Annotated in this window: 69 protein-coding genes and 1 other RNA gene (2 of these 70 cut by a window edge); 62 read left to right on the top strand and 8 right to left on the bottom strand. The window is 30.3% G+C overall.

The features are described 5' to 3' along the window. The 50 genes from NON08_RS04625 to NON08_RS04380 form a co-directional block, all read left to right on the top strand. A protein-coding gene (locus tag NON08_RS04625; protein ID WP_256690281.1) for a sodium:glutamate symporter crosses the window boundary here: on the top strand, positions 1-1,107 show its 3' portion. It extends 231 nt beyond the left edge of the window; only the last 1,107 of its 1,338 coding nucleotides appear in the window; the start codon falls outside the window, past its left edge; the stop codon is at positions 1,105-1,107. Positions 1,108-1,171: 64 nt separating this feature from the next. Then, positions 1,172-3,073 carry an ABC-F family ATP-binding cassette domain-containing protein gene (locus tag NON08_RS04620; protein ID WP_256690280.1) on the top strand — a complete coding sequence of 634 codons (1,902 nt, stop codon included), beginning with the start codon at positions 1,172-1,174 and terminating at the stop codon, positions 3,071-3,073. Positions 3,074-3,195: 122 nt separating this feature from the next. After that, on the top strand, positions 3,196-3,564 hold the full coding sequence (gene rpsL / locus NON08_RS04615; RefSeq protein ID WP_023051095.1) for a 30S ribosomal protein S12: 369 nt from the start codon (positions 3,196-3,198) through the stop codon (positions 3,562-3,564). Between the two features lie 25 nt (positions 3,565-3,589). After that, positions 3,590-4,060 (top strand): 30S ribosomal protein S7, encoded by a 471-nt coding sequence (rpsG, locus tag NON08_RS04610; RefSeq protein ID WP_023051096.1) that lies wholly within the window; start codon positions 3,590-3,592, stop codon positions 4,058-4,060. Between the two features lie 36 nt (positions 4,061-4,096). Continuing rightward, positions 4,097-6,178: an elongation factor G gene (gene fusA, locus NON08_RS04605; protein ID WP_256690279.1), complete on the top strand. Its 2,082-nt coding sequence runs from the start codon at positions 4,097-4,099 to the stop codon at positions 6,176-6,178. A 112-nt stretch (positions 6,179-6,290) separates the two neighbouring features. After that, entirely contained in the window at positions 6,291-7,475 is a 1,185-nt protein-coding gene (gene tuf, locus NON08_RS04600; RefSeq protein ID WP_256690181.1) for an elongation factor Tu, read from the top strand. Positions 7,476-7,680: 205 nt separating this feature from the next. After that, positions 7,681-7,992: a 30S ribosomal protein S10 gene (rpsJ, locus tag NON08_RS04595; RefSeq protein WP_023050803.1), complete on the top strand. Its 312-nt coding sequence runs from the start codon at positions 7,681-7,683 to the stop codon at positions 7,990-7,992. A gap of 183 nt (positions 7,993-8,175) precedes the next feature. After that, positions 8,176-8,802: a 50S ribosomal protein L3 gene (gene rplC / locus NON08_RS04590; RefSeq protein WP_040407289.1), complete on the top strand. Its 627-nt coding sequence runs from the start codon at positions 8,176-8,178 to the stop codon at positions 8,800-8,802. 30 nt (positions 8,803-8,832) lie between these two features. After that, entirely contained in the window at positions 8,833-9,465 is a 633-nt protein-coding gene (rplD, locus tag NON08_RS04585; RefSeq protein WP_023050805.1) for a 50S ribosomal protein L4, read from the top strand. Next, positions 9,465-9,752: a 50S ribosomal protein L23 gene (gene rplW, locus NON08_RS04580; RefSeq protein WP_023050806.1), complete on the top strand. Its 288-nt coding sequence runs from the start codon at positions 9,465-9,467 to the stop codon at positions 9,750-9,752. Before rplD ends, rplW begins: the two co-directional genes overlap by 1 nt. A 90-nt stretch (positions 9,753-9,842) precedes the next feature. Then, positions 9,843-10,673 carry a 50S ribosomal protein L2 gene (gene rplB / locus NON08_RS04575; RefSeq protein WP_023050807.1) on the top strand — a complete coding sequence of 277 codons (831 nt, stop codon included), beginning with the start codon at positions 9,843-9,845 and terminating at the stop codon, positions 10,671-10,673. 24 nt (positions 10,674-10,697) lie between these two features. Next, the gene (rpsS, locus tag NON08_RS04570; protein ID WP_023050808.1) at positions 10,698-10,979 is read left to right on the top strand and encodes a 30S ribosomal protein S19; all 282 of its coding nucleotides are present in this window, start codon (positions 10,698-10,700) and stop codon (positions 10,977-10,979) included. A gap of 47 nt (positions 10,980-11,026) precedes the next feature. Further along, entirely contained in the window at positions 11,027-11,359 is a 333-nt protein-coding gene (gene rplV, locus NON08_RS04565; RefSeq protein ID WP_023050809.1) for a 50S ribosomal protein L22, read from the top strand. A 15-nt stretch (positions 11,360-11,374) separates the two neighbouring features. After that, complete coding sequence (rpsC, locus tag NON08_RS04560) at positions 11,375-12,031, top strand: 30S ribosomal protein S3 (RefSeq protein ID WP_256690278.1); 657 nt, start codon at positions 11,375-11,377, stop codon at positions 12,029-12,031. 2 nt (positions 12,032-12,033) lie between these two features. After that, a complete protein-coding gene (rplP, locus tag NON08_RS04555) occupies positions 12,034-12,456 on the top strand; it encodes a 50S ribosomal protein L16 (RefSeq protein ID WP_023050811.1) in 423 nt (140 codons plus the stop codon). Next, the gene (gene rpmC / locus NON08_RS04550; protein ID WP_023050812.1) at positions 12,456-12,638 is read left to right on the top strand and encodes a 50S ribosomal protein L29; all 183 of its coding nucleotides are present in this window, start codon (positions 12,456-12,458) and stop codon (positions 12,636-12,638) included. Before rplP ends, rpmC begins: the two co-directional genes overlap by 1 nt. A gap of 49 nt (positions 12,639-12,687) precedes the next feature. Beyond that, entirely contained in the window at positions 12,688-12,939 is a 252-nt protein-coding gene (gene rpsQ, locus NON08_RS04545) for a 30S ribosomal protein S17 (protein WP_023050813.1), read from the top strand. Positions 12,940-12,973: 34 nt separating this feature from the next. After that, a complete protein-coding gene (gene rplN, locus NON08_RS04540) occupies positions 12,974-13,342 on the top strand; it encodes a 50S ribosomal protein L14 (RefSeq protein WP_256690277.1) in 369 nt (122 codons plus the stop codon). Between the two features lie 22 nt (positions 13,343-13,364). Further along, on the top strand, positions 13,365-13,706 hold the full coding sequence (gene rplX, locus NON08_RS04535; RefSeq protein WP_023050815.1) for a 50S ribosomal protein L24: 342 nt from the start codon (positions 13,365-13,367) through the stop codon (positions 13,704-13,706). An 18-nt stretch (positions 13,707-13,724) separates the two neighbouring features. Next, the gene (gene rplE / locus NON08_RS04530) at positions 13,725-14,276 is read left to right on the top strand and encodes a 50S ribosomal protein L5 (RefSeq protein ID WP_256690276.1); all 552 of its coding nucleotides are present in this window, start codon (positions 13,725-13,727) and stop codon (positions 14,274-14,276) included. Between the two features lie 22 nt (positions 14,277-14,298). Then, positions 14,299-14,586 (top strand): 30S ribosomal protein S14, encoded by a 288-nt coding sequence (gene rpsN / locus NON08_RS04525; protein WP_023050817.1) that lies wholly within the window; start codon positions 14,299-14,301, stop codon positions 14,584-14,586. A 23-nt stretch (positions 14,587-14,609) separates the two neighbouring features. Next, positions 14,610-15,005, top strand: a complete 396-nt coding sequence (gene rpsH / locus NON08_RS04520) for a 30S ribosomal protein S8 (protein WP_256690275.1) — start codon at positions 14,610-14,612, stop codon at positions 15,003-15,005. An 18-nt stretch (positions 15,006-15,023) separates the two neighbouring features. Then, entirely contained in the window at positions 15,024-15,560 is a 537-nt protein-coding gene (gene rplF / locus NON08_RS04515) for a 50S ribosomal protein L6 (RefSeq protein WP_256690274.1), read from the top strand. 47 nt (positions 15,561-15,607) lie between these two features. Continuing rightward, positions 15,608-15,976, top strand: coding sequence for a 50S ribosomal protein L18 (rplR, locus tag NON08_RS04510; protein WP_023050820.1), 369 nt, complete (start codon positions 15,608-15,610; stop codon positions 15,974-15,976). 24 nt (positions 15,977-16,000) lie between these two features. Beyond that, positions 16,001-16,501: a 30S ribosomal protein S5 gene (gene rpsE, locus NON08_RS04505; RefSeq protein WP_256690272.1), complete on the top strand. Its 501-nt coding sequence runs from the start codon at positions 16,001-16,003 to the stop codon at positions 16,499-16,501. 13 nt (positions 16,502-16,514) lie between these two features. Continuing rightward, on the top strand, positions 16,515-16,697 hold the full coding sequence (rpmD, locus tag NON08_RS04500; protein WP_023050822.1) for a 50S ribosomal protein L30: 183 nt from the start codon (positions 16,515-16,517) through the stop codon (positions 16,695-16,697). 3 nt (positions 16,698-16,700) lie between these two features. Next, on the top strand, positions 16,701-17,180 hold the full coding sequence (gene rplO / locus NON08_RS04495; protein ID WP_023050823.1) for a 50S ribosomal protein L15: 480 nt from the start codon (positions 16,701-16,703) through the stop codon (positions 17,178-17,180). Positions 17,181-17,216: 36 nt separating this feature from the next. Next, positions 17,217-18,497 (top strand): preprotein translocase subunit SecY, encoded by a 1,281-nt coding sequence (gene secY / locus NON08_RS04490; protein WP_256690271.1) that lies wholly within the window; start codon positions 17,217-17,219, stop codon positions 18,495-18,497. 58 nt (positions 18,498-18,555) lie between these two features. Further along, on the top strand, positions 18,556-19,197 hold the full coding sequence (locus NON08_RS04485) for an adenylate kinase (RefSeq protein WP_256690270.1): 642 nt from the start codon (positions 18,556-18,558) through the stop codon (positions 19,195-19,197). A 25-nt stretch (positions 19,198-19,222) separates the two neighbouring features. After that, on the top strand, positions 19,223-19,990 hold the full coding sequence (map, locus tag NON08_RS04480; protein WP_256690269.1) for a type I methionyl aminopeptidase: 768 nt from the start codon (positions 19,223-19,225) through the stop codon (positions 19,988-19,990). Between the two features lie 91 nt (positions 19,991-20,081). Further along, on the top strand, positions 20,082-20,300 hold the full coding sequence (gene infA / locus NON08_RS04475; RefSeq protein WP_040407300.1) for a translation initiation factor IF-1: 219 nt from the start codon (positions 20,082-20,084) through the stop codon (positions 20,298-20,300). A 28-nt stretch (positions 20,301-20,328) separates the two neighbouring features. Then, a complete protein-coding gene (gene rpmJ / locus NON08_RS04470; RefSeq protein WP_040407302.1) occupies positions 20,329-20,442 on the top strand; it encodes a 50S ribosomal protein L36 in 114 nt (37 codons plus the stop codon). 154 nt (positions 20,443-20,596) lie between these two features. Beyond that, a complete protein-coding gene (rpsM, locus tag NON08_RS04465) occupies positions 20,597-20,953 on the top strand; it encodes a 30S ribosomal protein S13 (RefSeq protein WP_023050828.1) in 357 nt (118 codons plus the stop codon). 56 nt (positions 20,954-21,009) lie between these two features. Beyond that, complete coding sequence (gene rpsK, locus NON08_RS04460; protein WP_256690268.1) at positions 21,010-21,399, top strand: 30S ribosomal protein S11; 390 nt, start codon at positions 21,010-21,012, stop codon at positions 21,397-21,399. 61 nt (positions 21,400-21,460) lie between these two features. After that, positions 21,461-22,048: a 30S ribosomal protein S4 gene (rpsD, locus tag NON08_RS04455; RefSeq protein ID WP_256690267.1), complete on the top strand. Its 588-nt coding sequence runs from the start codon at positions 21,461-21,463 to the stop codon at positions 22,046-22,048. A gap of 26 nt (positions 22,049-22,074) precedes the next feature. Continuing rightward, positions 22,075-23,052, top strand: coding sequence for a DNA-directed RNA polymerase subunit alpha (locus NON08_RS04450; RefSeq protein WP_256690266.1), 978 nt, complete (start codon positions 22,075-22,077; stop codon positions 23,050-23,052). A 24-nt stretch (positions 23,053-23,076) separates the two neighbouring features. Beyond that, on the top strand, positions 23,077-23,427 hold the full coding sequence (gene rplQ, locus NON08_RS04445; RefSeq protein WP_023050832.1) for a 50S ribosomal protein L17: 351 nt from the start codon (positions 23,077-23,079) through the stop codon (positions 23,425-23,427). Positions 23,428-23,660: 233 nt separating this feature from the next. Next, the gene (locus tag NON08_RS04440) at positions 23,661-23,861 is read left to right on the top strand and encodes a cold-shock protein (protein ID WP_256690265.1); all 201 of its coding nucleotides are present in this window, start codon (positions 23,661-23,663) and stop codon (positions 23,859-23,861) included. Between the two features lie 106 nt (positions 23,862-23,967). Then, complete coding sequence (gene coaE, locus NON08_RS04435) at positions 23,968-24,564, top strand: dephospho-CoA kinase (RefSeq protein ID WP_256690264.1); 597 nt, start codon at positions 23,968-23,970, stop codon at positions 24,562-24,564. Continuing rightward, the gene (locus tag NON08_RS04430) at positions 24,561-26,711 is read left to right on the top strand and encodes a peptidase U32 family protein (RefSeq protein ID WP_256690263.1); all 2,151 of its coding nucleotides are present in this window, start codon (positions 24,561-24,563) and stop codon (positions 26,709-26,711) included. The genes coaE and NON08_RS04430 overlap by 4 nt, the downstream gene beginning before the upstream one ends. Beyond that, positions 26,711-27,208 carry a phosphatidylglycerophosphatase A gene (locus NON08_RS04425; RefSeq protein WP_256690262.1) on the top strand — a complete coding sequence of 166 codons (498 nt, stop codon included), beginning with the start codon at positions 26,711-26,713 and terminating at the stop codon, positions 27,206-27,208. The genes NON08_RS04430 and NON08_RS04425 overlap by 1 nt, the downstream gene beginning before the upstream one ends. Positions 27,209-27,221: 13 nt before the next feature. Continuing rightward, entirely contained in the window at positions 27,222-28,427 is a 1,206-nt protein-coding gene (locus NON08_RS04420) for a CinA family nicotinamide mononucleotide deamidase-related protein (protein WP_256690261.1), read from the top strand. Between the two features lie 3 nt (positions 28,428-28,430). Beyond that, positions 28,431-28,979, top strand: a complete 549-nt coding sequence (locus NON08_RS15030) for a helix-turn-helix domain-containing protein (RefSeq protein ID WP_256690260.1) — start codon at positions 28,431-28,433, stop codon at positions 28,977-28,979. Between the two features lie 15 nt (positions 28,980-28,994). Next, on the top strand, positions 28,995-31,511 hold the full coding sequence (locus NON08_RS04410; protein ID WP_256690259.1) for a DegV family EDD domain-containing protein: 2,517 nt from the start codon (positions 28,995-28,997) through the stop codon (positions 31,509-31,511). A gap of 149 nt (positions 31,512-31,660) precedes the next feature. After that, positions 31,661-32,650, top strand: coding sequence for a UDP-glucose 4-epimerase GalE (galE, locus tag NON08_RS04405; RefSeq protein ID WP_256690258.1), 990 nt, complete (start codon positions 31,661-31,663; stop codon positions 32,648-32,650). A 48-nt stretch (positions 32,651-32,698) separates the two neighbouring features. Further along, entirely contained in the window at positions 32,699-33,406 is a 708-nt protein-coding gene (locus NON08_RS04400) for a biotin--[acetyl-CoA-carboxylase] ligase (protein ID WP_256690257.1), read from the top strand. An 8-nt stretch (positions 33,407-33,414) separates the two neighbouring features. Next, positions 33,415-34,458, top strand: coding sequence for a tRNA 2-thiouridine(34) synthase MnmA (mnmA, locus tag NON08_RS04395; protein WP_256690256.1), 1,044 nt, complete (start codon positions 33,415-33,417; stop codon positions 34,456-34,458). A gap of 12 nt (positions 34,459-34,470) precedes the next feature. After that, positions 34,471-35,535 (top strand): aminopeptidase P family protein, encoded by a 1,065-nt coding sequence (locus NON08_RS04390; protein ID WP_256690255.1) that lies wholly within the window; start codon positions 34,471-34,473, stop codon positions 35,533-35,535. Between the two features lie 198 nt (positions 35,536-35,733). Continuing rightward, entirely contained in the window at positions 35,734-37,266 is a 1,533-nt protein-coding gene (locus tag NON08_RS04385; protein WP_256690254.1) for an AbgT family transporter, read from the top strand. Between the two features lie 52 nt (positions 37,267-37,318). Beyond that, on the top strand, positions 37,319-38,023 hold the full coding sequence (locus NON08_RS04380; RefSeq protein WP_256690253.1) for an alpha/beta fold hydrolase: 705 nt from the start codon (positions 37,319-37,321) through the stop codon (positions 38,021-38,023). A gap of 22 nt (positions 38,024-38,045) precedes the next feature. Here NON08_RS04380 and NON08_RS04375 read toward each other — a convergent pair whose 3' ends face one another. The 4 genes from NON08_RS04375 to NON08_RS04360 form a co-directional block, all read right to left on the bottom strand. After that, positions 38,046-39,338, bottom strand: a complete 1,293-nt coding sequence (locus NON08_RS04375) for an NCS2 family permease (RefSeq protein ID WP_256690252.1) — start codon at positions 39,336-39,338, stop codon at positions 38,046-38,048. 168 nt (positions 39,339-39,506) lie between these two features. Continuing rightward, complete coding sequence (locus NON08_RS15025) at positions 39,507-40,586, bottom strand: SEC-C metal-binding domain-containing protein (protein ID WP_256690251.1); 1,080 nt, start codon at positions 40,584-40,586, stop codon at positions 39,507-39,509. An 83-nt stretch (positions 40,587-40,669) separates the two neighbouring features. Beyond that, positions 40,670-41,386: a DNA/RNA nuclease SfsA gene (gene sfsA / locus NON08_RS04365; RefSeq protein ID WP_256690250.1), complete on the bottom strand. Its 717-nt coding sequence runs from the start codon at positions 41,384-41,386 to the stop codon at positions 40,670-40,672. Positions 41,387-41,447: 61 nt separating this feature from the next. After that, a complete protein-coding gene (locus NON08_RS04360; protein WP_256690249.1) occupies positions 41,448-41,627 on the bottom strand; it encodes an indolepyruvate ferredoxin oxidoreductase subunit alpha in 180 nt (59 codons plus the stop codon). 190 nt (positions 41,628-41,817) lie between these two features. On the opposite strand from NON08_RS04360, the gene yfcE reads away from it, so the two are divergent. Further along, the gene (yfcE, locus tag NON08_RS04355; RefSeq protein WP_256690248.1) at positions 41,818-42,363 is read left to right on the top strand and encodes a phosphodiesterase; all 546 of its coding nucleotides are present in this window, start codon (positions 41,818-41,820) and stop codon (positions 42,361-42,363) included. Positions 42,364-42,387: 24 nt separating this feature from the next. Here the strand turns inward: yfcE and lon are convergent, their stop codons facing one another. Further along, positions 42,388-44,766: an endopeptidase La gene (gene lon, locus NON08_RS04350; protein WP_256690247.1), complete on the bottom strand. Its 2,379-nt coding sequence runs from the start codon at positions 44,764-44,766 to the stop codon at positions 42,388-42,390. A gap of 160 nt (positions 44,767-44,926) precedes the next feature. On the opposite strand from lon, the gene NON08_RS04345 reads away from it, so the two are divergent. From NON08_RS04345 to pgl, 4 genes are read left to right on the top strand one after another with little or no spacing between them, the layout of a single operon-like run. Further along, a complete protein-coding gene (locus NON08_RS04345; RefSeq protein WP_256690246.1) occupies positions 44,927-46,441 on the top strand; it encodes a Ppx/GppA phosphatase family protein in 1,515 nt (504 codons plus the stop codon). Positions 46,442-46,453: 12 nt separating this feature from the next. Continuing rightward, complete coding sequence (locus NON08_RS04340; RefSeq protein WP_256690245.1) at positions 46,454-47,980, top strand: HD domain-containing protein; 1,527 nt, start codon at positions 46,454-46,456, stop codon at positions 47,978-47,980. Next, positions 47,977-50,016: a polyphosphate kinase 1 gene (gene ppk1 / locus NON08_RS04335; protein WP_256690244.1), complete on the top strand. Its 2,040-nt coding sequence runs from the start codon at positions 47,977-47,979 to the stop codon at positions 50,014-50,016. The genes NON08_RS04340 and ppk1 overlap by 4 nt, the downstream gene beginning before the upstream one ends. An 18-nt stretch (positions 50,017-50,034) precedes the next feature. After that, on the top strand, positions 50,035-50,679 hold the full coding sequence (gene pgl, locus NON08_RS04330) for a 6-phosphogluconolactonase (protein WP_256690243.1): 645 nt from the start codon (positions 50,035-50,037) through the stop codon (positions 50,677-50,679). Positions 50,680-50,702: 23 nt separating this feature from the next. Here pgl and NON08_RS04325 read toward each other — a convergent pair whose 3' ends face one another. After that, positions 50,703-51,152 carry a hypothetical protein gene (locus tag NON08_RS04325; RefSeq protein ID WP_256690242.1) on the bottom strand — a complete coding sequence of 150 codons (450 nt, stop codon included), beginning with the start codon at positions 51,150-51,152 and terminating at the stop codon, positions 50,703-50,705. 141 nt (positions 51,153-51,293) lie between these two features. On the opposite strand from NON08_RS04325, the gene NON08_RS04320 reads away from it, so the two are divergent. The 7 genes from NON08_RS04320 to NON08_RS04290 all read left to right on the top strand — a co-directional run bounded on the left by NON08_RS04320 (position 51,294) and on the right by NON08_RS04290 (position 56,199). Continuing rightward, positions 51,294-51,557, top strand: a complete 264-nt coding sequence (locus tag NON08_RS04320; protein ID WP_256690241.1) for a glutaredoxin domain-containing protein — start codon at positions 51,294-51,296, stop codon at positions 51,555-51,557. Positions 51,558-51,705: 148 nt separating this feature from the next. Beyond that, the gene (locus NON08_RS04315) at positions 51,706-52,083 is read left to right on the top strand and encodes a hypothetical protein (RefSeq protein WP_256690240.1); all 378 of its coding nucleotides are present in this window, start codon (positions 51,706-51,708) and stop codon (positions 52,081-52,083) included. Between the two features lie 43 nt (positions 52,084-52,126). Continuing rightward, positions 52,127-52,303, top strand: coding sequence for a hypothetical protein (locus NON08_RS04310; RefSeq protein ID WP_256690239.1), 177 nt, complete (start codon positions 52,127-52,129; stop codon positions 52,301-52,303). Between the two features lie 8 nt (positions 52,304-52,311). Beyond that, complete coding sequence (locus tag NON08_RS04305; protein WP_256690238.1) at positions 52,312-53,706, top strand: potassium/proton antiporter; 1,395 nt, start codon at positions 52,312-52,314, stop codon at positions 53,704-53,706. A gap of 73 nt (positions 53,707-53,779) precedes the next feature. Then, positions 53,780-54,946, top strand: coding sequence for a class I SAM-dependent rRNA methyltransferase (locus tag NON08_RS04300; RefSeq protein ID WP_256690237.1), 1,167 nt, complete (start codon positions 53,780-53,782; stop codon positions 54,944-54,946). A gap of 23 nt (positions 54,947-54,969) precedes the next feature. After that, a complete protein-coding gene (locus NON08_RS04295) occupies positions 54,970-55,794 on the top strand; it encodes an aldo/keto reductase (RefSeq protein ID WP_256690236.1) in 825 nt (274 codons plus the stop codon). A 126-nt stretch (positions 55,795-55,920) separates the two neighbouring features. Beyond that, positions 55,921-56,199 carry a hypothetical protein gene (locus tag NON08_RS04290; RefSeq protein WP_256690235.1) on the top strand — a complete coding sequence of 93 codons (279 nt, stop codon included), beginning with the start codon at positions 55,921-55,923 and terminating at the stop codon, positions 56,197-56,199. A gap of 70 nt (positions 56,200-56,269) precedes the next feature. On the opposite strand, the gene ssrA is transcribed toward NON08_RS04290, so the two are convergent. Beyond that, positions 56,270-56,618: a transfer-messenger RNA gene (gene ssrA / locus NON08_RS04285) on the bottom strand. Between the two features lie 44 nt (positions 56,619-56,662). After that, positions 56,663-57,671: the 3' portion of an MATE family efflux transporter gene (locus tag NON08_RS04280; RefSeq protein ID WP_256690234.1), read on the bottom strand. It continues 329 nt past the right edge of the window; 1,009 of the gene's 1,338 nt are visible here — the last part of the coding sequence; its start codon lies off the right edge, out of view — the gene reads right to left on this strand; it ends in the stop codon at positions 56,663-56,665.

The following is a 57,671-nucleotide window of genomic DNA, read 5'->3' as shown; positions in this document are numbered from 1 at the left end:
TTAGTATCTATTCCTTTAGGTATGGAGTTGGGAAGAAAAAATAAAGTCTTTCAAAATACAGTAAATACAGGTGGAATATTATTTTTGGTAACATTTATACAATTATTTATAGGATATTTTATTAACTTTATTTTTGATAAAGTGTTTAGTATTAAATTATATAAAAGTTTTGGATCTGAATTAAACTCTGCGTTTGCAGGTGGTCATGGAACAGCTGGAGTAGTGGCTAGAACATTAAAAGAACTAGGAAGTGATTATTGGGAATTAGCTCAAGGAGTAACAGTAACACTTGCTACAATTGGATTGGTTACAGGAATTATTTTTGGTATATTTCAAATAAAAAGAAAATTTGGAAATGTTTTAACAAATTCAGTATTGTCTGAATATAAAAGTGGATATATAAAAAACAGAGAGAAGCAAGCTATATTAGGAAAAGAAACTATGCTAACAACAACGGTAGACACTTTGGCTTATCATCTAGCTATTATTTTTTCTGTTTCTGGTTTAGCTATAATAACATTAAACATATTTAAAAAACTTCAAATTCCATTATTATCAAAATTAACCATTTGGTCATTTGGTATGATAGTTATGTTTTTTATTTGGAAGATAATGATAAAATTGAAATTAGAATGGAGTGTAGACTCTAAAGTAAAGGGAAAAATAACAGGAACATTAACAGAGTTTGCGATAGTTTCAGCAGTGGCAACAATTCCTTTAAAAGGCGTTATAAGCTATATATTTCCAATTGTAGTTACTAGTTTAGTTGGATTTTTAATTACTTGGACAGTGATATATCAACTTTCTAAAAAATATTTTAAAGATTATCATTTAGAAAGAACTTTAGCGATGTTTGGAACATCAACAGGAGTATTTATAACAGGTTTATTGCTGTTAAGAATATGTGATCCTAAACTAGAAACGCCAGTTTTACAAGATTATTCATTAGGATTTTCAATAACAGCATTATTAGGACCAATTTTAATAGCTGTATGCATTCAGTTAAGCTTTACATATAACTATTTTTATCCAATGGGACTTTTAATAGTTTTAATTAGTTTAACAATTTTGAGTCTAGAATATTATAATAAAGGAGTGGAAAGATAAATCCACTCTTTTTTTAAAGTTATGGTATAATTAAAGGGATAAATATATAAAAAGGAGAATGATGATGGCTTTACTAAGTGTAAATAGTTTATATAAAGGCTTTTCAGGAGAGTCTTTACTAAAAGATATTACATTTTCAATAGATGAAAAGGATAGAATTGGAATAATAGGCGTTAATGGAGCAGGAAAATCAACATTAATAAAAATGATGATGGAATTAGAAGAAGGAGACCCTAATCCAGAAACAAATGAAAGGGGAACAATTTCTAAAAAAGGTGGATTAAAAATAGGATATCTTTCTCAAAGTATAAATCTAAACAAAGAAAATACAATTTTCGATGAGCTAATAGGTGTTTTTTCCAATTTAAAATCAGATTACGAAAGAATAAAAGAATTAAATAATTTAATTGCAAATGACTTAGAAAACTTTGATAAACATATGGAAGAATTAGCTGTTTTAAGTAGTAGATATGAGCAAGAGGAAGGGTATGTAATTGAGTATAAAGTAAAACAGATATTAATAGGTCTAAGTATTCCAGAAGAGATGTGGAAAGTACAAATAAAAGATCTTTCAGGAGGTCAGCAATCAAGAGTAGCTTTAGGAAAAATTTTATTAGAAGAACCAGAGTTATTAATATTAGATGAGCCAACTAACCATTTGGATTTAGTAGCAATTGAATGGTTAGAAAAATTTTTAAAAGATTATCCAAAGGCCTTTGTAGTTATATCACATGATAGATATTTTTTAGATAATATAGTTAATAGAGTTTTTGAAATAGAAGGGAAAACATTAAAAGCTTATAAAGGTAATTTTTCTGAATATGTTATTCAAAAAGAAGCTTATTTATCAGGAGCAGTAAAATCTTTTGAAAAAGAGCAGGATAAAATTAGAAAAATGGAGGAGTTTGTAAGGCGTTATAAAGCTGGGCAAAAATCAAAGCAGGCTAGAGGAAGACAAAAACTTTTAGATAGAATGGAGAAAAGTGATAATCCAATCATAGGAGTAAGAAAGATTAAACTTAAGTTTGAAGTTGAAACTCCAAGTGTAGATAAAGTTTTAGAATTAAAAAATTTAAGTATGAGTTATGGAGAAAAAAGACTTTTTGATAATTTGAACTTAACAGTTTTTAGAGGAAATAGAATTGGAATAATTGGGAAAAATGGAGTTGGAAAATCAACTATTTTAAGAATTGTTAATGGATTAGAGAAGGCTAAATGTGGAGATGTGCAACTAGGTGAAAGGGTAAAAATAGGTTATTATGATCAAAATCACCAAGGATTAAAAATGGAAAATACAGTACTAGAAGAGTTATTGTACACTTTTCCAATGAGTGATGAAGAGGCGAGAACTATAGCTGGTGGATTTCTATTTTCAGCAGATGATGTAGATAAAAAAATAAAGTCTTTATCTGGAGGAGAAAAAGCTAGAGTAGCTTTTATGAAATTAATTTTATCAAAGCCTAATTTTTTAATACTAGATGAACCCACAAACCACTTAGATATTTATTCCAGAGAAATATTAGAAGAAGCGTTAGAAGAATACGATGGAACAATTATTGTTGTATCTCATGACAGATATTTTTTAGAAAGTGTTGTTAATAATATATATGAAGTTACTAAAGATGGGGCAACTTTATTCAAAGGAGATTATGAATCATATATTTCACAAAAGGATAATGTAAAACAAAAAGATGAAACAGCAGGTTTAAATTATGAAGAGCAAAAAAGAAATAGAAATAGAATAACAACTTTAGAAAAAAAATATAAAAAATTAGAAGAAGAGATTGAAACGCTAGAAAGTGAAAAAAGTGATTTAGAAAAAAAATATGAAATTGCTGGAAGAAAGAATAATTTAGATGAATTAATGGATATTCAAAAAGAGATAGATTTGAGAGATGAGAGAATTCTAAATGCTATGGAAAGCTGGGACGAAACAGCTCTAGAGCTAGAGGAATTAAAAAAATAGTTGTAAAAAAATAAAATTGTGGTAAAATTATCTTTGACTTTTTGCAATAAAGCGATTATAATACTAAAGTTAAATATTATTTAAAAATAATAAATAAAAAAATTCAGAGGAAGGAGGGTAAAATGCCTACTTTAAGTCAATTAGTAAAAAAAGGAAGACAAACTCTAGAAGAGAGTAAAAAATCACCAGCATTACAAGGAAACCCACAAAGAAGAGGAGTGTGTGTAAGAGTTTATACTACTACACCTAAGAAACCAAACTCAGCTTTAAGAAAGGTTGCCAGAGTAAAATTAACTAACGGAATCGAAGTAACTTCATACATCCCAGGAGAGGGACACAACTTACAGGAGCACTCAATCGTTCTAGTAAGAGGAGGAAGAACAAAAGATTTACCAGGAGTTAGATATAAAGTTATCAGAGGAGCTTTAGATACAGCTGGAGTTGCTAAGAGAAAACAATCAAGATCTAAATACGGAGCTAAGAAAGCGTAATAATTATTAAGGAGGTGGACAGTAAATGTCAAGAAGAAGAGCAGCAGTAAAAAGAGATGTATTACCTGATTCAAGATATTCTGATAAAGTTGTAACTAAAGTTATCAACTCTTTCATGTTAGATGGAAAAAAGTCAATCATTGAAGGAATATTCTATTCTGCAATGGATTTAATAAAAGAAAAAACTGGTCAAGAGGGGTACGATGTATTTAAGCAAGCATTAGATAACATTAAGCCACAGATCGAAGTAAGATCAAGAAGAATCGGAGGAGCTACTTATCAAGTTCCAGTAGAAGTAAGACCTGAGAGACAACAAACTCTTGCTATTAGATGGTTAACTACTTATACAAGACAAAGAAAAGAGTATGGAATGATCGAAAAGTTAGCAGCAGAATTAATAGCAGCAGCAAACAATGAGGGAGCTACTATTAAGAAGAAAGAAGATACTTACAAAATGGCAGAAGCTAACAGAGCTTTCGCACACTACAAGTTCTAATTTCAGTCGTAATTTAAAATTTAGGAGGATAACAAAATGGCTAGAAGCGTTTCTTTAGAAATGACTAGAAACATTGGTATCATGGCTCACATCGACGCAGGAAAGACTACTACAACAGAGAGAATCTTATTCTATACTGGAGTAGCTCATAAAATTGGAGAGGTTCACGAAGGTGCCGCTACAATGGACTGGATGGAGCAAGAGCAAGAGAGAGGTATCACAATTACTTCTGCTGCTACAACATGTTTCTGGAAAAATCACAGAGTAAATATAATAGACACACCAGGACACGTGGACTTTACAGTTGAGGTTGAAAGATCTCTAAGAGTACTTGATGGTGCAGTTGCTGTATTCTCAGCAGTTGACGGAGTACAACCACAGTCTGAAACAGTTTGGAGACAAGCTGACAAGTACGGTGTACCTAGAATAGCTTTCTTTAATAAAATGGACAGAATCGGAGCTAACTTCGAAATGTGCGTTAACGATATTAGAGAAAAATTAGGATCTAATCCAGTACCTATTCAATTACCAATTGGTGCTGAGGATGACTTCGAAGGAGTTATCGACTTATTAGCAATGAAAGAGATCGTATGGCCAAAAGATTCTGACAATGGACAGAATTTTGAAGTTAAAGATATCAGAGCTGAATTAGCAGATGCTGCTGAAGAAGCTAGAAACTTCATGATCGAATCAGTAGTAGAAACTTCTGATGAGTTAATGGAGAAATTCTTTGGAGGAGAAGAAATCTCTGAAGATGAAATTAACGTTGCTTTAAGAGCTGCAACATTAGCAAACACAATAGTACCAGTTACTTGTGGAACTGCATTCAAAAACAAAGGAGTTCAAGCTTTACTAGATGCTATCATCGCGTACATGCCAGCTCCAACAGATAAAGGAATAATCAAAGGAACAGATGTTAAGAACGAAGAGTTAGAAATAACTAGAGAGATTTCAGATAACTCTCCATTTGCTGCTTTAGCATTTAAAGTTATGACTGACCCATTTGTTGGAAGATTAACATTCTTCAGAGTTTACTCAGGAGTTCTAACAAAAGGATCTTACGTTTTAAACTCGACAAAAGGTAAAAAAGAGAGAATGGGAAGAATTCTTCAAATGCACGCAAACAAAAGAGAGGAAATCGAAGTTGTTTACTGTGGAGATATCGCAGCAGCAGTTGGATTAAAAGATACAACTACTGGAGATACTCTATGTGCTGAAGATGCACCAATCGTTCTAGAGAAAATGGAATTCCCTGAGCCAGTAATCTCAGTTGCAGTTGAGCCTAAGACAAAAGTTGACCAAGAGAAAATGGGTCTAGCTTTATCAAAGCTTGCTGAAGAGGATCCTACATTCAGAGTTAAAACTGATGAGGAAACTGGACAAGTAATCATCTCAGGAATGGGAGAATTACACTTAGAAATCATCGTTGACAGAATGAAGAGAGAATTCAAAGTTGAGTCAACAGTTGGTAAACCACAAGTTGCTTACAGAGAAACTATAACTCTTAAACAAGACCAAGAAGTTAAGTATGCTAAGCAATCTGGAGGAAAAGGACAGTTCGGACACGTTAAGATTACTCTTGAGCCAAACCCAGGTAAAGAGTTCGAATTTGTTAACAAAATATCAGGAGGAGCAATTCCTAGAGAATATATTCCTGCTGTTGAAAAAGGATGTAGAGAAGCTCTTGAAGGTGGAGTTGTAGCAGGATACCCTATGGTTGACTTAAAAGTTACACTTTACGATGGATCATATCACGAGGTTGACTCGTCAGAGATGGCGTTCAAAATTGCTGGATCTATGGCACTTAAGCAAGCTGCTCAAAAAGCAAAGCCAATCATCCTTGAGCCAATCTTCAAAGTAGAAGTAACTACTCCAGAAGAGTATATGGGAGATATCATAGGAGATATCAACTCAAGAAGAGGAATGATCGGAGGAATGACTGATAGAAACGGAGCGAAGATAATTAACGCTAAAGTACCTTTATCAGAAATGTTCGGATATGCAACTGATTTAAGATCTAAATCTCAAGGAAGAGCAACTTACTCTATGGAATTTGAAGAGTATGCACAAGTTCCTGCATCAGTACAAAAAGCTATCCAAGAAGAGAGAGGAAGATAATAATCTATCTTTTTTAAAACTTCAATTTGAAAAAAGTTTAATAATGTTGTGGCTCTTAGTTGAGTCACAACAAAAATTATAAAATACAAAGAAAAACAGGAGGAAATTTCAAATGGCTAAAGAAAAATTTGAAAGAAGCAAACCGCACGTTAACATTGGAACAATCGGACACGTTGACCACGGAAAAACAACAACAACAGCAGCAATATCAAAAGTATTATCAGATATGGGACTAGCTAAGAAAGTAGATTTCGCTAACATCGACGCTGCACCAGAAGAGAGAGAAAGAGGAATCACAATCAATACAGCTCACATCGAGTACGAAACAGTAGAGAGACACTATGCGCACGTTGACTGTCCAGGTCACGCGGACTACGTAAAGAACATGATCACTGGAGCAGCACAAATGGACGGAGCTATCTTAGTTGTATCAGCAGCAGATGGTCCAATGCCACAAACAAGAGAGCACATCCTATTATCAAGACAGGTTGGAGTTCCATACATCGTAGTATACTTAAACAAAGCTGACATGGTAGACGACGAAGAGTTATTAGAGTTAGTTGAAATGGAAGTAAGAGAGTTATTAACAGAGTACGGATTCCCAGGAGACGATTTACCAGTAATAATGGGATCATCTTTAGGAGCAATGAACGGAGAAGAGAAATGGGTTAACCAAATTAAAGCTCTAATGGACGCTGTAGATTCTTACATACCAACACCTGCAAGAGCAGTAGACCAACCATTCCTAATGCCAATTGAGGATGTATTCACAATTACAGGAAGAGGAACAGTTGTAACTGGAAGAGTAGAAAGAGGAATTGTAAAAGTTGGAGAAGAGATTGAAATAGTAGGAATCAAAGATACTACAAAATCAACTTGTACAGGAGTAGAGATGTTCAGAAAGCTGTTAGATCAAGGTCAAGCAGGAGATAACATCGGAGCATTATTAAGAGGAATCAAGAAAGAGGATGTTGAAAGAGGACAAGTATTATGTAAGCCAGGATCAATATTACCACATACAGGATTCAAATCAGAGGTATACGTATTAACTAAGGAAGAGGGAGGAAGACATACTCCATTCTTCTCAGGATACAGACCACAGTTCTACTTCAGAACTACAGATATAACTGGAGCAATCAGCTTACCTGAGGGAGTAGAAATGGTAATGCCAGGAGACAACATTGAGATGACAGTAGAGTTAATCCACCCAATCGCAATGGAGCCAGGATTAAGATTCGCGATCAGAGAGGGAGGAAGAACAGTAGCTTCTGGAGTTGTTGCAGAAATTACTAAGTAATCTTACTTAAATATAAGTGAAATTTAGTTCATATAGGAGGGGACTTCGTCCCCTTTTATATTCTTAAAAAAGCTAGGTAAAAAAACTTTTAAATAAAAACAAAAAACATTTGCTTTTTGTAAAAAATGTGATATAATTACCAGAGTGTACAAAAGAATTATTTAATTCTTTTAATCGAAACTTTTAAGGAGGTGCGAAAAGTAAAATGGCTTCTAACAAGTTAAGAATTTACTTAAAAGCTTATGATCACACTTTATTAGATCAATCAGCTAAGAAAATAGTAGAAGTAGCAAAGAAATCTGGAGCAGAAATTGCAGGACCTATGCCACTACCTACAAAGATTAAAAAATATACTGTACTAAGATCAGTACACGTAAACAAAGACTCGAGAGAGCAATTCGAGATGAGAGTGCACAGAAGAATGGTAGAGATTAAAAACTCTAACCCTAAGACAATTGCTTCTTTAACAGCAGTTAACTTACCAGCTGGTGTTGGAATCGAAATAAAGCAAGCATAATTGTTTGGATGAAAAGATTCTGAGAAAAAAGCAGACGGCTGATTTTCGGGTAATTTGATGCTAATTGAAGAATTAAATTATCCTTACAGAATAATACAAGTTGGCGTTTTTTTTTAAAGAAAAAGTGGTGGAACCACGAGGGCAAGTTGTCAACCAATATATTATTTGATGGAGGTAAAACACATGTCAGGAATTTTAGCAAAAAAAATTGGAATGACTCAAATTTTCGAAGATGGAAAATTTATTCCAGTTACTGTTGTTGAAGCTGGACCTAACTACGTTCTTCAAAAGAAGACTGTAGAGAATGATGGTTACTCAGCTTTACAATTAGGATTTGACGAGAAAAAAGAAAAGAATACTACAAAGCCATTAATGGGAATCTTTAACAAAGCTGGTGTAAAGCCATTAAGATTTGTTAAAGAGTTAAAAGTTGATTCAGTAGAAGGAATCGAACTTGGACAAGAGATTAAAGTAGATGCTTTAGCAGAGGTTGCTTTCGTAGACATTACAGGAACTTCAAAAGGTAAAGGAACATCAGGGGTTATGAAGAGACATAACTTCAGTGGAAACAGAGCTTCACACGGTGTTTCTAGAAACCACAGACTTGGAGGATCTATAGGAATGTCGTCTTGGCCTGGAAAAGTTCTTAAGAACAAGAAAATGGCTGGACAATACGGAAATGCAACTGTAACAGTTCAAAACTTAAAAATTGTTAAAGTTGACGCAGAAAACAACTTACTACTAATTAAAGGTGCAGTACCTGGTCCAAAGAACGGATACATCGTTGTAAAGCCAGCTGTAAAGAAATAATTAGTTAGTAGATGAGGAAGGAGGAAAATAATGGCAGTTTTAAACATATATGACTTAGCAGGAAACCAAACTGGTACTGTAGAAGTTAAAGATTCTGTATTTGGAATCGAGCCTAATCAAGCAGTATTACATGAAGTATTAACTGCAGAGTTAGCAGCTGCTAGACAAGGAACTGCAGCTACTAAAACTAGAGCTATGGTTAAAGGTGGAGGAAGAAAGCCTTTTAAACAAAAAGGAACTGGAAGAGCTAGACAAGGTTCTATAAGAGCTCCACACATGGTAGGTGGAGGAGTAACATTCGGACCACAACCAAGATCATACGAGAAAAAAGTAAATAAAAAAGTAAGAAACCTTGCTTTAAGATCAGCACTTTCTGCGAAAGTTGCTGCTGGAGAAATCTTAGTTCTTGATGGAACTATCGAAGCTCCAAAAACAAAAACAATAATCGCTTTAACAAATGCTTTAACAGCAAATACAAAGCAATTATTCGTTGTAAATGACCTTGCTACAGAAGCTGATTATAACTTATATTTATCAGCTAGAAACTTAGAGAACGCAGTAGTTCTTCAACCAAATGAGATTGGAGTTTACTGGTTATTAAAGCAAGAGAAAGTTATCGTAACTAAGGAAGCGTTAACGACAATCGAGGAGGTGCTTGCATAATGACTGCTTACGATATCGTAAAGAAGCCTGTAATCACTGAGAAAACTGAGATTTTAAGAAGAGATTACAACAAGTACACATTTGAGGTAAGTCCTAAAGCAAATAAAGTTGAGATTAGAAAAGCTATCGAAACTATATTTAACGTAAAAGTTGAATCTGTAGCTACAATCAACGTAAAGCCAGTTACTAAGAGACATGGAATGAAACTTTACAAGACTCAAGCTAAGAAAAAAGCTATTGTTAAATTAGCTGCTGGAAACACAATAACTTACTTCGCAGAAGTATAATTGAAAGATAATTAGAGGTTTAGTTCTTTATATATAAAAAGGATAAAGCTAAAGATAATTATAGGTCAGGAAATTTTGGAGGTTAACAAAATGGCAATTAGAAAGTTAAATGCTATAACTAATGGTACTAGACATATGTCTAGATTAGTTAACGAAGATTTAGATAAAGTTAGACCTGAAAAGTCTTTAACTACTCCATTAAAATCTGCTTATGGTAGAGATAACTATGGACACAGAACTTGTAGAAATAGAGACAAGGGACACAAAAGACTTTACAGAATCATCGACTTTAAAAGAAATAAATTAGATGTACCTGCAAAGGTAGTATCACTAGAGTACGATCCAAATAGAACTGCAAACATTGCATTATTATCGTACGCAGACGGAGAAAAGAGATATATTCTTGCTCCAAAGGGACTTAAGAAAGGTGATATCGTAATGGCTGGTTCAAATGCTGAAATAAAGCCAGGAAATGCTCTTAAATTAAAAGAGATGCCTGTTGGATCACAGATACACAACGTTGAGTTACAAAGAGGAAAGGGTGGACAATTAGTTAGATCTGCAGGAACTGCAGCAAGACTAGTTGCAAAAGAAGGAACTTACTGTCACGTTCAGTTACCATCAGGTGAATTAAGATTAATTCATGGAGAATGTATGGCAACTATCGGTGAAGTAGGAAACTCTGAGCACAGCCTAGTTTCACTAGGTAAAGCTGGAAGAAACAGACACAAAGGAAGAAGACCTCACGTTAGAGGATCTGTAATGAACCCTTGTGATCACCCACACGGTGGAGGAGAAGGTAAAGCTCCAGTTGGAAGAAAATCTCCTATGACTCCTTGGGGTAAACCAGCTCATGGTGTTAAGACAAGAGGAAGAAAAACTTCAGACAAGTTTATCGTAAGAAGAAGAAACGAAAAGTAATTTTCGAGAGGAGGCTAATAGGTAATGGCTAGATCATTAAAAAAAGGACCTTTTTGTGACCACCACTTAATGAAAAAAGTTGAGGAAGCAGTAGCTACTGAGAATATAAAAGCGGTAATAAAGACTTGGTCTAGAAGATCAACAATATTCCCTAACTTTATAGGATTAACATTTGGTGTTTACAATGGTAAAAAGCACATACCAGTTCATGTAACTGAGCAAATGGTTGGACATAAACTAGGTGAGTTCGCACCAACTAGAACATACTATGGTCACGGTGTAGACAAAAAGAAAAAGAAAAAATAATCGATTTTAAATTAATAAATTGATAGTAGGAAAAGGAGGTTGGACTAGTGGAAGCTAGAGCAATAACTAGATTCGTAAGATTATCTCCAAGAAAAGCTAGACTTGTAGCAGACTTAGTGAGAGGAAAATCAGCATTAGAAGCTTTAGATACGTTAGAGTTTACTAACAAAAAAGCAGCTAGATTTATAAAGAAAACACTAGCATCAGCAATTGCTAATGCAACTAACAACTTCAACATGGATGAGGAGAAGTTAGTAGTATCAACTATAATGATAAACGACGGACCAGCGCTTAAAAGAATAATGCCAAGAGCGATGGGAAGAGCAGATATAATAAGAAAACCAACAGCACACATTGTTGTGGCAGTGTCTGAAAAGTAGTAAGGAGGTAAGACTGTGGGACAAAAAGTAGACCCTAGAGGACTGAGACTTGGAATAACAAGAACTTGGGATTCTATCTGGTATGCAGATAAAAAAGAATACGCAAAGTTCTTCCATGAAGATACAAAGATCAGAGAAATGATCAAAAAGAACTACTTCCACGCGGGAATTTCGAAGGTAAAAATCGAGAGAACTTCTCCGTCACACGTTGTAGTTTTAATACACACAGCTAAAGCTGGAATAATCATCGGAAGAAAAGGTTCTGAAATAGAATCATTAAGAGCTAAACTTGAAGCAATGACTGGAAGAAAAGTTACAGTTAAAGTTCAAGAGGTTAAAGAATTTAATAAAGATGCAACTTTAGTTGCAGAAAACATAGCTACTTCTATCGAGAAGAGAGTAGCTTACAAAAGAGCAGTAAGTCAAGCTGTTATGAGAGCAATGAAAGCAGGAGCAAAAGGAATCAAAGTTATGGTTTCTGGAAGATTAAATGGTGCTGAGATCGCAAGATCTGAGTGGGTAGTAGAAGGAAAAGTACCTCTACACACATTAAGAGCAGATATCGACTATGCTACAGCTACAGCTCATACAACATATGGAGCTCTTGGAATCAAGGTTTGGATCTTCCACGGTGAAGTACTTCCAACTAAGAAGGAAGGAGGGGAAGCGTAATCATGTTAATGCCTAAAAGAACGAAACATAGAAAAATGTTTAGAGGAAGAATGAAGGGTACAGCTCAAAGAGGTAACACTGTTGCTTTCGGAGATTACGGATTACAAGCCCTTGAACCAGCATGGATAACAAACAGACAGATTGAATCTTGTAGAGTTGGAATCAACAGAACATTCAAAAGAGAAGGTAAAACTTTTATTAGAATATTCCCTGATAAGCCAATTACTGCTAGACCAGCTGGAGTAAGAATGGGTAAAGGTAAAGGAAACGTAGAAGGTTGGGTAGCAGTAGTAAAACCTGGAAGAATAATGTTCGAGGTATCTGGTGTTACTGAAGAGAAAGCAATAGCAGCTTTAAGAAAAGCTTCTATGAAACTTCCTATCAGATGTAAGATTGTAAAAAGAGAGAATGGTGGTGAGAACTAATGAGAGCTAAGGAAATAAGAGAAATATCTACTGAAGACTTAGTAGTAAAGTGTAAAGAGCTTAAGGAAGAACTTTTCAACCTAAAGTTTCAACTTTCATTAGGACAAGTAACTAACACTGCTAAGATTAGAGAAGTAAGAAGAGAGATCGCAAGAATAAACACTATATTAAACGAAAGATAATTAAATCTTAGTGAAAAGTATAGATTCTTAAGAAGAGGAGGTCAAAATCTTGAGAAACGAGAGAAAAGTAAGAGAAGGAATCGTTGTTTCTGATAAGATGGACAAGACGATAGTTGTTGCTATCGAAACAATGACATTACACCCAATCTACAAAAAGAGAGTTAAGAAGACTATGAAGTTCAAAGCACATGACGAGAACAACGTAGCTCAAACTGGAGATAAAGTAAGAATCATGGAAACTAGACCATTATCTAGAGATAAGAGATGGAGACTAGTTGATATTATAGAGAAAGCTAGATAATAATCCAAATTATTGTTGAGAGGAGGATAATTTAATGGTACAACAACAAACTATCCTTAATGTTGCTGATAACTCAGGAGCTAAAAAACTTATGGTTATAAGAGTTCTTGGAGGATCTAGAAGAAGATTCGGAAGAATCGGTGACATTGTTGTGGCATCAGTTAAGGAAGCAATACCTGGTGGAAACGTTAAAAAAGGAGACGTAGTAAAAGCAGTTATTGTTAGAACAAGAAAAGAATTAAGAAGAGAAGATGGATCATATATTAAATTTGATGACAACGCAGCAGTTGTTTTAAATAACAATAATGAACCAAGAGCAACAAGAATCTTCGGACCAGTTGCAAGAGAATTAAGAGCTAAAGACTTCATGAAGATAGTTTCACTAGCTCCAGAAGTAATATAATTGAGAGAGGAGGCTAATTGTCGTGGCTAAACCTAAGATTAAATTTGTACCAGAGTCATTACATGTAAAAACTGGAGATACAGTTTACGTAATATCTGGAAAAGATAAAGGAAAAACAGGTAAGGTTTTAAAAGTATTCCCTAAAAAAGGAAAGATTGTTGTTGAGAATATCAACATGATCACAAAACATATGAAACCTTCACAAATAAACCCACAAGGTGGAGTTGTAACTAAACCAGCTCCAATGTTCTCTTCAAAAGTAATGTTATTTGATGAGAAAGCTGGTAAACCAACTAGAGTTGGATACAAGTTTGTGGACGGTAAAAAAGTAAGATACTCTAAAGTATCTGGAGAAACTTTATAAGAGAGGAGGAGAACGTAAGTGTCTAAATACGTTTCTAGATATCATAAGTTATATGACGAAACAATAGTTGCTAACTTAATAAAAGAGTTAGGATTATCTAACGTTATGGAATGTCCAAAATTAGACAGAATCGTTGTTAACATGGGAGTAGGAGAGGCAACTCAAAACTCTAAGTTAATCGATGCTGCAATGGCTGATTTAGCAATAATCACAGGACAAAAGCCAGTTGTAAGAAAAGCAAAAAAATCAGAAGCTGGATTTAAGTTAAGAGAAGGAATGCCAATCGGTGCAAAAGTTACTTTAAGAAAAGAGAGAATGTACGATTTTCTAGATAGATTAGTAAATGTAGTTCTTCCAAGAGTAAGAGACTTCGAAGGAGTTCCAGCGGATTCATTCGACGGAAGAGGAAACTACTCTTTAGGATTAAGAGATCAATTAGTTTTCCCTGAGATCGAGTTTGATAAAGTTGACAAGCTTTTAGGAATGTCTATCACTATAGTATCTTCAGCTAAAACAGATGAAGAAGGAAGAGCTTTACTTAAGGCATTTGGAATGCCTTTCAAAAAGTAAATAGTGAGGAGGTTAATAATAAATGGCTAAAAAGTCAATGATCGCTAGAGAAGTTAAAAGAACAACTTTATGCGACAAATATGCTGAAAAAAGAGCTGAACTGAAGAAGAGAATCAATGAGGGAGATATGGAAGCTATGTTTGAGCTAAACAAATTACCTAAGAACTCTTCAGAAGTTAGAAAGAAAAATAGATGTCAATTAGATGGAAGACCAAGAGGATTCATGAGAGAATTCGGAATTTCGAGAGTTAAGTTCAGACAATTAGCAGGTGCTGGACTTATTCCAGGTGTGAAGAAGTCATCTTGGTAATTGATGAAAGGAGGATTTAATAGATGTTTTTAACAGATCCAATTGCAGATATGTTAACAAGAGTTAGAAATGCAAATGCTGTAATGCATGAGAAAACAGATGTTCCTCACTCTAACATAAAAGAGAGAATCGCTGAGATTTTAAAAGAAGAGGGATATATTTCTAACTACAAAATTGTAACAGATGGAAATAAAAAGAATATAAGAGTATACTTAAAGTATGATGGAAAAGAAAGAGTAATCAAAGGAATCAAGAGAATATCTAAGCCAGGAAGAAGAGTTTATTCTTCTGTAGAGGATATGCCAAGAGTATTATCAGGTTTAGGAATCGCTATTGTTTCAACTTCTAAAGGAATCGTAACTGATAGAACTGCTAGAAGAGAAAACATTGGTGGAGAAATTCTTGCATTCGTTTGGTAATAACTAGGAGGTAGCCATATGTCAAGAGTAGGTAAAAAGATCATAGTGGTACCTGCTGGGGTAGAAGTTACATTAGCTGCAGGAAACGTAGTTACTGTAAAAGGACCTAAAGGTACTTTAACTAAAAAATTTAACGAAGAGTTAACAATAAATGTGGAAAACAACGAAATCACAGTTGCAAGACCAAACGATTTACCAGCTGTAAGAGCTATACACGGAACTACAAGAGCACTTTTAAACAACATGGTTGTTGGAGTATCTGAAGGTTTCAAGAAAACTCTTACACTTGTAGGAGTTGGATACAGAGCTACTGAGAAAAATGCTGGATTAGAGATGGCTTTAGGTTATTCTCACCCTGTTATGATTGATGCTGTTGAAGGAATTAAAATGACAGTTGAAAAGAATACAACTATCCACATTGAAGGAATAGAGAAAGATGTAGTAGGACAAGTTGCCGCTAACATCAGATCTAAGAGAGCTCCAGAACCTTATAAAGGAAAAGGAGTTAAGTATTCTGACGAAGTAATCAGAAGAAAAGAAGGTAAGAAATCATAATACTAACTAAAAAAAGTTAGTGTGCTGAGAATAAGGAGGTTAAAAAGTTGTTTAAGAGAGTTAATAGAGACGCTATTAGAAGAAGAAAGCACTTATCTATCAGAAGCAAGATTTCTGGTACAGCTGAGAGACCAAGACTTTCTATATATAGATCAAACAACAACATTTTTGCTCAATTAGTTGATGACGTAAATGGAGTAACTTTAGTTTCTGCATCTACTATCGATAAAGAGATCAAAGGAAATGTAAAGCACGGTGGAAACATCGAGTCTGCTAAGCTTGTTGGAAAAGCAATTGCTGAAAGAGCTGTAGCAAAAGAAATATCTGTTATCGTATTTGACAGATCTGGATATAAATACACAGGAAGAGTAGCTGCCCTTGCAGAGGCTGCAAGAGAAGCAGGACTTAAATTCTAATTCTTGTAGAGAGGAGGACTTCACTTGTCTAAGTTAGTTAAAGAAGAAAAACAATTTCAAGAGAAATTATTGAAGATTTCTAGAGTTTCTAAGACAACTAAAGGAGGAAGAACTATATCTTTCTCTGTTTTAGCTGCTGTAGGAGACGCTGAAGGAAACGTAGGAATAGGACTAGGAAAAGCGAATGGTGTACCTGATGCAATCAGAAAAGCAATCGCTTCTGCTAAGAAAAATATGGTAAAGGTTTCATTAAAAGGAACTACTATTCCTCACGAAATCGTTGGTAAATGGGGAGCAACATCAATTTGGATGGCACCAGCTTATGAAGGTACTGGAGTTATCGCAGGATCGTCTTGTAGAGAGATTCTTGAGTTAGCAGGAGTACATAACATCCTTACAAAAATAAAAGGATCAAGAAATAAGTTCAACGTTGCAAGAGCTACAATTGAAGGATTAGCAGCATTAAGATCTGCTGAAGAAGTTGCAGCTTTAAGAGGAAAAGAAGTAAAGGAAATCTTAAGCTAGGAGGTAAAAAAAGATGGCAAAGCTTAGAATAGAGCTTGTAAAAAGCATAATCGGAAGAAAGCCTAACCATATAGCAACTGCAAAGTCGCTAGGGCTTAAGAAGATGAATGATGTTAGAGAGCATAATGTAACTCCTGAATTAATGGGAAAAATTGCTCAAATATCTTACCTAATAAAAGTAGAGGAGGTGCAATAATCAATGAAATTAAATGAATTAAAGCCTTCTGTACCAAGAAAAGCTAGAAAAAGAATCGGAAGAGGAGAGTCTTCAGGATTAGGAAAGACTGCAGGAAAAGGAAGCAATGGTCAAAACTCTAGAGCTGGAGGAGGGGTAAAACCTTACTTCGAGGGTGGACAAATGCCTTTATACAGAAGAACTCCAAAGAGAGGATTCTCTAACGCAATATTCAGAAAAGATTATGCAATTATAAACTTATGTGATTTAAATAGATTCGAAGAGGGAACAGAGGTAACTCCAGAGTTATTAGTAGCTGCTGGTGTAATCAAGAAAACTCTTGCTGGAATCAAAGTTTTAGGAAACGGAGAGCTAGAGAAAAAAGTATCTGTAAAAGCTCATAAAGTTTCTGCTTCTGCGAAAGCAGCTATCGAAGCAAAAGGTGGATCTGTAGAGATTCTTGAAGTTAAAACTTTTGCTGATGTAGCAAAAAATAACAAGTAATTAAAGACTAGTTATTTCAATGTGAGGTGAAGAATTTTGGGTTTAATTGAAAAGTTTGAAACGAAGCTTAGAGGTATATTTAAAATTCCGGAACTGAGAGAGAGAATCATCTTCACCTTATTAATGTTCCTAGTAGCTAGGGTAGGGACATATATCCCTGCTCCTGGTGTGGACATTGATCGTTTGGCTCAAATGACTGCGCAAAGTGATTTACTAGGATATATTAATATGTTCTCAGGTGGGGCTTTCCAGAGAGTGTCTATATTTGCATTGGGAATTGTACCATATATCAATTCATCAATTGTATTTAGCTTACTTGCTGTAATTATTCCTAAAATTGAAGAAATTCAAAAAGAGGGAGAATCAGGAAGAAACAAGATCACTCAATGGACTAGATACCTAACTATTGTAATAGCTATAGTCCAAGGAATTGGAGTATGCACTTGGTTACAATCGGTAGGATTAGTAACAACACCAGGGTTTACATTTTTCTTAACAACAATAACAACTTTAACGGCAGGAACAATATTTTTAATGTGGGTAGGGGAACAAATATCTATCAAAGGTATAGGTAATGGAGTTTCGCTACTAATATTTTTAAATGTTATTTCAGGAGCCCCTGGAGCTGTTATTCAAACTATACAAGATATGAGAGGGAGTAAGTTTCTTATTCCTGTTTTGTTATTAGTGGGGATTGCTGCAATTATAACAATTGCGGGAATTGTTGTATTCCAATTAGGGCAAAGAAAAATACCAGTTCACTACGTAGGAAGAGGATTTGCTGGAAATAATGGAATGGGTCAAAATTCATATATTCCATTGAAGTTAAATAGTTCAGGTGTTATGCCTGTAATTTTTGCTTCAGTAGTTATGATGATACCTTCTTTAATAGTAAACATGCTTCCCGGAGAGTTTTCTGGAAAGGTAATACTTGCTAGAATATTTGGTGACCAGCATCCTGTATATTTAATACTATATGCTGCTGTAATTATATTCTTCTCGTTCTTCTATACTTCAATAGTTTTCGATCCTGAAAAGGTTGCAGAAAATTTAAAACAAGGTGGAGGTACGATTCCAAGTATTAGACCTGGATCTGATACAGCTGATTATCTTGAAGGAGTTGTAACTAGAATAACTTGGGGTGGAGCTATATTTTTAGCTTTAATCGCAATTGCACCGATGGTACTATTTAAAGCTTTTGGACTTCCAATATTTTTTGGTGGAACAGGAATAATAATAGTAGTAGGAGTAGCTCTAGATACTGTACAACAGATAGATGCTCACCTTATCATGAAGGAGTATAAGGGGTTTTTATAAAATCTTGGCACGGCATATGTCGTGCCCTTTTTATTTAAAAATAAAGGAGATGAAAGTAATGAATATAATGTTATTCGGAGCACCTGGTGCTGGAAAAGGGACACAAGCGAAATTCATAATCGATAAGTATGGGATTCCACAAATTTCAACTGGTGATATGCTAAGAGCTGCTATATCAGAAGGAACTGAAATGGGAATGGAAGCTAAGAAATTTATGGATGAAGGAAAATTAGTTCCAGATTCAACTATAATAGGAATAATAAAAGATAGATTATCACAGGAAGACTGTAAAAAAGGATTTATTTTAGATGGATTTCCAAGAACATTAGCGCAAGCAGAAGCATTAGAGGTACTATTAAAAGAATTAAATATGAATCTAGATAAAGTTATTTCTTTAAATGTTCCTGATGAGTTAATAGTTGGAAGAGTAATTGGAAGAAGAGTTTGTCCAAACTGTGGAGCATCTTTCCATATTGAAAACAATCCTCCAAAAATAGAAGGAAAATGTGATTACTGTGGATCAGATTTAATTACAAGAAAAGATGATAATAAGGAAACTGTAGAAAACAGATTGTCTGCATATCATGAGCAAACAGCACCTCTATTCAATTTCTACTCTGAAAGAGGAGTAATGGTAGAGTTAGATGGAACTAAAGAAATAAATGAAATTGCAAAGGAAATCTTTAATATTTTAGGATAACTTTAGAAACCCAGAAAGGAAAATTATGGTTATAATAAAAACTAGAGAAGAGATAGAAAAAATAAAAAAGCCATGTCAATTAATCGCAAGATTATATGCAGAATATCTACCAAAATATATAAAACCTGGAATTTCTACATATGAATTAAATAAGATTATTGAAGATTATTTAATTGATAATGGTGCAGAACCAGCTACAATAGGTGTAGGTGGACCAATAAATCCATATCCAGCAGGATCATGTATATCTGTAAATGAAGAAGTAGTTCATGGTGTACCAAAAGAAAATAGAATTCTTCAAAATGGAGATATTGTGAGTGTAGATGTTGTAGCTAGAATGGATGGATTTTATGGTGATTCAGCAATAACATTTCCAGTTGGAGAAATAGACGAGGAATCACAAAAATTAATAGATGTTACTAAAGAAGCAAGAAGAATAGGAATCGAGCAGGCGTTTGCAGGAAATAGGCTTGGAGATGTTGGAAATGCAATCCAAAAATATGTTGAATCAAATGGATTTACTGTAGTAAAAGATTTCGCTGGGCATGGAGTAGGAAAAGCTATGCATGAAGATCCTTGTATTCCCAACTACGGAAGAAAAGGTAGAGGAATAAAGATTGAGAATGGCATGGTTTTAGCAATAGAGCCAATGGTAAACGTTGGAACCTACAAAGTGAATATAACAGATGATGGATGGACAGTAGTAACAAGAGATGGAAAGCGTTCAGCACATTTTGAGCACACTGTTGCCATAATAGATGGAAAACCTATTGTTTTAACTGAGTTAGATTAATAAAAATAACAATAAAAATGTTAAAAATTAGCTAGACTTTTTGTAAAATAAATGTTAGAATAATATGAATTTCTGTTCGATAGGAGGTAGTATGTCGAAAAAGGATGTTATCGAATTAGAAGGAACTATATTAGAGGCCCTTCCAAATGCGATGTTTAAGGTTGAATTAGAAAATGGACACACAATTTTAGGGCACATCTCTGGTAAAATGAGAATGAATTACATTAAAATTTTACCTGGAGACAAAGTAACGGTACAAATTTCTCCATATGATTTATCTAGGGGAAGAATAGTATACAGAAAAAAGTAAAGTTATGATCACGAGAGGAGGTAATTAAGTGAAAGTAAGAGTATCAATTAAGCCTATTTGTGACAAATGTAAAGTTATCAAGAGACACGGGAAAATCAGAGTAATCTGTGAAAACCCTAAGCACAAACAAGTACAAGGATAACTTGAAAAGTTTTGCAAACTAGTACTGACATGGGAAGTACTGTAAAGGTATGTTAGGCTGTAGAGCTAGTACTCGAAAGAGGCATACCGAGGAAAGTCTTAGTCGGTTAATATACCGACGGATATATAAAATTTTCGGAAGAGGAGGAAAAATTTTGGCTAGAATCGCAGGAGTAGATATTCCTAGAAACAAAAGAATAGAGATTGCTCTAACTTACGTTTACGGAATTGGAAAACCAACTTCACAAAAAGTATTAACAGAAGCAGGAGTAAACTTTGACACTAGAGTAAAGGATTTAACTGAAGAAGAGTTAAACAAAATCAGAGCCATTGTTGAAACTATCAAGGTAGAGGGAGATCTTAGAAAAGAGATCAGACTTGCAATAAAGAGACTTATGGACATTAGATGTTACAGAGGTTCAAGACACAAGATGAACTTACCAGTAAGAGGACAAAAGTCAAAAACAAATGCAAGAACTAGAAAAGGACCTAAAAAGCCTATAAAGAGATAGTTTAAAAGCTAATTGTAGTATAAAGAACGGAATTTTATCGTAAGGAGGTAGCTAAATTGGCTAAGAAGAAAGTAGCTAAAATCAAGAAGAAATTGAAAAATATTCCTAACGGAGTAGCTCATATACACTCAACTTTCAATAACACAATAGTAGCAATTACTGATGTGGAAGGTAAAGTAGTAAGCTGGAAATCAGGAGGAACTTCTGGATTCAAGGGAACTAAAAAAGGAACTCCATTCGCAGCTCAAATCGCAGCAGAGCAAGCAGCTCAAATCGCAATGGAAAACGGAATGAAGAAGGTTGAAGTAAAAGTGAAAGGACCTGGATCAGGTAGAGAGGCATGTATCAGATCTTTACAAGCAGCAGGATTAGAGGTTACAAAGATAACTGACGTAACTCCAGTTCCACACAACGGATGTAGACCACCAAAAAGAAGAAGAGTGTAATACACTTTTCTAAGCTCATTATCGTAGAAATTTATTAAGTGTAAGGAGGAACAATAAAGAGATGGCAAGAAATAGACAACCTGTTTTAAAGAAATGTAGAGCTCTTGGAATCGACCCAGTTGTTTTAGGAGTTAACAAATCTTCTAATAGAGGGCCAAGACCAAATGCAAATAGAAAGCCTACAGAGTATGCAATTCAGTTAAACGAAAAGCAAAAAGCTAAATTTATATACAATGTAATGGAGAAGCAATTCAGAAAATTATATGATGAGGCTTCAAGAAAGGATGGAGTTACTGGTTTAACTTTAATCCAATATTTAGAGAGAAGATTAGAGAACGTAGTTTACAGACTAGGGTTCGCTAAGACTAGAAGACAAGCTAGACAAATAGTGTCTCACGGACACGTTGCTGTTAACGGAAGAAGAGTTAACATCGCATCTTATAGAGTAAAAGCAGGGGATGTAATATCTGTAATTGAAAACTCAAAAAACATCGAGTTAATCAAATCTGCAGTAGAAGAGAAAACAGTTCCAGCATGGTTAGAGTTAGATAAAGCTAACTTCGCAGGAAAAGTTCTTCAGAACCCAACTAAAGACGATTTAGATTTCGATCTAAACGAAGCTTTAATAGTTGAGTTCTATTCAAGATAATAAATCCTTTGACAGGAGTTGATTAAATGTTAAAAATAGAAAAACATGCTAAGGGTATTAACATTACCGAATTAAAAACAAGTGACTTTTCAGGTCAATATGTTATAGAACCTTTATATAGAGGATATGGACATACAATTGGTAATGCTTTGAGAAGAGTTTTACTATCATCTATACCTGGTGCTGCCGTTAAAGGTGTTAGAATTGACGGAGTACTAAGCGAATTTTCAGTTATGGAAGGTGTAAAAGAAGCTGTAACTGAAATAATGCTGAATGTAAAAGAGGTAGTAATAAAGGCAGAAACTGCTGGAGAAAGAAAAATGACTCTTTCTGCAAAGGGACCTAAGACTGTTACAGCTGCTGATATAATACCAGATATCGGATTAGAAATTGTAAATCCAGATCAAATTATTTGTACATTAACTACAGATAGAGAGATCGATATGGAGTTTATAGTTGATACTGGTGAAGGATTTGTTGTTGCTGAAGAGATAGAGAAAAAAGATTGGGCTGTAGATTTTATAGCAGTTGATGCTATATATACACCAATTAGAAAAGTATCTTACTCAGTTCAGGATACAATGGTTGGAAGAATGACTGATTTCGACAAGTTAACTTTAAATATAGAGACTGATGGAAGTGTTGAGATAAGAGATGCAATCTCTTATGCTGTAGAGCTTTTAAAGTATCACTTAGATCCTTTCCTAGATTTAGGAAATAGAATGGATCACTTAAGAGTAGATCTTGAAGAAGAAGAGGAAACTCCAGCATCAACAACTAAAGCTGATGATATATTAAATACAAGAATAGAAGAGCTAGATTTAACAGTTAGATCATTTAACTGTTTAAAGAAAGCCGGAATAGAGGAAGTTGGACAGTTGGCAAGAATGTCAATGAACGAACTTCTAAAAATAAAAAATCTAGGAAGAAAATCACTAGATGAGATCCTTGAAAAGATGAAAGAACTTGGGTTCGATCTAAATGGAAATGGATCTATAGAATAATTAGATAAGGAGGCTAACTGACTAATGAACCACAATAAATCATATAGAAAGTTAGGGAGAAGAGCTGACCATAGAAAAGCTATGTTAATGAACTTAACAATATCTCTAATTTTATCAGATAGAATAGAAACTACTGTTACTAGAGCAAAAGAGCTTAGAAAGTTTGCTGAGAGAATGGTTACTCTTGGTAAAAAAGGAACTCTTGCTCACAGAAGACAAGCTTTCGCTTTCTTAAGAAGCGAAGAGGCTGTAGCTAAGTTATTTAACGATTTAGCTCCAAAGTATGCTGAGAGAAACGGTGGATACACAAGAATCATCAGAACTTCTGTAAGAAAGGGAGATTCTGCTGAGATGGCTATAATCGAATTAGTGTAATAAACTAATTCATTAGAAAGAAGAACTATATTTAGTTCTTCTTTTTTATTTGGATGCTATAATAATAAACAAAATAAAAAAAATGTCTTAAATTTTAAATATTGTATACAAAAACTTTTTTTTCTTCAAAAAACAAACAAAATGTATTGCAAATTAGAAATGTTTAATGTATAATATATCCATAAAGTGCCTAGGGGGACTTATATATATTTTTATATTATTTGGAGGTTAAGATGTTAAAGGGAACTGTTAAATGGTTTAACAAAGAAAAAGGATTTGGTTTTGTAACATGTGAAGAGGGGAAAGATTATTTCGTGCACTTTACTGGAATTATCGGGGATGGATTTAGAACTTTAGAAGAGGGTCAAAATGTTTCATTTATCGTAGAGGAAGGAAATAAGGGACCAATAGCTAAAGAAGTAACTGTAGCTTAATATAGATATAAAACCAAGAGTGAAATTAACATTTCACTCTTTTTTTTTTATAAAAAAATCAGAAAATATGTTAGAATATAGTATATTCTATTTTAAGGAGATGGCAATGATATTAGGATTGACTGGTGGTATAGGAAGTGGAAAATCTACAGTTAGTAAAATCTTTTTGTCTATGGGAATTAAAGTTTTTGATGCTGATTTAATAGCTAAAGATATTTTAGAAACTGAACAAGTAAAAGAGGAAATAAAAGAAAAACTGGGAAAAGAGTTTATAAATTTAAAAAGCAATTCTGTAGATAAAGAATTATTAAAAAAAGAGGTTTTTAATAATTCAAAAAAATTAAATATATTAAATGAAATAGTTCATCCTAGAGTTATAGATATATATAAAAAAAAATATTTAGAATTTAAAGATAAAAAAGAGATTATAATTTTTGATGTTCCATTATTGTTTGAAGTTAATTTAGAGAGATGTTGTGATAAGGTAATAGTTGTAGATATAGATTTAAAGGTCCAAATAGAAAGAATTAAAAATAGAGATAAAATTGATGTTGCTTTAATAAATAAAATAATATCTGCTCAAATGTCTAGAGAAGAAAGAAATATGAAAGCAGATATTTTAATTGAAAATAATGGAAGTTTAGAGGAATTAAAACAAAAAATAGAAAAAATAATCAAAGATATAGAAAGAGGAAAAATATGAAAATAGTTGCTCCAGCAGGAAGTATTGAAAGATTTCACGCCGCTATAAAAGCAGGTGCAGATGAAATATATATGGGATTAAAAGGTTTTGGTGCAAGAAGAAATGCTGTAAATTTGACTTTAGAAGAGTATAAAGAAGCATTAGATTATGCACATGCAAGGGGAGTGAAAGTATTCTTAACACTGAATACTATAATGATGGATGTTGAGATAGAAGCAATAGCTATAAATCTAAGAGAACTATATAAACATGGATTAGATGCAGTTATTGTTCAGGATTTTGGATTAGCAGAGTTTATAAAAATTAATTTTCCTGGGTTAGAGCTACATGGAAGTACTCAAATGACTGTAGCAAATCATATAGAGGCAAATTATTTAAAATCTATTGGTTTTGAAAGAGTTGTTTTACCTAGAGAGTTAACTTTTGAAGAGATAAAAGAAATAAGAGAAAAAAGTGATATTGAGTTAGAGATATTTGTTTCAGGAGCATTATGTATATCTTATTCAGGGAATTGCTATATGAGTAGTTTTATAGGTGGACGTAGCGGAAATAGAGGGATGTGTGCACAACCTTGTAGAAAAAAATATACTTCTGATGGAAATGATGAAGGATATACTTTAAGCCCAAAAGATCAGTTATATGGATACGATGAAATTCAAAAATTAAAAGAGATTGGGATAGATAGTATTAAATTAGAAGGAAGAATGAAAGAACCTAATTATGTATTTCAAACAGTTAATTACTATAAAGAGCTAATTGATGGAAATAACATTGAAGAAAAAAGTTCGCAAATATTTAATAGAGGTTATAGTACTGGGTATTTTTATAAAGATAGAAAAGATATAATGAATAAAAGTTTTGCCAGCCATTTAGGAAAAAATCTTGGAGAATTTAATGGAAAAGAATTAAAATTGAAAGAAAAAATAATCTTAGGAGATGGAATAACTTTTTTATCCAAAGATTATGAAAAAATTGGTGGAACTTATATAAATAAAATAGATACTAGATTTGAGAAAAGTAAAAGAGAAGCTAACATTGGAGAAACTTTAATATTAAGAGATATTCCCAAAGAAACAAAGTATATATATAGAAATTACTCTAAAGAAATTAGTGATTTAATTGAATCAAAAATGAAAACAACAGATAAAAAACATGTTATAGATATAGAATTCAAAGGTAAAATTGGAGAGAGAGCTAAAGTAATAGTTTCAACATTAAATAATAGATTTGAACTAATAAAAATATCATTAGAAAGCGAAGGTATAATAGAAAAAGCTAAAAATAAAGGTACATCACAAGATGTTATAAGTGAGAAGTTATTAGAGATAGGTGATACAACATTTATTGGATTTATAAAAAATATTGAAATAGATGAGAATATATTTTTACCGATTTCTACGTTAAAACAATTAAAAAGAGATGCGGTAAAACTTCTTCTAGAAAAGTTAATATTAAGTTATAGGAAAGAAAGCTGTGATGAGTTAGTAAAATTATCTAAAAAAGAGGTTAGTGAAAAAAGTAGTATATTATCAGCAATAGTTTCAACAGATGAACAAAAAAATATTTTAATTTCTTACGGAATAGATAAGATATATTTTAAAGGATATGATGTAGCAAGAGAAGAAAATTTAGAAAAAATAGATTTATCGAATAAAATGGCAACTAATTTATATCAAGCTTTAGAAAATAAAAATACACAAATAACACTGGGATGGAATTTAAATATATCAAATCGTTATGCCTTTGACCATTTCTCTAATATAGAGAAAATAGACACAATTATAGTTTCTCCTGAAATTAGTTATAGAAGATTAGAAGAGATAGGAGAAACAAAAATAAAAAAAGCTATATTAGCTTATGGAAGACCAAGAGCTATGTATACAGAGTTATCTTTTGGAAATGAAGAAGTAAAGGTTATAGAAAATGAACAAGGAGATAAGTTTACAATAATAAAAAATAGTATAGGAAATAGTGAAATTTATTTAGAAAAACCATTAAATATACTTAAAGACAGAAAATATTTAGAAAAAATTGGAATCTCTGAATTAGTTTTAGAGTTTACAACTGAAACACCTGAAGAGATAAAAGATATTCTAAATGGAAAGGGAGTATATAAACCCTATAACTATGAAAAAGGAGTGTTTTAATGAATAGAAAAGTAGTTAAAAATTTAGCAACAGTGTTTGGTTTAGGAGAGATGCCGGTAGCTCCAGGAACTTTTGGAACATTGGGGGGAATTCCTATATATATAGGATTAGTGATTTTAAAAAAAATATTTCCTAATAATATGATTTATAACTCTTTTTATTTTATGTTTTTAATGACATTTTTTGCTATAGCAGTTTATGTTTCTGATATAGCAGAAAGAGAGATATTTAAAGAAAAAGATCCACAAAAAGTAGTAATAGATGAAGTTTTAGGATTCTTAACAACTTTATTTTTAATAAATCCAGTTGGAATATTTCAAACAATTATGGCTATTGTGATAGGATTTGTTATTTTTAGATTCTTTGATATAACTAAGATTGGACCAATATATAAGTCACAATTTTTTGGAAATGGTGTAGGTGTAGTTTTAGATGATTTTTTAGCAGGAGTAATTGGTAATTTTTTAATGGTTTGTATATGGACAATATTCTTTTAAGAGGTAGATAAAAATGAGATGCACACTAATATTAGTAGGAACGGAACTTTTAAATGGAGCTACTTTAGATACAAATAGTGTATTTATGGCAGAAGAATTAAATAAGGCTGGAATAAAAATTGATTATAAATTAACGGTAGGGGATTCTTTACAGAAGATTGAAGATGCGCTTAAATTTGCTAAGAAAATGAGTGATTTAGTTATTTTGTCAGGAGGGTTAGGAGCAACAGATGATGATTTAACTAAAGAAGCAATAAGAAAATTTTTAGATAAAAAATTTATTATTGAAGATAAAGAGTTAGAAGAAATTAAAGAAAAATTTAGAAAGTTGAATATTCAATTTTTAAATAAAAATCTTAAGGAAGTTCAAAAACCAGAAGGAGCAATTTCAATAAAAAATGATGTAGGGATGGCACCAGCATTTTTTGTAGATGGAATTGCAGCTTTTCCAGGAGTTCCTAGAGAATTATATAATATGTTCCCAAAATTTTTAAATTTTTATACAAAAAATTATTGTAAAGATTTAGATCCAATATATATAAAAGATATTATTATTTCAGGAATTCCAGAATCTATACTAGAAGAGAAGATTAAAGGATTTTTTATAGAACCAAATATAGAATATGAATTTTTGGTTAAAGATTATGGTATAATAGTAAGGATGCAAACATTAGATAGATATAAAAACACAGTGGAAAAAATTAAGGAAAAGATATATAATAGTATAGGAAAGTATATATTAACAGAAGATCAAGAAAAAATAGAAGATAAAATTTTTAAATTATTAGAAAAAAGAAACTATACATTATCTGTAGCTGAATCATGTACAGGTGGGATGTTATCTTCAACAATTGTTTCAGTACCAGGTATATCAAAGTTTTTTAAAGAGGGATTAATTACATATAGTAATGAAGCAAAAATAGATAGATTAAACGTTAATAAAAATTTAATAGAAAAATATGGAGCTGTGAGCAAAGAGGTTGCAAAAGAAATGGTTATTGGATTAAAAACAGATGTTGGTATTTCAATAACTGGAATTGCAGGCCCTGAAGGTGGAACAAAGGATAAGCCTGTAGGGTTAGTTTATATTGGAGTTAAAGTTAAAGAAAAAGTCTTAACTTTTAAATTCGATTTCATAGGGGATAGAGAAAAAATAAGAAGAAAAGCAGTTCTCCATAGTCTATTTGAACTATATAAAATATTAGAGGAGGATGAATAAAAAGTGAGTATAGGAGAGAGAATAAAAAAAAGTAGAAATGAAAAATCATTATCATTAAGAGAGTTAGCAACAATGGTTGATTTATCAGCTAGTTTTTTATCACAAATAGAGCAGGGAAAAGCATCTCCTTCAATTGAAAACTTAAAAAAAATTGCAAATTCATTAGATGTAAGAGTTAGTTATCTAATTGAAGATGAAGAGGTAAAGAAAAATTCAGATTTAATTAGAGCAAAAGAAAGAAAATATGTTGAGAGTGTAGATTCTAATACAACTTTATCTTTATTAACATCATCAAATATTGAAAAAAGTATGGAGCCAATTTTATATGAAATTGGACCAGGTGGAGAAAGTGGCAGAAGTTATTACACACATCATGGAGAAGAATTTATATTTATTCTAGAGGGAAGTTTAGATATATATATAGAAGAAACAGTTCATAATTTACATGAAGGAGATAGTTTCTATTTTAAATCTAGTCAAAAGCATAGATTTAAAAATAATTCAGATAAAAGAGCTAGAGCTCTTTGGGTGGTAAATCCACCTACATTTTAACAATGGAGGAAAATAATGAATATAGAAGTAAAGGTATTGAACTCTACTAGGCTAACAAAGTTATTGATAGCAGCAAGTAGATGGCTATCAAAATATTCAGATGTTTTAAATGATTTAAATGTATATCCTGTTCCAGATGGAGATACAGGAACTAATATGTCTATGACATTACAAGCAGTTGAAAATGAGTTAATAAAATTAAATCATGAACCTGATATGGAAGAGTTATCTGATATAGTTTCAGAAGCTATTCTTTTAGGAGCTAGAGGAAACTCTGGAACAATTTTATCTCAAATTATTCAAGGGTTTTTAGATGGAGTTAGAACTAAAGAGGAAGTAACTGTAGATGACGTTAAAATTGCGTTTAGACTAGCTAAAGAAAAGGCTTATAAAGCTGTAAGTGAACCAGTTGAAGGAACAATGTTAACAGTTATTAGAAGAGTAGCAGAAGAGGCTGAGAAATATGATGGACCTGCAGATGATTTTATACCGTTTTTAGTTTATTTAAAAGAAGCAGCTCAAGAGGCCGTTGAAGAGACACCGAATCAATTACCAAAGCTAAAAGAAGCAGGAGTTGTAGATGCTGGTGGACAAGGAATATTCTATATATTAGAGGGATTTGAAAAATCAATAACAGATCCAGAGATGTTACATGATCTAGAAAGAATTGTTCAATCGCAAGCTAAAAGAAAAGATATAATGGAACATTCTGGAAGTCATGTGTTTGAAGATATTAAATTCAAGTATTGTACAGAGTTTGTTATAGAATCAGGTGATTTTGATTTAGATGATTATAAGTCAAAAATTGTAAATTACGGAGATTCAATGGTTTGTGCTCAAACATCAAAAAAGACAAAAACTCATATACATACAAATAATCCTGGAGCTGTATTAGAAATAGCTGGTAAATTAGGAAATTTATCAAATATTAAAATTGATAATATGGAGATTCAACATAAAAATATGCTTTTAGCAGATGCGGAGCATTATAAAGTTGATAAAAAAGGAAAAATTTTAGTTCAAAATGAAAATAGTAAACCAATTGCATACTTTGCTATTGTAGATAATATGGAATTAGGAAATCTATTTTTAGATAATGGTGCAACAGCAGTTTTAATTGGAGGGCAAACACAAAATCCAAGTGTTGCCGATATAGAAGAAGGATTGAATAAAATAAAAGCTGAAAAAATTGTAATATTGCCAAATAATAAGAATATAATTTCATCAGCTAAATTAGCAGCAGAAAGATCACCAAAAGAAGTAACAGTTTTAGAAACTAAAACAATGTTAGAGGGTGAATACGTTGTTAAAAATAAAGACTTTGGAATGGATGAAATACTAAAGCAACTTCCATTTAATGCATCAATTGAAATAACGCAAGCAGTAAGAGATACTAAAGTTGATGAAATAACAATATCTCAAGGAGATTATATAGCTTTAATAAATGGAAAAATAAAGCTAAAGGCATCTACATTAGAGGAGATAGTTGAAAATATTTATAAAACATGTGTAAACAGTGAAACTTTAAATATATTTGCTTGTATTGGAAAAGGTTCTACTGAAGAAGCAAACAAAATTCTTAAAGGAATAAAATCAACAGTAAGATATTCTGATTTAGTTATAGGACAAGAAAACTATCCATATTATATCTATATTACAAATAGAAATCCAGAGTTACCTGAAATTGCTATTGTAACTGATTCGACATCAGATTTAACACCAGATATGATTAAGGGATTAGATATAGATATTATTCCTTTAAAAATAAAGTTAGCAGGAGATACTTACTATAGAGATGGAGTGGATATTTCAAAAGGTGAGTTTTGGAAACAACTTTTAAAAGAAAATATTGTACCTAAAACATCTCAGCCTTCTCCAGCAGAGTTTAAGGAGCTTTATGAAAAATTATTGGAAAAAGGTTATAAAAAAATAATATCTATCCATATTTCAAGTAAATTAAGTGGAACTCAACAAGCTGCAAGAGTGGCTAGAGGAATGTTAAATAAAGAGGATGATATAGCTATAGTAGATTCTAAAGTTGTAACATTTGCTCTTGCGCATATAGTATTAGAAGCTGCAAAAATGGTAAAAGAAGGAAAATCATTTGATGAAATAATTGAATGGATTGATGAAACAAAGAGTAAAATGAAAGTTTATTTTGTTGTAAAAGAGCTTTCATATTTAGAAAAAGGTGGAAGAATAGGAAGAGCATCATCAGTTATAGGAGGCTTCTTAAAAATAAAACCTGTTTTAAAATTAGAGAATGGAGAAGTATGCATAGAAGCAAAAGCTCTTGGTGAAAGAGGGGCTTTAGCTTATATGGAAAAATTAATAAAAAATGAAAAAAATTCAATTATAATGTATACTGGTTGGGGTGGAACTCGTAGTGAGCTAGAAGCTGCCGATCAACTTAGAAATATAGCTGAAAAGACTAAAAAACTAGATTATAGAGGTAGAATGGAAATTGGAGCAACAATTGCTTCACACACAGGACCTGTATATGGAATGGGAATTTTAAATAAAATAAGATAATAAAAATAGCTAGATTATAAATCTAGCTATTTTTATAAAAGGAAACTTTTTTAAATAAATTAAATAAGATGAGTAGTAAAGAGTTTTAAAAGGATTGACTGGACATTAAAAAGCAAATATAATAAAGAAAAAACCATAGGAGGAAAAAAATGGCAATATTAGTTTGTGGTGGAGCAGGATATATAGGAAGTCACGCAGTAAAAGCCTTATTAGAGGCAAAAAGAGAGGTTATTGTTTTAGATAATATGCAAACAGGACATGTAGAAGCAATTCCTGAAAATATAAAATTAGCTCTAGGAGATTTAAGAGATTTAGAGTTTTTAAAAAGAGTTTTTAAAGAAAATAAAATAGAAGGGGTTATACACTTTGCAGCTGATTCGTTAGTTGGAGAAAGTATGACAAATCCAGCTAAATATTTTGAAAACAATGTTATGGGAACAATGAACTTATTAAATATAATGAAAGAGTTTAAGGTTAAAAATATTGTATTTTCGTCAACAGCAGCAACTTACGGAGAGCCTAAGAATATTCCTATTTTAGAAACTGACGAAACTAATCCAACAAATCCTTATGGTGAAAGTAAATTAATGGTTGAAAAACTTTTAAAATGGTATGATTATGCTTATGGAATAAAGTATACAGCATTAAGATATTTTAATGTTGCAGGAGCTTATCCAACAGGAGAGATCGGAGAAGATCATAGCCCAGAAACACATCTTATTCCTATAATTTTACAAGTAGCTTTAGGAAAAAGAGAGAAGATTGCAATATATGGAGATGATTACCCTACAGAAGATGGAACTTGTATAAGAGATTACGTTCATGTGATGGATCTAGTTGATGCTCATATACTAGCTTTAGACAGATTAAAAAATGGTGGAGAAAGTACAGTTTATAATTTAGGAAATGGAGAAGGATTCTCAGTAAAGCAAGTAATAGAGGTAGCTAGAAAAGTTACAAAACATACTATACCAGCTGAAGTTTCACCAAGAAGAGCTGGAGATCCAGCAAAATTAGTGGCAAGCTCAGAAAAAGCTATGAAAGAGTTAAAGTGGAAGCCTAAGTATGCATCATTAGATTCTATAATAGAAACAGCATGGAAATGGCATAAAGAAAATCCAGATGGATACAATGATTAAAAAATTAGGCAGAATTCTGCCTAATTTTTTATTTTAAAAGGAGAAAAGATGAGAATATATAAATTTGAAGAGATTGATTCTACGAATAAATTTTTAAGAGAAAAAAGTGATGTACTAGAAAAAGACTTAGCTATAGCAAAAGTTCAAACACTAGGAAGAGGACGGAGAGGAAATAAGTGGGTGTCCACTAAGGGAGCAGCTTTGTTTTCTTTTGTACTGAAGCATAATTCAGAAATATTAGAAGAAGAATATATGAAATTACCACTTTTAGTTGGTTACTCTCTTTTATATTCTCTAAAAAAGATAGAGAATTTAGATTATAAATTTAAATGGACTAATGATTTATTTTTAGATGAAAAAAAAATTAGTGGTATATTAGTAGAAAAAATAGGAGACAACTATATAATTGGTATTGGATTAAATGTTAATAATTTAAATCTTGAAGAAGCAAAAAATATTGCAATATCATTGAAAGAAAAAACAAATAAAAATTATGATTTAGAGGAGATTATATTAACTATAGTTAATGATTTTTTCTATAATTTTGAAGAGTTTAAAAATGGAAAATGGAAAGAAATTTTAAAAAAAATTAATGAAGTTAATTATTTGTATGGTAAAAGAATTGATATCGTAACTTTTGATAAAAAAGAAAGTGGAATAGCTGGAGATATTTTAGAGGATGGAACTTTAGAAGTATTTGTAGGAAATGAAATAAAAAGATATAATATTGGCTCAATACATATAGCTAAAAAGTAGAGGAGATTATGAGTAGAAAAAGAGTGATTTTAGGATTAAGTGGAGGAGTGGATTCATCTACCTCAGCATATATGTTGCAAGAGGATGGTTTTGAAGTAATTGGCGTTACTTTAGTGGTAAGTGATGAGCAAAAAGAATCGAAGGATTTAGAAGATGCTATTAGTTTAGCTAAAGAGTTAAAAATAGAGCATATTATACTAGATGTTGTAGATGAATTTAAAGATAAAATTATAAAATATTTTATAGATGAATACGCAATGGGAATGACACCATCTCCATGTGTAGTTTGTGACGAAATAATAAAAATAAAGAAATTAATAGAAATAGCTGATGAAAAAAAAGCTTATTATATAGCTACAGGTCACTATTGTGAAATAAGTAAAGATAATAAATTTAGAAAATATTTATTTAAAAAACCAAAGGATAGCAAAAAAGATCAAGGATATATGCTATACAGAATTGAGCCAAAAATAATAGAAAGGATGATATTTCCTTTAGCAAAATATGAGAAAATAATAGTTAGAGAAAAAGCTAAAAATTATGGAGTAAAAGTTTTTGATAAAAAAGATAGTCAAGGGATTTGCTTTGCTAAAGAGGGATATTTAGAGTTTTTAAAGAAAAATTTAAAAGACAAAATAGTTCCTGGAAACTATGTAGATAAACAGGGTAAAATACTAGGACAGCATCAAGGATACCAGCTTTATACAATAGGACAAAGAAGAGGTTTGGGTGTTTTATTTTCTAAGGTATACTTTATAATAGATATTATTCCACAAAAAAATGAAATAATATTAGGTGATTATATAGAGTTATATAGAGAAAAAATAGAATTAGAAAATTTTAAAACTCATATTCCTTTTGAAACACTGACTCAAATGAGAGTTTTGGCAAAACCAAGGTTTTCAAGTACAGGTTTTTATGGTAAAGTAATTGAAGAAAAAGAAAAAATATATTTTCAATATGAGGAAAAAAATCCACAAAATGCAAAAGGACAGCATTTAGTATTATATAGTGATGAACTAGTCATAGGTGGAGGAAAAATAATATTTTAAAGGGGGTAGTTTATGAAATTAAAAGAGTTAATGAGAGAAAAAGGTGTAGACGCAGTTTTAATTACAAACTTATTAAATGTGAGATATTTTACTGGATTTACAGGAACAACAGGTACAGGATTAGTAATTGGAGAAAAAAAATTTTTTATAACAGATTTTAGATATGTATCTCAAGGTAAAGAACAAGTTGAAAAAAATGGATTTGAATTGATTTGTGAAAATGTATCAACATTAAAAAAAGTGGGAGAATTATTAAAGGAGTTTGGTGCAAAAAAAATAGCTATTGAAAATCAAAATGTAACTTTAGATCAATTTAAACTTTTTAAAGAAAATTTTCCAGAAGTTGAATATGTATATTTAGATGATAGCTTCCTAAATATAAGAGAAATTAAATCAAAAGAAGAGATTGAAATAATAAAAGAATCAATAAGAATAGCTGAGAAAGCTTTGGAAATAACTTTACCTAAAATCAAAATTGGTGTAAAGGAAACTGAAATTGCTGCAGAGTTAGAATATCAAATGAGAAAATTAGGTGCATCAAAACCATCCTTTGATCTTATTGTAGCTTCTAATGAAAGATCATCTCTTCCTCATGGAGTAGCTAGTGATAAAAGAATAGAAGAAGGATTTTTAACAATAGATTATGGATGTTTTTATAAAGGATATGCTTCAGATATAACGAGAACGTTTTATGTAGGAGATAATCCAACAGAAAAGCATTTAGAAATATATAATATTGTAAAGGAAGCGAATGAAATAGCAATAAAAGAAGTGAAAGAGGGAGTAACAACTCATGAGTTAGATGCTATAGCAAGAAACTTTATAAAAGAAAAAGGATATGGGGAATATTTTGGTCATGGATTAGGACACGGAATAGGATTACAAATTCACGAATATCCAGGAGTTTCTTTTAAAGCAGAGAATAAAATATTAAAAGAAGGAATGGTAATTACGGTAGAACCAGGTATTTATATACCTAATTTTGGTGGAGTTAGAATAGAAGATGATATTTTAGTAAAAAAAGATTCTTATGAAAAATTAACTTCATTAGAAAAAACTTTTAAAAAAATTAAATAACAGCATAACGAATATTAAAAAACAAAAAAATGTTCGTAAAAAGTACTAATTGCTGACGAATATATATTTTTTTTATAAAAGATATATAAAATTAATCTTTTTAATTTGACTAAAAATATGATATTCTTTATCTATAGTAGAAAGTTTATTAATCATTTTGTTATAAAATGAAAATAAATTATCAATATGGAGGGGAATATGGAAGCTGAATTAAAAAAGAACGAACTTCAAAACAAGAGTTTTATAGACAAATTCTTGAATATAATTGAAAAGGGAGGAAACGCTCTACCACATCCAGCAACACTTTTTGCAATACTTGCTGTAGTAGTAGTAGTAATATCAGGTATAGGTGGAGCCTTAGGTTGGTCAGTTGATTTTGTTGGAATTAATAGTAAAACAATGAAAACAGAAGAGATGGTTATATCAACTAAATCTTTAATGACAAAAGAGGGAGTAAATTATATTTTTACTTCAATGGTTAAAAACTTTACTGGATTTGCACCATTAGGAACAGTATTAGTTGCTATAATAGGTATAGGAATAGCTGAAAGGTCTGGATTAATGGCAGCGATTCTAAAAAAAGTAGCATTATCAACACCTAAAAAGTTAGTAACAGTTATGGTTATATTTTTAGGAATTATGTCAAATGTGGCTTCTGATGCAGGGTATGTTGTTTTACCACCACTTGCAGCATTAATTTTCTTATCTTTTGGAAGACATCCAATTGCAGGATTAGCTGCGGCTTTTGCAGGAGTATCTGGAGGATTCTCAGCAAATTTATTGATAGGAACAATTGATCCACTTTTAGGTGGAATCTCAACAGAGGCAGCAAAAATATTAGATCCAACATATGAGGTATTACCAACAGCAAACTGGTACTTTATGATGGCATCAACATTTGTAATTGCATTTTTAGGAACTTTAATAAATGATAAGATAGTAGAGCCAAGATTAGGAAAATATACTGGTGATGAAGCGATTGATTTCCAAGAAGTAACAACAGAGGAGAAAAAGGCTTTAAGAGCTGCAGGAATGGCGACAGTAATAATGCTAGTTTTATTAGTACCTATTTATTTTGCATTAGGTAAAAATTTCTTAGGAAGTGGACTAGTACCAATAATTGTTATTTTCTTTGCTCTTCCAGGATTAGCATATGGAAAATCTATAGGAACAATAAAAAATGATTCTGATGTAATGGGAATGTTAACAAAATCAATGCAAGGAATGGCGGGATATATTGTTTTAGTTTTCTTTGCTGCTCAATTCATAGCCTACTTTGGGTATACAAATTTAGGTACAATATTAGCAGTAAAAGGAGCAGACTTCTTAGAAACAGCTGGAATTGGTGGAATTCCATTAGTAATTGGATTTATTTTAATAGTAGGTTTCTTAAATCTATTTATGGGATCAGCCTCAGCTAAATGGGCTATATTAGCGCCAGTATTTATACCAATGTTAATGAGAATAGGTTATTCACCAGAGTTTACTCAATTAGCTTATAGAATAGGAGATTCAAGTACAAATATAATCTCTCCATTAATGTCATACTTTGCCATGATAATTGTATTTATGCAAAAATATGATAAAAAAGCTTCTTTAGGAACTCTTATATCAGTAATGCTTCCTTACTCAATAACATTCTTAATTGGATGGTCAATTTTCTTAGCAGCTTGGATGTTAAGCGGATTACCAATTGGACCAGAGGTACAAATATTATTAAAAGGAATGTAAGATATAAAGGCTTGATATTAATCAAGCCTTTTATTATTTATAGAGGTGAAAAATGAAAAAAAATATAATTTTAATACATGGAGCAGGGGTAGGGGGATGGGTATTTAGAGATATAGAAAAAATTTTAAAACTGTATGGTAATAATGTTTACGCTCCAAATTTATCAGCAATAGGGGATCGGAAACAATTAATAGAAAATAAAACAACATTAACTACCTATGCCAAAGAGATAGAGGCTTTGATATTAAAGAATAATTTATATGATGTTTATTTAATAGGGCATTCTTTTGGAGGAGCTGTAGTTTCAGCTGTAGTTGAATTGATTCCAGAAAGAATAAAATACCAAATATATATTGATAGTTTTTTCTTAGAAAATAATGAGAGCATTTTAACTTTATTTGGAGAAAAGAGAGAAAATGAATTATATGATATTTGTAAAAATGAAGGAGAGGGAAAATATCTACCTAAAAGATTATTTGGAAAAGAACATCCATTAATAAAAGATATGCCTTTTAGTCCATATATGGAAAAGGTAAAATTTAAAGGGAAAGGGAAAAAAATACCAGGAGCTTATATAGATTGCTTAGATAGTAGTGGTTTTGAGCATTTAGAAAGACCAAAAAGAATAATGAAATCAAGGGTTGAAGATAGAAAATGGAAGTATGTGACATTAGATTCAGATCATATTCCAATGACAAAATCTCCAGCTAGAGAAAAGTTAATAGAAGTATTAATAGATTTAATAAAAAACAGCTAAAAATTTTAGCTGTTTTTTATTATTATACTATTAAACTTAGAACAGACAAAGCTCCTATAACTAAAAGAGTAGGATTTATTTTTTTGAAATCACCTGTTCCAGCATGAATAATTATATAAGATATAAATCCAAAAGCTAAACCAGTACTTATACTATAAGTTAAAGGCATCATTAGAATTGTTACAAAAGATGGAAAAAGAGTTTTATAGTCTTTCCAATCTAACTCATAAATATTTTTAAACATATAGACACCAACAATAATAAGCGCTGGAGATGTAGCAAAAGATGGAACGATAGAAACTAAGGGTGTGAAAAATAAGGAAGCAATAAAAAATCCAGCGGTAACGACAGAAGCTAAACCTGTTCTAGCTCCAGCAGCAATACCTGCCGCAGTTTCTGAAAGAGTAGTCACTGTACTAGTACCTAAAACAGCTCCAATCATTGTAGATGTAACGTCAGCATATAACATTTTTCCAAGATCTTTAACTTTACCGTTTTTATCAGCTAAACCGATTTCTTTAGAGCAAGCAATTAAAGTACCTAAAGAATCAAAAAGATCAACAAACATAAAAGAAAATGCTGGACCTAGAAGAGATAACTTTAAAGCTCCCCAAATATCTAATTTAAAAGCTATTGGTGCAATACTAGGGGGCATAGACATAATTGAAGTGGGCATACTTGTATCACCAGTAAAAATACCAATAACAGTAGATGAAACTATTCCTATTAGTATTCCACCTTTAACTTTTTTTATTTCTAGTATAATGGCGATAAAAAGTCCAATAATTCCAATTAAAATTTGAGAATTAAATCTAGCTAATCCAATGATTGTAGCAGGATTAGAAGAGACAATCCCAAGAGTTTTAAGTCCAATAAAAGCAATAAAAAGTCCAATTCCACCTGTAACAGATATTTTTAAACAAAGAGGAATTGCATTAGCAATTTTTTCTCTAATTCCACCAATTGATAAAAAGAAAAAGAATACTCCAGAAAGAAAAACAATTCCAAGGGCTGTTTGCCATGGGATTCCTCTTCCAATAACAAGAGAATAAGTAAAAAATGCATTTAATCCCATACCTGGAGCTAACGCAAAGGGAGCATTAGCTAAAAATGCAGCAATAAGAGTTCCTATAGCAGCAGAAAGTATAGTTACTGTTATTAGAGCACCTTTGTCCATACCAGATTCGCTAAGAATTGCTGGGTTTATAAAAATTATGTAAGCCATAGTTAGAAAAGTAGTTGTACCTCCAATTATTTCATGTTTGATACTACTGTGTCTTTCCTTAATTTTAAAAAAATTGTTTAAAAAATTCATACAAAACTCCTTTATTTTTCCATATATTATACAAAAAAAACATATTAAAATGAAGAATAAAAATAATTTCTTGACAAATTTTGTGAAATACTATACTATAACGGTATAGAAATCAACTAAAAACCAAATATAATTAAATAAAAAAATAGGAGTTATCTCCTATTTTTTTTATTTACCACAACATTTTTTATATTTTTTTCCAGATCCGCATGGACAATTTTCATTTCTTCCCACTTTATTGACAGTTCTAGGAGGCTGATTTTCTCCAAAAACTTCAATATAAGAGTGACCTTTTAAAGTCCAAAGAGGTAAAGATTTTGATATTTTAGTTACAAGAGCTATAAAAAGAGCTTCTGAATTAGAATTATCGAATTTAACTCTAGTTTTTATATCGTTAACAATATCATCAATAGAAACATTATTTTTTAATCTATCTATAATTGTTGTAATTTCAAAACCAATTTGTGCACCTTGTAATTTATGAGACATTAAAAGAGCTATTAAATCTGCAACCTCTTGAGTTTTTTCAATAAAGAAATAGTTCCAGTAATTTTTATACTCATCATTTGTTAAAACTTTATACTCTAATCCTTCATATTTTATAGTTTCGTGTAAAATATCTACTGGTTCAGAAACAGAATCAGCTACTAAATATATAACTTTGCTACCTGAATCCTCTAATTTAGATATAAATACATTTAGAATCCATCTAGAATCTATAAAGTTATGAATTTTATCAAGAGTGATATCTTTAAATGTAGGAGTTAAAAGTTCTAGCAATTTATGTTCATCAATAACACCATAAAATCTAATTATTCCTAAAATTAACATTTCAAGCTCTTGATAGTAATCTACTAACTTTTTATTCTCTTCCTTTGTAGAAAGAGAGTCAATTGTTTCAATAAACCAAGTTGAAATAATGTAATGATTGTTACCTTTTTCTTTAATAACATTTTTAGATATGAAACCAAAACTTTGTAGAGGTAATAGAAACTCCTCATATTCAAAAAAATCTTTCTCAGTTACTTGATTTTTTTCACCATTAAATTGAGAAAGTAAAGTTATAGTATCTTTAGAAAAAATTTCTAAAAAAGCATCAGAATTATTAGTATATACTTCTGTAATTTTTTCTATAATTTTTCCTTTTACAGTACTTTTAGCAATTTTTATATTAAATTTAGCTAAAATTTTAAAAAGATCATCTTTAAGTAAACTATTTAAAGATTCAATTAAAAATTTGTCTTCCACGTTGACCTCCAAATATTTTTATTACTATTATATCATAAAAATATAAAAATACAAAAATGTATAGAAAAATGAGGTCTATAAAGCTATAACTTAGATGGAAGAATTTCAATTTTTTTGTTTTTAAAAAAAATTTCACCATTACAGAAATAAAATTGTATTGGATATATTTCAACTCCAGATTTTAAAGCCTCATAAAAAGTTTCGTAAAAAATAGGATCAGTCTCATAATTTGGGGTAAAAAATTTAGAATCTTTTAAAATTATTAAAACAACTGCAGCTCTAGTACCAGATTTTTTAATTTTAATTAACTCTTTAAGATGTTTAGTTGCTCTTACACTAGGGGCGTCTGGAAAAGTAGCTACACCATCTATAGAAAGAGATACACCTTTTGTTTCGATATATATTTTTTCATTATTTTTTTCAATTAAATAATCTAGACGGCTATTTCCATATTTGACTTCAGGTTTTATAAAGTCATAAGATCCAAAGCAAGAGATATCAAAATTTTTAAAATAATTATCAGTAATATATCTATGAATTGAAGAATTTATTAAAATTTGTTCATTATTATTAGAATAAGCTGCTATAACATCCCAGAAAGTTTTTCTATTTTCAATATTTTCAGCCTTTCTTAAAAGAATAGTATTTCCTGGAAAAAGAAGTTCTTTTATTCTGCCTGAATCATGGACATGGGCAGAGACAATTTCTCCATTTTTTAATTGTAAATTAGCTATAAATCGATTGGGCCTATCTATAAATTTTGCAACTTCATCAATATTAACTCTATAAATAAATTTCATAGTTCCCCCTATTTTATATAATAAAAAAGAGATCAATTTCTTGATCTCTTATTAAAAGTTATTACTCAGCTGGAGAGATACACTCAACAGGACAAGCACCTGCACAAGCACCACAATCAATACATTGGTCCTCGTCGATTCTTCTTTTTCCTCCATCAACCTCAGAAATGCAGCTAACTGGGCAAACTGCCTCGCAAGTTCCACATCCGATACAGATATCTTCGTTAATTCTATGAGCCATGATAACCTCCTAAATTAAATTTAATTAAGTATAAATATACAAGTTTAATATATACTCGACAGAAGTATACCATTTTAATATTAAAATGGCAACTTTTTTCTTAGAATATTATTATAAAAAAAATTATAAATTCCTTTTTTTTTGTGAAAAATTGATATATAATGAAAAAAAAATACTAAGGAGAGTAATTATGAAAATTTTTGTAATATCTGATATTCACGGCTCAAGTTATTTTTTAAAAAAATCGTTAGAAGCATATAAAAAAGAAAAAGCAGACTATATATTAATATTAGGGGATGAATTGTATCATGGTCCTAGAAATCCTTTGCCGTTAGAGTATAATCCAAAGGAAGTAGTAGATATTTTAAATAATTATAAAGAAAAGATTATTGCAGTTAGAGGAAATTGTGATAGTGAAGTTGATCAAATGTTGTTAGAATATCCAATCATGGGAGATTATTCAACTATTTTTTTTAATAATAAAAGGATTTTTGCTACACATGGGCATATTTATAATGAGGATAAACTTCCAAAGTTATGTAAGGGAGATATTTTTATATATGGGCATACTCATCTACCGGTAGCTCATGAAGTAGATGGTATTTATATGTTGAATCCTGGATCAATTTCTCTTCCTAAAGGAGGAAATGTAAATAGTTATGGTATGTTTGAAAATAATAAATTTTATATAAAAAATTTAGATGGAGAAATCATAAAAGAGATAGAATTAAAATAAAGGAGTGCTTTAGCACTCCTTTACTTATTTTATAGCATAATTGAGAACATCTGTGAAATAATCAACATAATTAACAGTAATACCAGATTTTAAAAATTCAGGGAGTTTATCAAAATCTTTTTTATTATCCTTTGGAAGAATTAATTCAAATATACCAACTCTTCTAGCAGCAATAGTTTTTTCTCTAACTCCTCCAATAGGAAGAACTTTACCAGTTAAAGTAAGTTCACCAGTCATAGCAATGCCCTTTCTAATTGGAGTATTTGTCGCTAAAGAATATAATGCTAAAGCCATTGTAATACCAGCAGAAGGACCATCTTTTGGAGTTGCTCCTTCTGGAACATGAAGATGAACTCTATTTTTGTCAAAGAATTCTTTAATTTCAATAGAAAGAGTTGTATCTTTAGCAAGAAGAGATCTTATATACGAGTAGGCAATCTCTGCTGACTCCTTCATCACATCTCCAAGCTGACCTGTAAGTTTTAAACCACTTTCTTTATTGCTAATACTTGTGGCCTCAATATATAAAGTAGCTCCTCCTAAGGATGTCCAAGCTAATCCAAGAGTAACACCTGGAATTTCTTTTTGATAAAGTTCTTCTGTGGTAAAAATAGGAGTACCTAAATAGGATTCAACATTATTTTCATTGATTCGAACTTTCTCTTTATTTCCTTCAGCAATTTTTAGATTAACTTTTCTCATAATTTTACGAATACACTTATCTAAAGTTCTAACACCAGCTTCTCTAGCGTATTTATCTATTATAAACTTTAAAGCATTTTTACTAATAGTAATCTCTTTGCTATCTAAAGCATGAGCTTTAAGTTGTTGTGGAATTAGATATTTCTGAGCTATTTGTAGTTTTTCCTCAAGGATATAACCTGATAAATGAATAACTTCCATTCTATCAAGTAGAGGTCTTGGAATTGTATCTAATTGATTAGCTGTTGTAACAAAAAGTATTTTAGATAAATCATATCTTATATCTAAATAATGATCTAAAAAATCTTTATTTTGTTCGGGATCTAAAACTTCTAATAAAGCAGATGCAGGATCTCCTCTAAAGCTGTTTCCAATCTTATCAATTTCATCAATCATTATTACTGGATTAGAAGTTTCAACAAGCTTTAAAGCTTGAATAATTTTTCCAGGCATAGCTCCAATATATGTTCTTCTATGACCCTTTATTTCAGCTTCATCAACCATTCCACCAACTGAGAAACGATAAAATTTTCTATTTAAAGATTCTGCAATAGACTTTCCAATCGATGTTTTTCCAACTCCAGGAGGTCCAACTAAACATAAGATAGATCCATTTACATTTCCAGTTTTAATAACAGTACTGACAAATTCTAGAATACTATTTTTAATATCTTCAAGTCCATAATGATCTCTATCTAAAATTGTTCTTGCTTTTTTAATATCTAATCTATCTTTTGAAAAAACTCCCCAAGGTAGTTCAACAATAGATTCAATATATGTTCTAGCAACATGATACTCTGGAGAGCCTTGATCTAAAAGAGAAAGTTTTTCTAATTGTTCATTTACAACTTTTTCAGCTTCTGGAGATAGATGAATATGATTTATTTTATCCATAATTTTATCTATAACTGCAGATTTTTCATCTTTTTCTAAACCTAACTCTTGTTTTATTAGTTTAAGTTGCTCTTTTAAAAAGTATTCTTTTTGTTGCTTACTTACTTTATCTTCAATTTGTTTAGAAATTTTAGCTTGGAGTTGAGATATTTCTAATTCCTTTTTTAACATAGTTAATAATCTTTGTGACCTGTTAACAATATTAAACTCTTCTAAAAGTTCTTGTAGATCTTTAGCTTCGGCTTTTAACATTGATGAAACAAAGTCTATAAATATGCTTGGATGATCATAAGAAGCTTGGGAAACAAGAAGTTTTAATTCCTCTTTTAAAATAGGATTAACCTCAAAAATTTCTTTTAAAGATGTCATAATAGCAAGCATGTAAGCTTTAAGTTCAACAGATGAATCAGCAGTCTCCTTATTATATTTAACTTTCCAGCATATTCTAGAGTTACCGAGAACAACTTTTTTCTTTTTAAATCGTTCTACTCCAAAGACTATTGCTTGTACAGAATCTTGAGAAATAGATGTTACTTTATTTATTTTAACAACAGTTCCAACATCATATAGAGTTGAGTTGAAATAGTCGTTGTCGTCGATATCTTTAACAAAAACTAAGCCAATAAAGCCATTATAATGCTCTTCTGCATCTTTTATAGCTTGTAAAAAATCCTCACCTGTAAAAGCGATTGGAGTTAAAATATTTGGAAAAATAGGTCTTATTACAAGAGGTAAAATAGGAATATCTTCAGGTAATAAATCCCTTATGTTAACAAGATCTGTAGAATTGTTATTTGTACTAGTCATAGCCTCCTCCTTTTGTTTCTATTGTTATATTTAGAGTACATATAAATATATGTATTTCCTTTTATAAATTAAAAATAAAAGCTTGAAATTTATTTTGAAAAGGAATAAAGCTAAAAAAGCAGTAAATCCTTTAAAATATAAAAGTTTTGGAGGAGTAAAAATGACTTTAAGAAAAAGAATCTGTGTTATGGATATTGGTTCAAACTCAATTAGAATGGTTATATATGAAATAACTCCCAACAAATCATTTATTCCAATAGAGGATATAAAAGAAACTGTTCGATTAGGAGAGGGAATAAATGAGAAAAAAGAGTTAAAAGAAGAGAAAATAAAACTAGCTTTGAAAACAATACAACTATTTAAAAAGGTTTGCTTAAAAAATAATGTGGATGAAATAGTAGCTTTTGGAACAGCGGCCTTAAGAATAGCTATTAATGGTGAGGAACTTTTAAAAGAGATAACTAGAACAACAGGCATAGAGGTGATTATATTTAAAGGAGAGGATGAAGCGTACTTTTCATTTGAAGGAGCTATAAATACATTAGATATAAAAGATGGAGTCGTAATTGACTTAGGTGGATCAAGTTTAGAAATTGTCCATTTTAAAAATAGAGAAGCTTTAGAGCGAGCAAGTTTAAACTTTGGAGCAGTTACTTTATCAGAAATTGTAAATTTGAAAGATAAGTTAAGTAAAAAAGATGAAGAAACTTTAAGAGATTTTATAAAAGATCAATTTAAGGTTGTTCAATGGAAAGATGAGCTAAAAGGTTTACCATTAATAGGGGTAGGAGGGACAGTTAGAAATATAGGTGGAGTAAATTTGTATATGAAAAACTATCCACTAGAGTTATTACATAACTATAAAGTAAGTATTGACGGTGTAAAAGAGGTTGTAGATTATATAAAAAACAAAGATTATAAAGAAAAACAAGATGTTCAAGGATTATCTAAAGCTAGAGCAGATGTATTTATAGGAGCAGCTATTGCAGTTGAAGAGGTTCTAACATATTTTGATTTAAAAGAATTAATAATAAGTGGTTATGGTATAAGAGAGGGAGTTCTTTATGAAAGATTAAGTGAATGTGGAAAAGTGATTCAGGATCCTTTTGAAGACGGATTTAAAGAGATTATAGAAATTTTAGATATTAATACTAAAACAAAGGATAAACAACATAAAATACTAAAAAAAATCTGTCTAGAACTTGATAAAGACTATAATTTTAAAGAAGTAAGTGAAAAAGTTATAAAAATAGTGACATATCTATACGATATAGGTAAGAGTATAAATTTTGTTAATTACCCATTACATTCTGCTTATATGATATTAAATTTAGGAATAAAAGGTATTGAACAAAAAGAGCTTGTAGCTTCAGCTTTAATTGTAGCTAGAGGAAATAAAAAATATAAGGGTTTAGAAAAATATAAAGAGATGTTTAAAGAAAGTGAAATAGAGGAGTTAATGATGTTTTCTAAAATTTTAAATATAACAAATATATTTTCAGAAGATTTATTATTGGACGAAGATAATTTTGAAGTTGAGGTTTCTAAAGAGGAAATTATATTTTATATAAAAGGAAAAGATGAGGAAGATTTTAGAATTATAGATTTGTTTATTTCACAAAAGAAATTTGTTAATACTTTTGATAAAAAATTAAAATTTAAAATGAAGAAGTAGGATGGAGACGATATGGTGACTTACGCAGTTATAGAGATTAATTCAACTTTTATTGAAATGAAAATTTATGAGAAAAAAGAAAATGGTTATAGGATTTTAGAAAAGGTAACAGAAGATATAAACCTTTTTAAGGAAGTAAAAGATGGAAATGAAATTTCATTGGAAAAAATGAGAAAAATGTGTGATATTTTAAAAAAAATGGATAATTTATCCCGTGATTATGGGGTTATAGATAAAAAAGTCATATTTAGTGAATTTTTTAGAAGCATAACAAATTTTCCAATGGTATTAGACCAAATAAAATTAAAGGCTAATTTAGCTGTAGATAATATAGATTTAAGTGAAAAAACATATTATTCTATAAAAAAATTAATTCATTTGGAAAAGGATATTTTTTCTAAAAAAGAAAGTAGATTATTTTTTAACTTAAAATCGTTTAGTTCAGGAGTATATCTTTTTTACAAGGGTGAGTTATCTATAAATGAACATATAAATTTGGGAACAGAAAAATTATATCTAATTCTTGAAGAAAATAATATTAATTCAAAAAAAGCATTTGATTTTATTTGTGATTATATGGAAAGTTATGTTGAATTTATAAGAAGAGATGTAGGAAGAAAAGTTATAAAAAAATTAATTTTAGAAGGAGAGTTGGAAGAGAAGCTTTTAAAAATAGTATTTGGGAAAAAAGATTTAAAAAATTTAACATTGACTGAATTAAAAGATAAATTAAAATCATTACAAGAACATTCTTATAATGAAATTTCAACAAAATACAAATGTAGTGTTCCTATAGCGAAGTTAATGGTTATATCAATAAGTTTAATTATAAGTTTTTCAGATTATTTTGAGATTAAAGAGATAAAATTTTTAGACTTTAATATTAAAGATTTATGTGCTTTAGAAAAATTTTATCCAGAAATTAGACATAGTTTTGAAGAAACTTTATGGAAAATAACTTTAGATTCAATTATAGATTTAGGAGAAAAATTTGATTTTGATAGAGATCATTCAGAATTTGTAAAAAAAATAGGAATAAAACTGCTAGATAAATTAAAAGGTTTTCACTCTCTAGGATTAAAAGATTACAAATATTTTATAATTGCAGCATATTTACATGACATAGGAAAAGCTATAGATTTTGAAAACCATAGTAAACACTCAGCATATATATTAGAAAATACAACTATTTTTGGCTTAAATAAAGATATGATAGAGAAAATAGTTTTTATAGTAAAAGCTCATACTTCAAATACAAAATTAGAGTCTCTTTATAATTATGGTTTTAAGGGAGAGGAATTAATTAAACTATTAAAAATAATAGCAATAATTAAAATAGCTACTTCACTAGATAGAGGAAAAAAACAAAGATTGTGTAATGAGAAAATACATCTTGATAAAAATGATTTAATAATAGAGATGGATACAGATGAAGATTTTTACATGGAGAAAAGTAGTTTTGAAAAACAATCAAAATTATTTAAATATCTTTTTGATTTAGATATTGAACTTAAAATAAATAGGAGGTTCGGAGAATGAGTACCTATACTGGAAAAGACTTTTACAACAGAGAAATAAGTTGGATAGAATTTAATAAAAGAGTGTTATCAGAGGCAGAGGCAAATGAAAATCCTCTTTTAGAAAAACTAAAGTTTTTAGCTATTGTAAGTTCGAATTTTGATGAATTTTTTAAAGTTAGAGTAGCTGGATTAAAAGCTCAAGAGGAATCAAATTTAGAGCTTAGAGATATAGCTGGAATGCTTCCTAAGGAACAATTATCAATAATAAAAAAAGAAGTTACAAAAGTTATAGATAAACAATATAAACTTTATACGACAATTATGGATAAGATAAAAGTAGAAGGGAAAATTTCAATAAAAAATTATGAAGAACTAGGAAGTAAAGAATTAAGATTTATAGAAAATTATTATAGTGAAACACTTTTTCCAATATTGACTCCTATGGCAATAGATACATTTAGACCTTTTCCACACTTAAATAGTGGAGCAATAAATATGATATTAAATGTAAAAGAGAAAGATGGAATATCTTTTGCAATAGTTGAAGTTCCAAGAGTTGTAAATAGATTAATTAAGCTTCCAGGAGGAAATAATTTTATCCTTCTAGAAGAAGTAGTAAAAAATAATTTAAATAAGCTGTTTAATGGTTATGAGATAATAGATATAGGTTATTTTAGAATAACTAGAGATGAAGACTTAGGAATTGATGAAAATAGTGGAGCAGAAGATTTGTTAGCAGAAATAGAAAAAGAGGTAAAAAATAGAAAATGGGGAAATCCTGTTAGAGTTGAATATATAAAAGGTGTCTCAAAGAAAAGTTTAGATTTTTTAAAAGAGCAAATAGAACTTGAAGAGGAAAATTTTTATCCAGTTTTAGGACCTCTTGATTTAACTTTTTTATGGGGAATTGTAGATGTCAATGGAGTTGATGGGTTAAAATTTGAAAAGAATATACCAAAGTACTATAAAGAACTTTCCGGAGAAAATATTTTTAAAGTTTTATCTAAAAAAAATATTTTATTAAGACATCCTTTTGAAAGTTTTGATCATGTTGTTGATTTAGTAAAAGTATCTGCTCAAGATCCAAAAGTTTTAGCAATAAAGCAAACTCTATATAGAGTGAGTGGGGATTCACCAATAATAAAATATTTGAAAAAGGCAGCTGAAAATGGAAAACAAGTAACAGTATTAGTTGAATTAAAAGCTCGATTTGATGAAGAGAGAAATGTAAAATGGGCTAGAGAATTGGAAGAAGCGGGATGTCATGTTATCTATGGACTAAGTGGATTAAAGACTCATGCTAAATGTCTCTTAATAATTAGAAAAGAAGAAGATGGAATAAAAAGATATGTTCACTTAGGAACAGGGAACTATAATGATTCAACAGCCAAATTATATGTTGATTACTCATTTTTTACTATGGATGAAGAGATGGGAATAGATGCAAGTTATCTATTTAATAAGTTAACAGGATTTTCTAAAATAGATGATTGGAAAAAATTAATTGTTGCTCCAACTCATCTAAGAGAAACACTATATAGATTTATAGAAAGAGAGATAGAAAACATATCTAAAGGTGGTACAGGAAAGATAATTATTAAAGTGAATGGACTTACAGATCAAGGGGTTATAGAGAAGTTGTATGATGCATCTAAAGCTGGAGTAGATGTTGTTTTAATTGTGAGAGGAGCATGCTGTTTGAAAAGTGGAGTCACAAATTTAAGTGAAAATATAAAAGTATATAGTTTAGTTGGAAGATTTTTAGAGCATGATAGAGTTTATTATTTTGAAAATAATGGAGATGAAGAGTTATATTTAGGAAGTGCTGATTGTATGAGAAGAAATTTAGATGGAAGAGTAGAGACAATTTTTCCTCTGGAAAATAAGGAGGATAGAAAAAAAGTTACTCAACTTATAAAGGATATTTTAAAAGACAATGTTAAATTAAGAATTCAAGATAAAGATGGAAGTTATTCTTTAGTAGGAGAAAAAGTAAAAAAAGGTATACCAAAATTTAACTATCAAGAATACTATAGAGAAAAGTCTAGTGAATAGAAAAGGAGGGTAATAATTATGAGGTTAATTAAAGTTTCTAAAAAAAGTGATCTTTTTAAAAAAGCGATTGATATATTTAAAGAGACAACTTATGGAAAAAATGTTGTTAATATAGCATTTTCTGGTGGAAGAACACCAAAGGAATTTTTTACTAAATTATCAAAAGAGGATATTGAGTGGGATAAAATAAATATATTTTTAGTTGATGAAAGATTTGTACCACTAAACAGTGAAGGTAGTAATTACAATCTGTTAAAAAAAAATCTTTTAGATAAAATTGATATTCCAGAAAAAAATATTCATAAAATAGAAATATTGAAAACTCCTTTAGATTCAAAAATAGATTATGAAAAAAGGTTATTAAAATATTTTAAAGGAGATATAAAATTTGATGCTGTTTACTTAGGAGTAGGTGAAGATGGGCATACAGGTTCAATATTCACAATGGATGATGTTGAAGCATTAGAACCAACTCTCATAACAGAGAGTTCTAATCATCCGTACAAAAGAATAACTTTAAGCATGGAGACAATAAATAAAGCAGAAAAGAAAATATTAATTGCAACAAAAGAAAAAGTAGAAGTTTTAGAAAATTTACCTAAATTTAAATGCCCAGCATTTTTTATAGAAAATCCAATAATATTAGTAGAATATAGTAAATAAAAAGTGGATTTTATCCACTTTTTTTATTTAAAATTTTCAATTAACCTAAGGAAGTCAACCGCTATTTTTTCCTCTTTTGTTAAAGTTTGTTTAAAATTATGAGAAAAGTTATAATGATTTATTTTGTTTGGGTTGTATAATAAATCGTTGATAAAATATTTTAAAGGATCATGATAACTTTTATATGCTGGTAAGGTTGAAATCTCATTATTATATTTTGCGAAAACTTTTCGTAATCTTTTTTCTTCTTTTAATTGTTCTTTATAAAATTTTTCTAATTTTTTTCTATCTTTATTTTTAAAAGAAGGATTCATATTAAGCCATTCTAAAAAATCTTTATTTTGTCCCCAGTTAGTATCAGAATTGATATGTTTTTGAATATGTCCTTTAGCTTTTCCTTTCCCAGGATTAGCTAAAATTTGAGTAGAGCAAATAGTAAGTGAGATTAAACCAAATATAATAAAATTTTTCATAAAAAATCTCCTCAAACAAATAATATTTATATATTATATATTAAAAATAAAAAAAACTAAAGATATAAAATTCTTGACTTTTATACTAAAGTTTTATATCATATAAATATATACAGAAAAAGTATAAATGGAGGTATAAGAATGAGAATTATGTTATTTACAACACCAACTTGCCAATATTGTGGTCCAGCAAAGGAATTATTAGCAGATACAGAGGGTGTAGAAATTATAAATGCTATGGAGAATCAAGAGTTAGCAGCAATGTATGGAATAAGATCTGTACCATGCTTAATTGTTGAGAAATGTAGCGGAACAAAAACTTTTATAGGATTAGATCAAATAGCTAAATTCGTTGATGAAAATGGACAATCATCAGGTGGATGTGGGTGTAGCTGCGGTCATTAATTACTAAAAAAAGCCATGCAATATAAAATTGTATGGCTTTTTATTTTTTATTTGAAAATCACAAAAAAAACTGTATAATATTTAATTAAATTTATAAGTCAAAGGAAGTAAAATTTAATTTTGTAGAATATAAAAAGAGGTGAAATATATGAGGAAAAGAATAACTCTATTTTTACTTCTTTCTATTATTTCGATTTTTGGAAGTATTAGGGAGGAGTTTAAAGATAGAACCCACCTATATAATTTTATAAATTCTGAAATAAAAGAGTTAAAAAGCGAAAGAAAAGATAAACATATATTACTAAGTTCATCAAATAAAGACAATAGATTATTATTAACAATAGAACGAAATAGAAAAAGCAAAGATAAAAATGATAGTCCAATAACAATCTATTTAATTAATACTATTTTTTCTCCAATTTGTAGTTTTAATTTAAATAAAAATAAAGTTATTAATTTTTATAACAAAAAAAATTTAATATGTAATATTTTAAATAGATATAAAGAAAGAGTGTTGAGAATTTAGAAATAGTTTTTTCAAAAAAATAAATTAAAAATTGGAGGAAAAAATGAAAAAACTATTATTATCTGAGGAAAATGAAATATTAAAACAAAAGGAAAGCTTTTTTGATAAAGCTTTTAAAATATTATTTTTGATTATGTTTATAGGGTCATATTTAGTACTTGTAGGAGTAACATCTTTTAAATTATTAGAACATATTATAAAATATGGCATCTCAAGGTAGGTGAATAGATGGGAATTGAAATATTTGTTGTAGGTATTATTATACTAATAAGTTTATTTTCAATAAGAATATCTAAAAAATTAGAGATTCCATTGCTAATAATGTTTTTATTAATAGGAATGCTTGCAGGATCTGAAGGGTTAGGAAGAATATATTTTGATAACGCTCTAGTAGCTCAAAATATAGGAACAATAGCTTTAATGTTTATTATATTTTCTGGTGGATTAGAAACTAAAAAAGAGGATGTAAAAAAATCAATCTATCCGAGTGGAGTATTAGCAACTTTAGGTGTACTTTTAACTGCTGGTCTTTCTGGAGTGGCAGTTTATTACTTAACAGACTTTACTTTAAAAGAGTCCTTATTATTTAGCGCTATGGTATCATCAACAGATGCAGCTGCAGTAATGTCAATCTTAGGTGATTCTAAATTAAAAAAAGATGTTAAATCAGTTGTGGAGATAGAATCTGGAAGTAATGATCCGATGGCTTATGCATTAATACTTTTTCTTCTTTCTTTTTTTAAAGAAGGAGAGAGCACGTCTATAGCTACAGGTATAATTTTTCTTTTAAAACAAATAACACTTGGAGCAATAATAGGATATATCTTTGGAGTAGTTACGTTACCTTTAGCTAACTATATAAAAATAGTTAGAGAAGAATTTTTAACTATACATTTAATAGCAATACTTTTTATTTGTTTTGGATTAGCTACAGTTTTAGATGGAAATGGATTTTTGGCAATATATATAGCTGGTATTATGATTGGGAATAAAAAGTTTAATTATAAATTAAATTCTATTAGAAACATGAGATTAATAACATGGTTTATGCAAATTGGAATGTTTGTAATGTTAGGACTTTTAGTATTTCCAAGTCAATTATTGAGTTATATATTAATTGGAAGCTTATTATCTGTAATTATGATTATATGCATTAGAATGCTTGTTGTATATAGTTTATTATGGCCATTTAAATTTAGTTATAAAGAAAAATTTTTTATATCTTGGGCTGGTTTAAAAGGAGCTGTTCCTATAATATTTGCTACAATGGCTATAACAGAAGGATTACCTAATGCACAAGGAATGTTTAATTTAACTTTTTATATAGTTGTATTTTCAGTTTTGCTTCAAGGAATGACCTTAAAATATGTAGGAAAAAAATTAGATTTATTTGAAGAAGAAATGGAAGATGAAAAATTTATAGAAATTGAAGAACTAGAAGAGTTAGCTTTAAAGAGGATGATTTTAGATGAAAGATCAGATTATATTAATAAAAGGATAAAAGAGTTGGAACTGCCTCAAGGAATGCTTATAGTATCTATAAAAAGAGATGATAATTATATAACACCTAAAGGTGATGTTGTTCTTTTAATAGGTGATATTCTTCTATTTTCACAAAATTAATTGTATTTTTTTAGATATAGTTATAAAATGTAATATACTATATGAATTTTTAAAAATTAAAAGGATGTGAAAAGTGAGTAAAATTTTTGTGAAAAAAGATAGAGAAAGAATGTGGCAAAGTGGTCATCCTTGGATGTATTCAGGGGCAATAGAAAAGATAGAGGGAGCCCCAGAAGCAGGAACAGTTGTAGAAGTTTATAATTGGAAAAAAGAATTTATAGGTTACGGTCATTATAATAAAAATTCAAAAATAATGGTGCGTATGCTTGAAAAAGATATTAATAAAAAAATAGATTTAAATTGGTATTCTGAAAAAGTGAGAGAAGCATATACTTTGAGAGAAATGTTAAATATTAATAGCAATGGCTATAGATTGATACACAGTGAGTCAGATTCTTTACCAGGAGTTATAGTAGATCGTTTTGGTGATTATTTAATAGTTCAAGCATCAACTTTAGGAATGGAGAGAGATAAAGAAATATTAGTGAAAGCCTTGAAAAAAGAGATACCGAATATTAAAGGGATATATGAAAAAAGCGAAGGTGATGGAAGGAAATTAGAAGGACTTCCTGAAGTTTCAGGAGTTATCTTTGGAGAAGTTCCAGATGAGATTGAAATTTATGAAGGGGAAGCAAAATTTACTATAGATTTAAAAGGTCAAAAAACAGGATTTTATTCGGATCAAAGAGATAATAGAATGCTTATGGGATCTTTATCTAAAGGAAAAGATTTTTTAGATGTTTGTAGTTATACTGGTGGTTTTTCTTTGCATGCTATGGTAAATGGTGCAAATTCTACAACGTTAATAGATGTTAGTGAAGATGTTTTAAATGTTGCAAAAATAAATTTGAGTAAATTTAATAACGTTGAGTATATAAAGGGAAATATTTTTAATGTTCTAAGAGAACTAGTAAAAGAGGGGCGTCAATGGGATGTTGTAAACTTAGATCCACCAAAATTAGCACCAAATAGAAGGGACTTAGATAAAGCCTTAAAAGCATATAAGGATATAATTTTAAATGGAATTAAATTAACAAAAAAAGGTGGATTACTTTCTATTTATAGTTGTAGTGGAGCTGTAACAAGTGCTGATTTAAGAATGGCCTTAGCCTACGCTGTGAAAGACGCCGGAGTGAAAGCAATTATAGTAAATCAGTTACATCAAAGTCCATGTCATCCAATTTCAGTAGCAGTTCCTGAAACTGAATATTTAAAAGGATTTTTAGTAAGAGTAATTTAAAAATAAAAAGGGAAGTGGAAAATATGTATCTATTGAATAATGGTATTAATATTCCAAAAATTGGTTTTGGAACTTGGAAAGCAACAGACAAGGAACAATGTAAGAAGGCTGTTAGATTAGCTTTAGAAGATGGATATAGACACATTGATACCGCAGCTATTTATGGAAACGAGGACGCTGTAGGAGAGGGGATAGCTGATTTTTTAAAAAATAGTGAAGTATCAAGAAGTGAGTTATTTATTGTAACTAAGGTTTGGAATACAGATCAAGGATATGAAACAACATTAAAGGCATATGAAGATTCATTAAAAAAATTAAAACTTGATTATGTAGATATGTATTTGATTCATTGGCCACAACCTAAAGATTTAAATAAAACTTGGGAAACTTGGAAGGCTTTAGAAACATTATATAAAACTGGTAAAGTTAAAGCCATTGGTGTGTGTAATATGAAAGAGCACCATTTAAATTATATAATGGATAATTTTGAGATAGTACCTGCAGTAAATCAGATTGAATTACATCCATATTTACAACAAAGAGAGTTAAAGAAATTTTGTGATAATAATGGTATTCTAGTTGAAGCGTGGAGTCCGTTAATGCAGGGAGCTTTAGATCATGAAGGTTTAAAAAATATTGCAAAGAAGAACGAGAAAACGGTAGCTCAAGTAATTTTGAAATGGCATTTACAAAATGGTTTACTACCTTTACCAAAATCAGTGACGCCATCGAGAATAAAGGAAAATTTTGAATTAAACTTTAGGTTAGATGATAAAGATATGGAATATATAAACTCTTTAAATAAGGAAGAAAGAATAGGTCCAGACCCAGATGAAATAACATTTTAAATAAAAAAGATCATATATTTATATGATCTTTTTTATTAAAGCAAACTTTTATATAAAATTTTAAAATTAAAGGAAAAATGGATGACTTTTTTAATATAAAATAAATTGTATTTAAAGGAGATAAAAATGGCAATAAATAGAATAAGTATGAAAGATTATAGTAGGTTTATAGAGAAAATATTAACTGAATTAGAGATTGGAAAAAAAGTAAATTTATTGACTTTTAAAAGAGATAGAAAAATAACGATTATAAAAATTTCAAATGAAAAATTTATAGTAGAAGAAGATGGATTTAAACAAAGAAACTTTGATGATTTAAATAGACATGAAGTTATTAAATTGATGGACAAATTAAGAGATATAGAGTTTCCTAGAAGTAATATGTTACATATAAATAGAAAATAAAAAGACCGTATTGAAAAATTCAATACGGTCTTTACTATTTCAACAACTAAATTTTAGTTGGTGGATTCATTGGTGGAGATGACGGGAATCGAACCCGTGTCCAAAATTGCAAGCGCCATAAGCTTCTACAAGCTTAGTTTGCTATTTGATTTCGCGATAGTTACTCCCGCAAACAGGGCTAACTAAAGCTATTCTCTAAAATGTCCCCTAGAACTTAGAGAAATCGTTTAGGGTAATCTGTATTTTAAGTGACACCTTGATTGAACGCTCCTACAGAAAAGAATGTTCAGAGGTGAGCTGACATTATGCAGCTAAAGCGTAATTTCTGTTTCCATCTAAACGATGAGTTGATCTCTCACAGCGATCAACCTGGCCTGCTACCTATAACCTCACAACCCTGTCGAAACCTTTGCATCCCCAATTATTAAATTATAGATTATTATAACACAAATTTTTCTTAAACTCAATTGTCTGGTGATATCTTTCTTATTTTTTTTACTGTTAAGAAAAACATAACTATAGCTACTAGTGTATCAGATATTGGAAATGCTAACCAAACACCAATCTCATTGAAAAAGTATCCTAAAATATACACTAAAGGAATATTCAAAATAATAATTCTTAACATAAAAAATCTTGTTGCTATAACACTATCTTTAATGGATTGAAAGAAATTATTACAAGCTAAAAATATAGCAGTAAATGGCATCAAAAAAAGATTTAATCTCATAGCTGAAACAGTAAATTTAACTAAAGGTAGATCATCTTTTATAAAAAAAGAAACAATTTCGTTTGTATAAAAAAGCATTAATAAAACTAGAATAGTTGAAACACTAACAACTGTATATAGTTGAATTTTTAAAACTTCTTTAACTCTACTATAGTTTTTAGAACCGAAAGTATAAGATATAATAGCTGCTGTTCCTTGGTTAAAACCTTGCAAGCTAGTGTTCATAACACTTCTGCAGATAGATATAATTCCAATTGCTGCTGTGGCAATATCACCACCGTAAACTCCAGCTTGTCTATTTGTAACTGTTATAACTGAGGATTGTAAAAGTTGATTATAAAATCTAGGACTTCCAATTTTAAAAATCTCTTTCAAAATTTTTATATTAAGAGATAAATGATCTTTTGAAAAAGATATAACGTCAGATTTATAAAAATAAAAAAGCACATAAAAAGCACTTAAAGCTGTAGATATTAAAGTAGCTAAAGCAGCTCCGCCGATTCCCATATTAAGTTTCATAATAAAAATATAGTCTAGAACAACATTAAAAAGCCCTGTAAAAATATTAACACCCATAGCTGTAACAGAATCACCAATTCCTCTTATAAGAGTACTTTGACCTAAAATTATTTGAAAAGTAGCAATAGGGATTAAAAAATTAGTATACTCAATGGCAAATGGAATATTAGATGAACTTGCTCCTAAAATTTTTAAAATTGGAATATTGAAAAGAAACAGAAAT

It is taken from the genome of Cetobacterium sp. NK01 (assembly GCF_024506395.1).
Taxonomy (GTDB): Bacteria; Fusobacteriota; Fusobacteriia; order Fusobacteriales; family Fusobacteriaceae; genus Cetobacterium_A; species Cetobacterium_A somerae_A.
This window is presented reverse-complemented; position numbering and strand designations above follow the sequence as displayed.

What these genes read in the sequence shown, in the direction of transcription:
- NON08_RS04620 (WP_256690280.1), top strand. Translation starts at nt 1,172, where the DNA reads ATGGCTTTACTAAGTGTAAATAGTTTATATAAAGGCTTTTCAGGAGAG.
- rpsL (WP_023051095.1), top strand. Translation starts at nt 3,196, where the DNA reads ATGCCTACTTTAAGTCAATTAGTAAAAAAAGGAAGACAAACTCTAGAA.
- rpsG (WP_023051096.1), top strand. Translation starts at nt 3,590, where the DNA reads ATGTCAAGAAGAAGAGCAGCAGTAAAAAGAGATGTATTACCTGATTCA.
- fusA (WP_256690279.1), top strand. Translation starts at nt 4,097, where the DNA reads ATGGCTAGAAGCGTTTCTTTAGAAATGACTAGAAACATTGGTATCATG.
- tuf (WP_256690181.1), top strand. Translation starts at nt 6,291, where the DNA reads ATGGCTAAAGAAAAATTTGAAAGAAGCAAACCGCACGTTAACATTGGA.
- rpsJ (WP_023050803.1), top strand. Translation starts at nt 7,681, where the DNA reads ATGGCTTCTAACAAGTTAAGAATTTACTTAAAAGCTTATGATCACACT.
- rplC (WP_040407289.1), top strand. Translation starts at nt 8,176, where the DNA reads ATGTCAGGAATTTTAGCAAAAAAAATTGGAATGACTCAAATTTTCGAA.
- rplD (WP_023050805.1), top strand. Translation starts at nt 8,833, where the DNA reads ATGGCAGTTTTAAACATATATGACTTAGCAGGAAACCAAACTGGTACT.
- rplW (WP_023050806.1), top strand. Translation starts at nt 9,465, where the DNA reads ATGACTGCTTACGATATCGTAAAGAAGCCTGTAATCACTGAGAAAACT.
- rplB (WP_023050807.1), top strand. Translation starts at nt 9,843, where the DNA reads ATGGCAATTAGAAAGTTAAATGCTATAACTAATGGTACTAGACATATG.
- rpsS (WP_023050808.1), top strand. Translation starts at nt 10,698, where the DNA reads ATGGCTAGATCATTAAAAAAAGGACCTTTTTGTGACCACCACTTAATG.
- rplP (WP_023050811.1), top strand. Translation starts at nt 12,034, where the DNA reads ATGTTAATGCCTAAAAGAACGAAACATAGAAAAATGTTTAGAGGAAGA.
- rpmC (WP_023050812.1), top strand. Translation starts at nt 12,456, where the DNA reads ATGAGAGCTAAGGAAATAAGAGAAATATCTACTGAAGACTTAGTAGTA.
- rplN (WP_256690277.1), top strand. Translation starts at nt 12,974, where the DNA reads ATGGTACAACAACAAACTATCCTTAATGTTGCTGATAACTCAGGAGCT.
- rpsN (WP_023050817.1), top strand. Translation starts at nt 14,299, where the DNA reads ATGGCTAAAAAGTCAATGATCGCTAGAGAAGTTAAAAGAACAACTTTA.
- rpsH (WP_256690275.1), top strand. Translation starts at nt 14,610, where the DNA reads ATGTTTTTAACAGATCCAATTGCAGATATGTTAACAAGAGTTAGAAAT.
- rplF (WP_256690274.1), top strand. Translation starts at nt 15,024, where the DNA reads ATGTCAAGAGTAGGTAAAAAGATCATAGTGGTACCTGCTGGGGTAGAA.
- rpmD (WP_023050822.1), top strand. Translation starts at nt 16,515, where the DNA reads ATGGCAAAGCTTAGAATAGAGCTTGTAAAAAGCATAATCGGAAGAAAG.
- rplO (WP_023050823.1), top strand. Translation starts at nt 16,701, where the DNA reads ATGAAATTAAATGAATTAAAGCCTTCTGTACCAAGAAAAGCTAGAAAA.
- NON08_RS04485 (WP_256690270.1), top strand. Translation starts at nt 18,556, where the DNA reads ATGAATATAATGTTATTCGGAGCACCTGGTGCTGGAAAAGGGACACAA.
- map (WP_256690269.1), top strand. Translation starts at nt 19,223, where the DNA reads ATGGTTATAATAAAAACTAGAGAAGAGATAGAAAAAATAAAAAAGCCA.
- infA (WP_040407300.1), top strand. Translation starts at nt 20,082, where the DNA reads ATGTCGAAAAAGGATGTTATCGAATTAGAAGGAACTATATTAGAGGCC.
- rpsD (WP_256690267.1), top strand. Translation starts at nt 21,461, where the DNA reads ATGGCAAGAAATAGACAACCTGTTTTAAAGAAATGTAGAGCTCTTGGA.
- NON08_RS04450 (WP_256690266.1), top strand. Translation starts at nt 22,075, where the DNA reads ATGTTAAAAATAGAAAAACATGCTAAGGGTATTAACATTACCGAATTA.
- rplQ (WP_023050832.1), top strand. Translation starts at nt 23,077, where the DNA reads ATGAACCACAATAAATCATATAGAAAGTTAGGGAGAAGAGCTGACCAT.
- NON08_RS04440 (WP_256690265.1), top strand. Translation starts at nt 23,661, where the DNA reads ATGTTAAAGGGAACTGTTAAATGGTTTAACAAAGAAAAAGGATTTGGT.
- coaE (WP_256690264.1), top strand. Translation starts at nt 23,968, where the DNA reads ATGATATTAGGATTGACTGGTGGTATAGGAAGTGGAAAATCTACAGTT.
- NON08_RS04430 (WP_256690263.1), top strand. Translation starts at nt 24,561, where the DNA reads ATGAAAATAGTTGCTCCAGCAGGAAGTATTGAAAGATTTCACGCCGCT.
- NON08_RS04425 (WP_256690262.1), top strand. Translation starts at nt 26,711, where the DNA reads ATGAATAGAAAAGTAGTTAAAAATTTAGCAACAGTGTTTGGTTTAGGA.
- NON08_RS04420 (WP_256690261.1), top strand. Translation starts at nt 27,222, where the DNA reads ATGAGATGCACACTAATATTAGTAGGAACGGAACTTTTAAATGGAGCT.
- NON08_RS04410 (WP_256690259.1), top strand. Translation starts at nt 28,995, where the DNA reads ATGAATATAGAAGTAAAGGTATTGAACTCTACTAGGCTAACAAAGTTA.
- galE (WP_256690258.1), top strand. Translation starts at nt 31,661, where the DNA reads ATGGCAATATTAGTTTGTGGTGGAGCAGGATATATAGGAAGTCACGCA.
- NON08_RS04400 (WP_256690257.1), top strand. Translation starts at nt 32,699, where the DNA reads ATGAGAATATATAAATTTGAAGAGATTGATTCTACGAATAAATTTTTA.
- mnmA (WP_256690256.1), top strand. Translation starts at nt 33,415, where the DNA reads ATGAGTAGAAAAAGAGTGATTTTAGGATTAAGTGGAGGAGTGGATTCA.
- NON08_RS04390 (WP_256690255.1), top strand. Translation starts at nt 34,471, where the DNA reads ATGAAATTAAAAGAGTTAATGAGAGAAAAAGGTGTAGACGCAGTTTTA.
- NON08_RS04385 (WP_256690254.1), top strand. Translation starts at nt 35,734, where the DNA reads ATGGAAGCTGAATTAAAAAAGAACGAACTTCAAAACAAGAGTTTTATA.
- NON08_RS04380 (WP_256690253.1), top strand. Translation starts at nt 37,319, where the DNA reads ATGAAAAAAAATATAATTTTAATACATGGAGCAGGGGTAGGGGGATGG.
- NON08_RS04375 (WP_256690252.1), bottom strand. Translation starts at nt 39,338, where the DNA reads ATGAATTTTTTAAACAATTTTTTTAAAATTAAGGAAAGACACAGTAGT.
- sfsA (WP_256690250.1), bottom strand. Translation starts at nt 41,386, where the DNA reads ATGAAATTTATTTATAGAGTTAATATTGATGAAGTTGCAAAATTTATA.
- NON08_RS04360 (WP_256690249.1), bottom strand. Translation starts at nt 41,627, where the DNA reads ATGGCTCATAGAATTAACGAAGATATCTGTATCGGATGTGGAACTTGC.
- yfcE (WP_256690248.1), top strand. Translation starts at nt 41,818, where the DNA reads ATGAAAATTTTTGTAATATCTGATATTCACGGCTCAAGTTATTTTTTA.
- lon (WP_256690247.1), bottom strand. Translation starts at nt 44,766, where the DNA reads ATGACTAGTACAAATAACAATTCTACAGATCTTGTTAACATAAGGGAT.
- NON08_RS04345 (WP_256690246.1), top strand. Translation starts at nt 44,927, where the DNA reads ATGACTTTAAGAAAAAGAATCTGTGTTATGGATATTGGTTCAAACTCA.
- NON08_RS04340 (WP_256690245.1), top strand. Translation starts at nt 46,454, where the DNA reads ATGGTGACTTACGCAGTTATAGAGATTAATTCAACTTTTATTGAAATG.
- ppk1 (WP_256690244.1), top strand. Translation starts at nt 47,977, where the DNA reads ATGAGTACCTATACTGGAAAAGACTTTTACAACAGAGAAATAAGTTGG.
- pgl (WP_256690243.1), top strand. Translation starts at nt 50,035, where the DNA reads ATGAGGTTAATTAAAGTTTCTAAAAAAAGTGATCTTTTTAAAAAAGCG.
- NON08_RS04325 (WP_256690242.1), bottom strand. Translation starts at nt 51,152, where the DNA reads ATGAAAAATTTTATTATATTTGGTTTAATCTCACTTACTATTTGCTCT.
- NON08_RS04320 (WP_256690241.1), top strand. Translation starts at nt 51,294, where the DNA reads ATGAGAATTATGTTATTTACAACACCAACTTGCCAATATTGTGGTCCA.
- NON08_RS04315 (WP_256690240.1), top strand. Translation starts at nt 51,706, where the DNA reads ATGAGGAAAAGAATAACTCTATTTTTACTTCTTTCTATTATTTCGATT.
- NON08_RS04310 (WP_256690239.1), top strand. Translation starts at nt 52,127, where the DNA reads ATGAAAAAACTATTATTATCTGAGGAAAATGAAATATTAAAACAAAAG.
- NON08_RS04305 (WP_256690238.1), top strand. Translation starts at nt 52,312, where the DNA reads ATGGGAATTGAAATATTTGTTGTAGGTATTATTATACTAATAAGTTTA.
- NON08_RS04295 (WP_256690236.1), top strand. Translation starts at nt 54,970, where the DNA reads ATGTATCTATTGAATAATGGTATTAATATTCCAAAAATTGGTTTTGGA.
- NON08_RS04290 (WP_256690235.1), top strand. Translation starts at nt 55,921, where the DNA reads ATGGCAATAAATAGAATAAGTATGAAAGATTATAGTAGGTTTATAGAG.